The following is a 57,671-nucleotide window of genomic DNA, read 5'->3' on the forward strand; positions in this document are numbered from 1 at the left end:
GTCTGCCGCTCCATTATCAGCGAGGTTCGCTATAATGTCGAGAAAATGACCGGTATTGATGTCAAAAACGTCGACGTATATGTCGATGCCATTCGGGCGGACTGAGTGAGCTGTCCATGAACGTGCGTGCATCTGCGCGCCAGCATGTAAAGGAGGGCAATTTCATTGTCGAAACTGATTGACGGACAGCTATTCTGCGCTATGGTCATCGAGGGCGCACTGTCCATTGAAGAAAAAAAAGAAGAAGCAAATGAGCTGAATGTATTCCCGGTTCCGGACGGTGATACCGGAACCAATATGTCGCTGACGATGGCGTCGGCGAAAAATGAGGTATCCAAGCTGGCCGAGCCCGACCTGCCGGCAGCGAGTGCGGCGACGGCATCCGCACTGCTGCGCGGCGCACGCGGCAATTCCGGCGTCATTCTGTCGCTGCTGTTCCGCGGCATGTCCAAGCAGCTGAAAAAGTGCAAGACTGCCAAGGGACAGGATCTTGCACTCGCTCTGCATGAGGGCGTACAGGCGGCGTACAAGGCAGTCATGAAGCCGGCGGAAGGCACCATTCTGACCGTTTCCCGCGTTGCGGCACAGCATGTACTCGAGCTGTGTCAGTCCAACCCGGACATCGACTGCGGCGAGGTTCTGCGCGCCGCCATCGACAAGGGCCATGAGGCACTGGCAGAGACCACGCACCAGAACCCGGTTCTGGAAAAGGCGGGCGTCGTCGATGCAGGCGGCTTCGGCTTCCTGACCATCCTCGAGGGCATGTACGACGCGTATAACGGCATCCACAAGGAGCGCAAAATCGCTGCTGAGCCGGAGCATGCAAAGACCGGTGCGACGTTCTCGGACATCAAGGACGAGGATATCACGTTTACCTACTGCACCGAATTTATCGCAGAGCGCCGCGATAAGTCGCGCAATGTACAGCGCCTGCGCGCGTTCCTCGACAGCATCGGCGACAGCCTTGTTGTTGTTGATGACGACGATATCATCAAGGTTCACGTACACACCGACCGCCCGAACGAGGCGCTCGAAGCAGGTCTGAAGTTCGGCCAGCTGCTCACCGTCAAGATTGAGAACATGCGCCAGCAGCACTCCGCGAAGATCGTCGAGGAAGCTGCCGGTCTGGAAAGCAAGGAGCGCAAAATTGCCGAGCCGGAGAAGAAATACGGCTTTGTCTCGGTTGCCGCAGGCGACGGACTGGTCAGCGTATTCAAGGATCTCGGTGTAGATGAGATGGTACAGGGCGGTCAGACCATGAACCCGTCGACCGACGACATCCTGCACGCCATCGACGCTGTCCCGGCGGAGATTGTCTTTGTCCTGCCGAACAACAAAAACATCATCATGGCGGCAGAGCAGGCCGTTCCGCTGTGTGAGAGCAAGACGGTCGTCATCATTCCGACCAAGAATATCCCGCAGGGCATTTCCGCAATGCTCTCGTTCGACGAATGTGCCGAGCTGGATGAAAACCGTGAGGCCATGCTGGACGCAGCAGCAAATGTCCGTTCCGGACAGGTCACCTATGCCGCACGCAATTCCGATTTCGACGGCAAGAAGATCCGCGAGGGCGAATATCTTTCGCTGTTTGAATCCAAGCTGTGCGCCAACAGCCGCAAGCTGGATGACGCGGTCAAAAAGCTCATCCGCGAAATGACACGTAAGGACTGCTCGTTTATCAACATCATCTATGGCGCCGATATGACCGAAGAAGATGCGGCACGCGTCGAGAAGATGGCACACAAGGAGGCGCCGGACGCGGAAATCACCATCATCAACGGCGGCCAGCCGGTTTATTACTTTATTCTCTCCGCAGAAGGCTGATTCACAAACCCATGTCTATTTTTGATATTTTCGCAAAACTTGAACAGGAAAAGAAATCCAAGTCCCCTGCACAGCCGGTGGAATGGCTGGTTGTCGGACTGGGCAATCCCGGAAAGAAATATGAAAACACCCGCCACAACACCGGTTTCCGCGTAATAGACGCGCTGTGTGCCAAGCACGCTGTGCGCTGTGACCGCGCGAAATTCCAGGCGCTGACGGGTGAGGCAGTGCTCGGTGGGAAGCGGGTCCTGCTGGTCAAGCCGCAGACCTTTATGAATCTGTCCGGCGAGGCGGTTCGCGCTGCCGCGGATTTTTACAAAATCCCTCCGGAGCATATTCTGGTCATTTTCGACGATATTTCCCTTCCGGTCGGCACGCTTCGCATTCGTCCGAAGGGCTCTGCCGGCGGACAGAACGGCGTTAAGAACATCATCGAACAGCTTGGTTCCGACCAGTTCCCGCGCATCAAAGTCGGCATCGGCGCAAAGCCGCATCCGGACTACGATTTAGCGGACTGGGTGCTGTCCAACATCACAGAGAACGAGCTGCCCGATATGAATGACGCGGTGAACCGCGCCGTGCTCGCAGTGTCCGAACTGATTGAAAACGGCGTCCCCTCTGCCACGCAGAAATACAACGGCAAAGCGGCGCAGCCGAAAAACTGCAAATGATTTCCCGGCACAGGCTGTCCCTCATTGGACAGCCTGTTTTTTTGAAAATTTTTCCTGTTTCCGTGTAACGAATTTGCACGAAAACGAACTAACAGGTAAAGACAGAAAACAAACCACTGAAAAGAAGGGGGTGAGCGGTATGGCACACGGCGGGGATTTATATGAACAGCATGCACAGCAGGTCTACCGCTACCTGTATGCGCTGACGCACGATGCGGACACCGCAGAAGAACTGACGCAGGAGACCTTTTATCAGGCGATGAAAAGCATGCACACATTCCGCGGCGACTGTACCCCGCAGGTCTGGCTGTGCGCCATCGCAAAACGGCAGTGGTACCGCGAGCTGGAGCGGCGAAAACGCACAGCGGAGCTGGATGAAGACCATCTGTCCACGCTGGCAGCACCGGATGATCCGGCTGCCGAGGTCCAGCAGCGCGACGAACGGCTGAATCTGTACCGCGCCATGCAGCAGCTCCCGCCGGAGACGCGGGAAGTCCTGTATCTGCGGCTGACGGGCGGGTTTTCGTTCCGCGAGATTGGGGATATCCTGCGGCACACGGAAACGTGGGCGCGTGTGCGGTTCTATCGTGGCAAAGAACAGCTGGTAAAAATCATGGGAGGTGTTTCCAATGAAAGCGAATAAACTGGACTGCTGCATTGTCCGCGACCTTTTGCCCTCTTATATTGAAGGGCTGACCGAGCCGGAGACCACAGAACAGGTCTCCGCCCATCTGGACGAATGCGCGGCATGCAAACAGCTGGAGCACGACATGCGCACACAGATTCCCGCCGAACCCGTACCGAAGAAATCGCTGCGGTTTCTGAAAAAGGTACAGCGCACCCGCCTGCTGGCGGCGGTACTGGCAGCGCTTGTCACCATACTGTGCGCATGGATGCTGTACGATTCCAGATTTCATTATGCAAATACCGAGTCCGGGCGGATGGCAGCTGTTGAAGACGTCGCCTGCGACGAAAGGCTCAGCGAATATGCGATCAAAGAGGGTTCGCCCATCCATGTAACAGCCTATCTGGAAAAGGACGATTTTCTCTATATTGCGTTCGCCGCGGACAACAGCAGCAACAGCCACGGTATCATGCAGCTGCTACGGGGAATCAACGGAAAATACCGCATTCTTTCCTGTGCGTATTCCTCCTTCCCCTATTCCGCAGGTGTCATGTTTGACGAGATATCCTATATTCGGGAGGTTTCTGACAATACCTATACCGGCAGTCAGAATTTGAATTTTATCGTATTCTCCGGATTTAACTGCGGGGACATCGCTGCTTTCCATTTCCGCTACAGCTATGAGAACCCGATTACCAGTGAAAATGGATTTGTCGAAAAGACATATCCCGTTCCTGACAGCGATTTCCTGATTGTCTGGAGTAACGAAGAACTGCTCAAAGACTTCGGTCTTTCGGGTGATCCGGAAAACACATGGCTGACTCCATCTTCTAAAGTTACATTTCTCGACGAAAACGGGACGGACATCACCGAACAGTACAAAATTTCGGTTAGTCCGTCCGGCGGTGCCCATATCGACTTTGATGACATGCGGCTCACCTATGTACTGATCGGTTCCATCGTTCTGATCGGTGTCCTTGTGATTCTCCACATATTCCGGCGGGACACGTAACTTCTTACAGCTATAGCAAAACCCGGCGGGACTGTTCCCGCCGGGTTTGTTCTGCCCGTATACAATTATGATGCCGACCACGTTTCAATGCCGTGAAAAATCTGATCCGGCCACGGCTCGAACTGCTTCGGCAGTTCGCTCGCCGACGAAATCAACGTGCGCTCAAAGGCAATTGGAATAAGGGGAGTCTGCTCTGCGAAGCATTCCGCGTATTCTTTGCGCGCGTCTTCTTCTTCGCCCTCTTCATACGACGCGAGACCGTTGATAGCGTCCTCCATATCGCTGTCATAATAGCCGCTGAAATTGCGCTCGCCGTTGCTGGAAATCAGTGACGACAGGTCAAAATCGGCGGTCATCGTGTATTCGCCGTAATACAGCTGAAACGACTCATTGCGCAGCTTGCTCTGGCATTCTTCAAAGGTCAGCGGTTTGACTTCCGTCAGAATACCTGCTTCGGTCAGCGTTTCCGCGTATTGCTGGAGCACGGCGCCCTTTGTGCTGTATTTTTCATTATAAATAATTTCTACTTTAAACTGTCTGCTGCGGCTGATATCCAGAAAACCGTCGTCATTGCGGTCATAAATATCCGCATCCTCGAGCAGTTCAAGTGCTTTTTCCTTGTTGTACTCCGGTGCATCCACATCGTCCGGCACCGGGACAATCGGCAGGCTCGCCGCATCCGCACGTCCGGCAAAGCAGGTCTGTACAATGCTTTCGCGGTCGAGCAGCAGAGACAGTGCTGTGCGCACATCCTCATTGTCATACGGCTCCATGTCACAGTTGACACCGAGATAGTGCAGGCGTGTGGTCGGCACGCTGGCGGTATATTTTCCGCCCTGTGCCGGGGACTGCTCTGCATCCGTCTGCATCAGCATGGACAGCTCGCCGCTGCTCAGCAGGTTTGCCGCGCCGGTGGCATCGGACACCGACACCAGTGTAATCGACTCACAGAAACCGACCTTGCCGCCTGTCCGCTGTTCAAACGGAATCAGGCACTTTTTTCCGTCGCTCGTCACAAGTTGATACGGGCCGGAGCCGTCCGGACACTCGTCCTCGTCCGTACCCTTGCGGAGGATCGGAACGTCGAGCAGGGCTGCAAGATTGGAATTTTCCCGGTACAGGCGAATATGTACCTCATCTCCGCTGTATTTCACCGATGAGATGCAGGAAAGCTGATCCTGATAGATGGAATCCTCACGCAAACGCGCATTGTTGAGCGAAAAGACCACATCTGCCGGTGTAACCTCCTGACCGGAGTGGAATTTTGCGCCGGAACGGAGTTTCAGCGTATAGGCTCGGCTGCCGGTCTGCTCCAGCGAATCACACAGCACCTTTTGCGGCTGGAAATTGTCATCGAGCGCAAACAGGCTCTCAAAACACAGCTGGGCAATCAGCTGGTTTTCCGATGACGTACAGGAAAGCGGGTCAAAGCCGTCATTTTCGTTATATGCGAGGGTAAATGAATCCACTGCCTTTACATTGTCTGCCGCTTGATTGACGATCTGTCCGGCATCCGTTTCGCCGCTGCCGCTGCCCGCGCTGTCCTTGCTGCCACAGCCTGCCAGCCCGGTAAGCAGCAGCGCGCCGGCGAGTGCCGCCGCAATTCCGCGCTTTGCTTTCATGATTGTTCTCCCTCCAGCATGATAATGCCCGCCTGTACGCCGCGCCTGCCGTTGGTTGCGCGGTGTGACCAGAATTCGTCGTGCATGCATTTGGTGCACAGACCGCTGTCTGTCACCTTCTTCACGCCTGCATCCTCCAGGCGCATGCGGTTGATGCCCTGTAAATCGATAAAATATTTCGCACCGCGCCGTTCAATAAACGGCTCGACTGCCTGCCCCATTGTTTCACGCATGGCATCCGGCACATCTGCATCCGTTTCAAAACAGCACGAATGAATGGACGGCCCGATGACCGCTTCGATGTTTTCCGGCTGTGCACCATACTGCTCCTGCATGGTGTGCACGGTTTTGGCCAAAATGCCGTTTGCCGTGCCGCGCCAGCCCGAATGGCACACGCCAATGCTCCGGCTGACCGGGTCATGCAGCAATGTAACAACGCAGTCAGCATAATAGCCGCACAGCGGCACATTCGGCAGGTTCGTGACAATGGCATCCGTCTGCCAGCTCATCGGCTGTCCGAGGCCCATGCCCATCGTGTTCTCATCCACCACACGCACACAGTCGCCATGCACCTGTTTGGTCATGGTCATGCGCTCACGCGGTACGCCGAAATGATCCGCGAGAATCTGATAATTTTTCAGTACGTTTTCACGCTCATCGCCGCGGTTAAAGCCGAGATTGAGCGAAGACAGGTATCCTGTGCTCACACCGCCGAATTTGGTTGTAAACAGATGCGGCGTGGTGATGGTATCACAGGTATAGTAAATCAGGCCGTTTTCCTCACGCCTGTGTATCAACTGATCCATAAATATCCTCCTGTACAGGCAAAAATCGCGATTATCCGCCTGTCGTCCCTATTATACTATGCTTTGTTAAAAAAATATAGTGGGAATATAAAATGACGAGATTGTTAAAAATTTCGATGTTTTTTGTAAGATGTTGACAAAATTGCTTGATTCTTAGAATGCTACTGTTTCCCCTGCACAGATACCCCCTGTTGACAATATTTTGTTTTCCGATTACAATAAGTAATAATGCCTTTGTATGAAAACGTATGCGATCTATCGTTTAACCGCACAGGTATTACCTGAAACTTTCCGAAATTTTTAGAAAAAATCACAAAAACAGGAGGTGTGTATCAGAACAATGGTTGGTATTATAATTGCCGCAATCGTCGGCATACTTGTGGGTGTTATCGCCGGCATCGCCTACCGCAAGAACGTCGCCGAAAAGGAAATCGGCAGCGCGGAGGAAGAAGCCAAGCGTATCATTAACGATTCCATCAAGGCTGCGGAGAGCAAGAAGCGCGAAGCAGTACTGGAAGCGAAAGAAGAAATTCACAAAAGCCGCGCTGATCTCGAGCGTGAAATCAAAGAACGCCGCAGCGAAGTGCAGAAAACCGAACGTCGTCTGACACAGAAAGAGGAGACGCTGGACCGTAAAACGGATGCAGCGGAACAGAAAAATGAGGAACTGACCCGCCGTCTGGCCAAGGTACAGAAGAGTCAGGAGGAAGCGGAACAGTACAAGCAGCAGCAGCTGGAACGTCTGGAAAGCATTTCCGGCCTGACCCGCGAGGAAGCAAAGGATTTCCTTGTCAACTCCATCGAGCAGGAAGCCCAGCACGACGCAGCCATCAAGCTGCGCGACATCCAGCAGCGCACCAGGGACGAAGCCGAGCAGTATGCCCGTGAAATGATTTCGTCCGCCATCCAGCGCTGTGCGGCGGATCATGTGGCAGAAGCTACCGTATCTGTCGTGCCGCTGCCGAACGACGAAATGAAGGGTCGCATCATTGGCCGTGAAGGACGCAACATCCGCACGCTGGAAACGCTGACCGGTGTTGACCTGATTATCGACGATACACCGGAAGCCATTACACTTTCGTGCTTTGATCCGGTTCGCCGCGAAATTGCCCGTCTGACGCTGGAAAAGCTCATCATTGACGGCCGCATCCATCCGGCACGCATTGAAGAGATGGTTGAAAAGAGCCGCCGTGAGGTCGAACAGACCATCAAGCAGGAAGGTGAACGCGCCGTCCTCGAGACCGGTGTGCATGGACTGCATCCGGAGCTGGTCAAGCTGCTCGGCCGCATGCGCTACCGCACAAGCTATGGTCAGAATGTTCTCCAGCATTCCATCGAAGTTTCCCACATCGCCGGCATTCTCGCCGCAGAGCTGGGTGTAGACGCCACACAGGCAAAGCGCGCCGGACTGCTGCACGATATCGGCAAAGCAGTTGACCGCGAAATGGAAGGCTCACACGTTGACATCGGTGTTGACCTCTGCAAGCGATACCGCGAGCACAACGACATTATTCACGCAGTACAGGCGCATCACGGCGACATTGAGCCGAAAACCATTGTTGCTTGTCTGGTACAGGCAGCCGATGCCATTTCCGCTGCCCGTCCGGGTGCGCGCCGCGAGAACCTCGAAGCGTACATTAAGAGACTGGAAAAGCTGGAAGAGATCGCAAATACTACCTCCGGTGTGTCCAGTTCGTATGCCATTCAGGCAGGCCGCGAGATCCGTATCATCGTCAATCCGGAACAGGTTTCCGATTCCAAGATGGTTCTGCTCTCCCGTGAAATTGCCAAGAAAATTGAAACCGAGTTGGAGTACCCCGGTCAGATCAAGATCAATATGATCCGTGAGACCCGTGCCGTCGAGTACGCAAAGTAAAATGTTGAAGGAGTTCTGGAAGCACACCAGAGCTCCTTTTCTGTCCATTTGAAAATGTTGAATTGCAATTCTACTTTTGTTATAATAATTTGAACTACATTGAAGGAGCTCCAAAAATGCATCTGGAAGATTATATTGGTGATGACCTTTTTGATAAATTTGAGTTTTATAACTACAACCACGCCCATGAAATTATTACGTAGGCATTTCCCGAAGAATGGAATGAAATTGTCCACTGCCTGAATAATCTCAATATTTCCACAGAAGATCTGAGAGAATCTGGCGGAAATGAAACCAAAATCCCCAGGAAATTTGATGACATGCTATATCCTTGTGGTTGGAGAGAAATTCGCATTTCCGGTGATTTACATATTAAATTCTATCCCAGACAAGCCGAACAACGTGGTCGTTTCTCGAATATCCCTTTTGAAGAACGCACAACAGAAGGATATATCGACGGACATAATATTGATTTTCTAAAAAATCGCATTGCGTTTGATCTAGAGTGGAATAGCAAGGATCAGACCTTTGATCGTGATCTTCTGGCAATGCGGACATACTATGACTGTAATATTATCAGTGCAGGTATTATTGTAACTCGTTCACAGGATCTCAATGATGTTTTCAAAACAGTCTACGATTTTGACAAGAAATCAAATTTCTGGAAGCCAATTATGCGTAAATATGGAGCAAGTACCACTTGGATTGGCAAACTGTTATACAGGCTGGATTCACGCAGAAATGGCGGATGCCCCATTCTTGCAGTTGGAATCAAAAAAAATTGTATTTCCGATTGGAAGGAGGACTATATAGATGAGCACAATCCAAACAACGTCTGATAATCTTCTTGCTTTTTGCGGCTCAAAAAAATATTCTACAATATATGCAGATCCGCCTTGGCGATTTCAAAACCGAACAGGGAAAGTTGCCCCAGAACACAAACGACTGAACCGTTATGAAACCATGACTTTAAAAGATATCATGGAATTACCCGTTGAGCAGGTTGCAGCTGAAAAGAGCCATTTATATCTCTGGGTTCCGAACGCACTTCTTCCCGATAGTTTAGCAGTAATGCAGGCTTGGGGATTCAAATATAAAGGAAACATAATTTGGGAAAAAGTTCGTAAAGACGGGCAACCAGATGGTCGAGGTGTCGGATTTTATTTCCGAAATGTCACTGAAATTCTTTTGTTTGGGATCCGTGGAGAAAACAATCGAACTCTCGCTCCGGCTCGCTCTCAAGTTAACTTAATCCGAACACAGAAGCGCGAACATTCAAGAAAACCGGATGAAATAATCCCAATCATTGAACAATGTTCACCCGGATCATTCCTCGAGCTCTTTGCCCGCGGCGATCGGGAAGGCTGGGATATGTGGGGAAATCAGGCGGATGCAAGCTATGAACCGACCTGGAATACCTACAAAAACCATACCGTAAAACAAACCAATCATCACACTTAATGCTCACTCAGAGAATCTCTGTGGACGTAAATATTCCTCCTCACAGAAATATTCTTTCGTCAGTCAAAATTGAGCTTTATAGCCAAAAAGCGCTGTACCGCGTTCGGTACAGCGCTTTTGCGTTTTGTTCACTTGTTTATTTGCTGTCAGGGTCTGCGGCAGGTCAGCAGAATGACCTGTCGTTCGCGGGCAATTTCGCGCAGCAGCTTCATGCCGCAGGCGGCGCGCTGGTCATCATAGTTGACAAATGGGTCGTCCAGCACAATCGGGACGCTCTCATCTTGATTGTCCAGCAGCACCTTGCACACGGCAAGGCGCAGCGCCAGATACAGCTGGTCGCGTGTGCCGGTGGACAGGCGGAGCTTATCCATTTCCACTGCACTGTTGTCCCGCCGGCAGGTTGCCTCAAAGTTGGTATACAGCTGCATCGCCGTATAGCGGTCGGCAGTCAGGGTTTTCATATACTCCTGTGCCAGTTTGTTGATCTGCGGAGAAACGCGCCCGGTCAGCTCGGCATTGGCACGCACCAGCGATTCCTTCGCCAGCCGGATGGCATCCAGCTGCCAGAGGATACTTTCCTTTTCCTCTTCCAGCCGTTCGCGCAGAGTGCACAGTTCTTCGCGCTTACCGATTTCCTCTGCCTTGCCGCGGCATGCCGCAATCGATTCGTGCAGCGTATTGCATGCCTGACGCGCTTCATCGACTGCGCTTTTTGTTTCGTTCATATGCATACGTGCCTCGCCCTGTGGGCCGGTCGTATCCAGGATATTCAAATAATGCTCTGCCAGGTCGTCATGCTCGCGCTTGCGTGCGAGATAAACGCGCTTTTTCTCGTCGAGCATCTTCATATGCTCCAAAGCACGGGCATCATCTTCTGCCGGAAGCTCCGGTGCGATGCGCTGCATCTGTTCGCGGAAGCTCTCGCGCATTTTTTCCAGATGCTCTGCCGTCTGTGCCTCGCGGCTGATGGCGGACTGCCTGCGGCGCTCCAGCTTGACGCGTTCCTCGTCAAAGTCCATCGGCGGGGAATCGAGAGACTCTGTGCTGCCGACAAACGTGACAATCAGGGCGATGACGGCGCATACAGAGAACAGATATGGCATATATGGTGTCAACGGGCCAAACGGGATGATTTGCAGCAGGCTGACAACCGCCAACACACCGAGTACAACAGCAAGAATCATGGACCAACCGCGGATATGGATATCCGAACGGCTGCGCGAGCTGTTGCTGTAATCGTCCTCTGTCTGGTCGATGTCATCCTTCCATTTCTGATAGTTGGTGGTGACGTCATCCAGCTCTGCTTTTGCGGCGTCATACGCTTCTTGTGCTTCCGTGAACTGCGCAGTAGCGCGCTCCGCGTCTGCCAGCACGCCGAAGGGCGGGAGCTCCGCTTTCAGCTGGGCGAGCCGCTCACGCGACTGCCGTTCCTCGCGCTCTGCCGACTCGCGCTTTGCGACAAAGAGCAGGGTGAAGTCTTCAGTCGCCTGCTGGTGCTCCGCTTCCGCTTCCGCAATGCGCTGCTCGGCCTCGGGCACCTGCGCCTCATAGTTCTGAATCTGTTCGCTCAGGTCGTCCAATCTGCCAATCGACTGGGTGAGCTGTGCGATATCCGCTTCGACCTGTGCATATCGCCCACGGTTTCCCGTGCCGCGCAGGGCATTGCGCCAGTGGTCGAGCTGTGCCACCGCGTTGGAATACATCATGGCGCTGTCACCCGTCGTGGACAGCGCCAGCATGCGGTCACCCAGCTCTCCGGCAGAAAGTGCCTGATCTTGTCCGTCGATCAGAGCGGAGGACTGATAGCCCTCCTCACTCACACCTGTCAAGATGCGTCCGCAGTCCTTTGCAGTCAGCTCAGCGCATTCTTCACCGGTATCGGCATAATGTGCGGAAAACTCCTGCATAGGAGCCGTTCCTTTTCCGGTCTGGCGGCTGATGATGATGCGGCGTCCCTTCCATTCCAGCTCCAGAATGCCGCTCATCGGGTTGCCGTCCGCCGGACGGTATTTCGTCTTGTCCGAAAGCTGGTTTTTTCCGTCACGCCGGCTGGTATTCAGGCCATACAGCATAACGCGCAGGAAATTGCATAATGTCGTTTTACCGCCCTCATTGGGCAGATAGAGCACATTCAGGCCGTCCTCAAAACGGATTTTCTGACCGTCAAGGACACCAAAATGCCCCTGTGCCTGCAAGAATTTCATATCAGTCCCCCTGTTTCCTTTTGAATTTGGGTTTGGACGTTTCTTCTATTATAGCATAGATTTTTGGTATGACAACCAATTGCTGCGGGCAGATTTCCGTTTTCCCGCGTTTTTTATTGTGCTCTGCTATTGATTTATCCGGTTGAAATGTTAAAATAGTATCATATTATATTCGGAGGGGGCGTATCCGCAGGCTTCGCCCCGGACAGAGGGAATGCAGTTCCTTCTGTGCCATTCCACTATTCTTATCTTATACTGAAAAGAGAGGTACATCATTATGAAATTCAAACGCTTGATGGCTATGGCTGCTGTTGCAGCAATGTCAGTCTGCATGCTCGCAGGCTGTGGCGGCAGCAAGTCTGAAGATACTGCCACCCCGGCTGGCTCCGCCGCAGGTTCCGGTGCAGAAGGCTCCGACCAGTCGCTTCAGTACATCCTCGACAAGGGCGAGCTGGTGCTCGGTCTGGATGACTCCTTCCCGCCGATGGGCTACCGCGACGACAACAACGAGATTGTCGGCTTCGACATCGATGTTGCAACCGCTGTCTGCGAGAAGCTGGGCGTCGATCTTGTTACCCAGCCGGTCGACTGGGATTCCAAGGAAATGGAACTGAATGCCAAGAACATCGACTGCATCTGGAACGGCCTGTCCGTCAGTGAAGAACGCAAGCAGTCCATGAACATGTCCATTCCGTACATGGAAAACCACATGGCGCTGGTTGTCCGTCCGGATGACTCCATCAAGAGTATCGACGATATGGAAGGCAAGGTACTGGCTGTCCAGTCCGGCTCGACCGCAGAGGAGGCTCTCGACTCCGAGGATGGTGCAGCCCTCAAGGATATGGTTGCCAGCGTCAACAGCTTCGACGACAACCTGACCGCTCTGATGGATCTGGATACCAAGGCTTCCGATGCTGTCCTGATGGATGACGTTGTTGCGAACTACCTGATTGAGCAGAACAACAAGGACTATGTCGTTCTGAGCGACTTCCTCTATGCGGAGGATTATGCAATTGCGTTCCGCAAGGGCGATGACGCGCTGACCGAAGCTGTCAACAAAGCGCTGCGCGATCTGAAGGCAGACGGCACGCTGGAAGAAATCTCCACAAAATGGTTCGGTTCCGACAAAACTACGGTAGAATAAGCTGATCGTCTGGGGCTGTCCGCGTTGGACAGCCCCTTTTTACATCCCACTTACCTATTTTTATATTCTGCTTACCTAGTATTTACCTATTTTATTACTTATCTAGTACACCTATTACAATAAGGAGTGACCCCCGCCCCATGGAATTTATCGAAAGCATTACCGGGATGAATGCAACTGCATTCCTCTCCATGATCCCCAACATGCTGATCGGCTGTTGGGAGGTCATCCAAATTTTCCTGCTGACCGTCCTGTTTGCCGTCCCGCTCGGCTTCCTCGTCGCGCTCGGCCGCACCTCGCGCTTCAAAATTCTGGGCGGCATCATCCGCATTTATCAGTTGATTGTCCGCGGCACGCCGCTCATGCTCCAGCTGATGTTCTGCATGTATGCCCCGTCCTTCCTGTTTGGCCTCACACCGCACCGCTTTGCCGCGTGTATCATCGCGTTTGTCGTCAACTATGCCGCGTATTTCGGCGAGATTTTCCGTTCCGGCATCCAGTCCATCCCACAGGGACAGTATGAAGCCGGCAAGGTGCTCGGCTATACCAAAACACAGGTATTTTTCCATATTGTCCTGCCGCAGGTCATCAAGCGCGTCATTCCGCCGACGGGAAGTGAATTTATGGTTCTGGTCAAGGACACCGCGCTTGCTCAGATCATTGCGCAGCCGCAGCTGTTTGACATCGCCATCAAGACTGCGGCGAAGAATGTTTCCATTACGCCGTACATCGCAGCCGGTATTTTCTACCTGATTATGAGTGCCGTCGTCGAATTCGCGTTCAAAAAGCTCGAGTCCAAGCTGGACTACTACCGTTGACCGCAGGAGGAATCTGTCATGAATCTGATTGAAGCAAACCACATCGAAAAGAGCTTTGGTGAGCTGCAGGTGCTGCGCGATATCTCCATGCACGTGGCACAGGGCGAAGTTGTCGCCATCATCGGCCCGTCAGGCTCCGGAAAATCCACCTTCCTGCGCTGCCTGACCCAGCTGGAGACCGCTGACCGCGGTGAAATCACCATCTGCGGCAAGCAGATGATGCGCACGGAAAATGGCAATGCCGTTTTCGCTGACCCCAAAACACTGCATGAAATCACGCTGTGTGCCGGTCTGGTGTTCCAGAATTTCAATCTGTTCCCACACCGTTCGGTTTTGCAGAACGTCACCGATGCACCGATCCGTGTGCTGGGTATCTCCAAAGCCGAAGCGGAAAAGACCGCCCGCAGCCTGCTGGAAAAGATGAATCTGTCCGATCGCGCAGATTATTATCCCTGTCAGCTGTCCGGCGGACAGCAGCAGCGCGTCGCCATCGCGCGCGCGCTCGCGCTCAATCCACGCGTACTGTTTTTTGACGAGCCGACCTCTGCGCTCGACCCGGAGTTGACCGGTGAAATTCTTCGTGTTATCCGTCAGCTCGCCGAGGAACACATGACCATGGTCGTCGTCACACATGAAATGGCATTCGCCCGCGACGTGGCCGACCGTGTTATCTTTATGGACGGCGGCGTCATCGTCGAGCAGGGCCGTCCGGAGGAAATTTTCGGCGATGCACAGAATGAACGCACCCGTGCTTTCCTCAGCAGTTTTGCACAAAACTAACAGCACATCCCCAGCTTTCTCAACATTTTCCACAATAAATTTTGAAAAAATGATTTACAAAGTTGTGACATTAGTATAAAATGTAAGCAAGTAACCCGGCTCGATTGCACTCCGTTTATTTGTGACAAAATGTCGAGATATTTTTTCTTGTAACTTCATCACTTTTTGTTGAAGTTTCGCTCAACTTTTGGTACAATCATAGGGAAGGTAACGGAATCCATCCGCCGACTTTTGGATAACCAGCCCCAAAAGGCTTCTTATGCAAGAAAATTTTTTATAGGAGATGTTAAATATGGATGCTTTTAGCAAGGCCCTGCAGGCCGACAAGAGAGAAATCATCATCGCGCCGACCATCTACAAATGTGCGAATTTCGCAGAATTCGCAGAGGAATTCAAGCTGAACGAGAGAGACTGCGTTCTGACCAACGAATTCATCTACAAGCCGTTCATGGAAGAGCTGAACCTGCCGTGCAACTTCGTATTCCAGGAGAAGTTCGGTGTTGGCGAGCCGTCTGAGGCTATGATCCAGACCATGTACGACGCTATCCCGTACGATTCCTATGACCGCGTCATTGCTGTCGGCGGCGGCGCTATCATGGACCTGTGCAAACTGCTCGGCTGCAAGCGCCCGGCTTCCATCCACGAGATGTACTTCAAACGTGAGCCGTTCATCCACGAGAAGGAAGTTATCGCAATCCCGACCACCTGCGGCACCGGTTCCGAGGTTACCAACATTTCCGTTGCAATCGTCAAGGACGAGAAGGACGGCGTTCTGACCGGCGGCGAGACCAAGCTGGGCCTGGTTTCCGATGACATGATCCCGAACAAGGTTTGCCTGGTTCCGGATATGCTGAAGACCCTGCCGTACAAGCCGTTCGCTTCTTCCGCAATCGACGCCCTGATCCATGCAACCGAGTCCTTCCTGTCGCCGCATCGTAAGACCATGACCTCTGAGATGTTCTCCATCAAGGCTATGGAGCTGATCCTGGAAGGCTTCCGCCGCATCGGCGAAGACGGCCCGGACGCTCGCTTCGGCTACCTCGAGGAGTTCTCCATCGCTTCTACTTACGCTGGCATCGCTTTCCTGAAGGCTGGCTGCGCTACCGTACACGGCATGTCCTTCCCGCTCGGCGGCACCTACCATGTACCGCATGGTGAGTCCAACTACGCTCTGTTCGGCAAGATCATGGAGATCTACGACGAGATGGACCCGAACGGCGAAATCCTCGAGTTCAAGAAGCTGGTTGCCCGTATCACCGGCTGCAAGGTCGACAACGCAATCGCATACCTCAACGAGCTGCTCGAGAAGGTTCTGCACCTGAAGCCGCTGCGCGAGTACGGCTTCAAGGAATCCGACATCAAGGACTTCCCGGTATCTGTCGAAGCAAACCAGCAGCGCCTGATCACCAACTCCTACATCCAGCCGTGGACCCGTGAGCTGATGGAGCGTGTTTACAGAGAGTGCTACTAATTGCCGGATAACGCAATATCCCAATACCGTTAGCCTGTAAAACGCAGCGGGTATCGTCCGCGGTACTCGCTGCGTTTCTACTTCAAAGGGGTTCGTTCCCCCTGACTAGAGAGACGACTGAGAGAAAGGATTTACGATCACTATGATGACCAAAGAACAGTACATTGAGTCCCTGCGCAAGCTGAATCTCAACCTGTGGATGTTCGGCAAGAAGGTTGAGAATCCGGTAGACGATCCGGTTATCCGTCCTTCCCTGAACTCCTTTGCCGCTACATACGAGGCTGCGGAGGATCCGCAGTATGAAGACCTGATGGTCGCTACCTCCCACATCACCGGCAAGAAGATCAACCGCTTCACCCACATGCATCAGTCCACCGACGACCTGATTAAGAAGGTTAAGATGCAGCGTATGCTCGGTCAGAAGACCGCTGCCTGCTTCCAGCGCTGCGTAGGCATGGACGCAATGAACGCCGTATTCTCCTCCACCTACGAAATCGACGAGGCGTGCGGCACCAAGTACCATGAAAACTTCGTCAAGTTCCTGACCCGCGTACAGGACGAGGACCTCGCAGTTGACGGCGCTATGACCGACGTCAAGGGCGACCGCGGCCTGGCTCCGTCCAAGCAGGCTGACCCGGACCTGTTCCTGCATGTTGTTGAGCGCACCGCTGACGGCGTTTATGTCACCGGCGCAAAGGCGCATCAGACCGGTTTCGTCAACTCCCACGAGGTTCTGGTTATGCCGACCATCTCCATGCGTGAGGGCGACGAGGACTATGCGATTTCCTTCGCAATCCCGACCGATTCCGAGGGCATCACCCTGATCTACGGCCGCCAGTCCTGCGACACCCGCAAGCTGGAGGAGTACAACGATATCGACGTAGGCAACAAGACCTACGGCGGCCACGAAGTCCTGGTTATTTTCGACCATGTATTCGTTCCGAACGATCGCATCTTCCTGAACGGCGAAGTGAAGTTCGCTGGCATGATCGTTGAGCGTTTCGCAGGCTATCATCGTCAGTCCTACGGCGGCTGCAAGGTCGGCGTCGGCGACGTCCTGATCGGTGCTACCGCTCTGGCTGTTGAGATGGCAGGCTGCGCAAAGGCTTCCCATGTCAAGGATAAGCTGATCGAAATGACCCACCTGAACGAGACCCTGTACGCATGTGGCATCGCATGCTCCTCCCAGGGCTCCAAGACCAAGGCAGGCAACTACCTCATCGACCTGCTTCTGGCAAACGTCTGCAAGCAGAACGTCACCCGCTTCCCGTACGACATCGCTCGTCTGGCACAGGATCTGGCAGGCGGCCTGATGGTTACCCAGCCGTCTGAGGCAGATTACCGCAACCCGCAGCTGAAGCCGTACATCGAGAAGTACCTCAAGGGTGTCGCTTCCGTTCCGACCGAGGATCGCATGCGCGTCCTTCGCCTGATCGAGAACCTGACCATGGGTACCGCAGCAGTCGGCTACCTGCCGGAGTCCATGCATGGCGCAGGCTCCCCGCAGGCTCAGCGCATCATGATTGCCCGCCAGTCCAACATGGAGCAGAAGAAGCAGCTTGCTAAGGCAATTGCACGCATCGACTAATTGATTCTGAACAAACGGTGCTGATTTTCTGGCAATAACGTGACAACAGGCACTCATAGAGCAATTCTGTGGGTGCCTGTCTGTCCGTCTGTGCTCCCCCCAAATTCCGAAAATGAGGTTATGTTATGCTTCACTGTACTGTAAAATTCTGCGGCGGCTGCAATCCGCGCTATGACCGCGGCACCGCATACCGCCAAATTTGCAGCCAGCTCGATGGTATCGCGGGCTTCTCGTACCCGGAGGACGGCGTGCATTACGATGTGCTGCTGATCCTGCGCGGCTGCACGGGCTGTTCGTACCTGTACGAGGAAATTTCAGCGGAGCACCGCATCATCTGCACCGAGCAGGCGGAAGCAGATGGTGCCGCGGCTCGCATCGCCGCACTGGCCTGAACAGCATTGTATTTTATTTTCCGCCTGACGTTTTATCACAAAATACTTTTTCTGGATATCAAAACAGAGAGAAAGGATGATACCAATGAGAAAAGTAAAGATTCTGACTCCGGAAGAGGCGGCTCTGCTCATCAACGATGGTGATACCGTCGCAACTTCCGGCTTCGTAAGCTGTGCATGCCCGGAGACTTTGTCCAAGGCTGTTGAAAAGCGTTTCGTAGAGACCGGCCATCCGAAGGACGTTACCCTGTTCTATGCAGCTGGCCAGGGCTGGCGCGGTACCCCGGGCTCCGGCGGCGACCACTTCGCACATGAAGGCATGGTCAAGCGCGTTGTCGGCGGCCACTGGGATCGTGCCCCCGGACTGGGCGCACTCGCTCTTGAGAACAAGATCGAAGCTTATAACCTGCCGCAGGGCGTTATCACCCATATGTACCGCGATATCGCTGCACATAATCTCGGCACCATCACTCATGTCGGCCTGTACACCTTCGCTGACCCGCGCAACGGCGGCGGCAAGCTGAACGACTGCACCAAGGAAGACCTCGTCAAGCTGATCGAGATCGAAGGCCAGGAGCGCCTGCTCTACAAGACCTTCCCGATCGACGTTGTCCTGCTGCGTGCTTCCTACTGCGACGAGCGCGGCAACTGCACCGTACACAGAGAAGTTGGCCCGCTGGACGTCACCGCCATGGCTCAGGCCTGCAAGAACAGCGGCGGTAAGGTTATCGTTCAGGTTGAGAAGATTGTAGCTGCCGGTTCCCTCGATCCGAAGCTGGTCAAGATTCCGGGCATCTACGTTGACGCCGTTGTCATCGGTACCGAAGAGGACAACATGCAGTGCATCGGCGTACCGTACGACGGCTCCGCTGCCGGCGAGTACACCATCCCGCTGGATTCCATCCCGACCATTCCGCTGAATCAGCGCAAGGTTGTTGCGCGCCGTGCTGCTATGGAGCTGCCGAACGATGCAATCGTCAACCTCGGCACCGGTATGCCGGAGCAGATTTCCAATGTTGCGGCTGAAGAAGGTATCGCGGATAAGATGACCCTGACCGTAGAGGCTGGCCCGATCGGCGGCATCCCGCTGGCTGGCCCGCAGTTCGGCGCGTGCTCCAACGCAGAAGCCATTCTGGAGCACAACGTACAGTTCGACTTCTATCAGGGCGGCGGCCTGGATATCGCATTCCTCGGTCTGGCTGAAACCGCTCCGAACGGTGACCTGAACGTATCCAAGTTCGGCACCCGTCTGGCAGGCTGCGGCGGCTTCATCGACATCACCCAGAACGCAAAGAAGGTCTGCTACTGTGGCACCTTCACCGCAAAGGGCCTGAAGGTCAAGGTCGGCGACGGCAAGATCGAAATCGTGCAGGAAGGCGAAAAGAAGAAGTTCGTCAAGGAAGTTGAGCACATCACCTTCTCCGGCATCTATGCGAACAAGGTTCATCAGCCGGTTCTGTACATCACCGAGCGCGCTGTCTTCGAGCTGCGTCCGGAGGGCGTTACCCTGATTGAGATCGCACCGGGCATCGACCTGCAGACCCAGATCCTCGACCAGATGGAATTTGTACCGCAGATCGCTTATCAGGAAGACGGCACCATCAAGCTGATGGACGAGCGTATCTTCCGCGATGAGCCGATGGGCCTCGCAAACGATTGATTGCTGATCAAATAACGCATAACACATGGGTATCTAATTGTTAGTTTTTTAACACTTTCAACTTTTTCACGCTTTTTTTGCGGAAAATACTTGTGAAATATGGCGTTATGATGTACAATAGCAAAGGGTTCAGGGAGAAACACCACTCTACCCTCCCTTATCCTATTGTTATATAACTATCCATTCCTGTAGTGAGAAAAAGGAGAATAGGGCAAATGAATGTGTATATTTGCAGTGCAAAGAGAACCCCGATCGGTTCCTACGGCAAGAGTCTGAAGGATGTTCCGGCTGTTACGCTCGGCGTTACCGCTGCCAAGGCTGCGATTGAGCAGTCCGGCGTTGACGTTGCTGCCATCGATGAGACCATCACCGGCTGCGTCCTCCAGGGCGGTCTGGGTCAGAACATCGGCCGTCAGATCATGGTTGGCGCAGGTCTGCCGATCACCACTCCGGCAATCACCATCAATAAGGTTTGTGCATCCTCCATGCGCGCAATGAGCCTCGCAGCTCAGATCATCAAGTCCGGCGACGACCAGTGCATCATGGCTGGCGGCGCTGAGTCCATGTCCGGTGCACCGTATTATGCAAACAAGGTTCGCTGGGGCGCTCGTATGAACGACATCCAGATGGTCGACCTGATGGTACACGACGGCGTTTGGGATATCTTCAACGGCTACCACATGGGCATCACTGCGGAAAACGTTGCAGAGCAGTACGGCATCACCCGTGAGATGCAGGACGAGCTGGCTTGCGCTTCCCAGGCAAAGGCTGTTGCAGCAATCAAGGCTGGCAAGTTCAAGGACGAGATCGTTCCGGTAGAAGTAAAGCAGAAGAAGAAGACCTTCCTGTTCGACACCGACGAGCATCCGCGTGAGGGCACGACGATGGAGACCCTCGCTGGTCTGCGCCCGGCATTCAAGAAGGACGGCACGGTAACCGCAGGCAACGCTTCCGGCATCAACGATGCAGGCGCTTGCATGATTATCGCTTCTGAGGACTTCGTAAAGGCACACGGCTTGAAGCCGATGGCGAAGATCCGTTCCTACGGTTCTGTCGGCTGCGATCCGTCCATCATGGGCATCGGCCCGATCGAGTCCACCCGTCAGGCACTGTCCCGCGCTGGCCTCACCGTTGCTGATCTCGACCTGATCGAGTCCAACGAAGCATTCGCAGCACAGGCTTGCGCAGTCAACAACACCCTTGGCTTCGACATGGACAAGGTCAATGTAAACGGCGGCGCAATCGCTCTGGGCCATCCGATCGGCGCAGCAGGCTGCCGTATCTCCACCACCCTGCTGTACGAAATGATTAAGCGCGATGCTACCATCGGCCTGGCTACCATGTGCATCGGCGGCGGCATGGGCGAAGCAATCATCCTCGAGCGCGACGAGCTCTGCAAGTAAGCATTATACATTCCACGACATTTTCGAGAGCGGGAAGGCGGAGCATCCGTCTTCCCCTCCTCCCGTGACACAGACATAAAAGGAGATCTTTTACCAATGACTGACGTAAAGGTAGAGAAAAAGGGTAACGTAGCAGTTGTTACCATCGATCATATGCAGGCAATGAACGCCCTGAGCACCGACATGTATGCACAGCTGGAGGAGGCATTCGACTCCGTTGCAGCGATGGAAGACGTTTATGCCGTTGTCCTGACCGGTTCCTCCCGTGTCAACAAGAAGGGCAAGACCGTTCAGTCCTTCGTAGCAGGCGCTGACATCTCCCAGATGTCCACCATGACCGTTGCAGAAGGCAAAGCATTCGGCAACGACTCCAACCGTGTATGCTGGAAGATCGAGAACTTCAAGCGCCCGGTTATCGCTGCAATCAACGGCTTCTGCCTCGGCGGCGGCTGCGAGCTGGCTATGTCCTGCGACATCCGTCTGGCTTCCGCAAACGCTTGCTTCGGTCAGCCTGAGGTTGGTCTGGGCATCACCCCGGGCTGCGGCGGCACCCAGAGACTTGCTCGCCTCGTAGGTCTCGGCAAGGCAAAGGAAATGCTGTACACCGCACGCGGCAACTACACAGCTCAGGACGCAAAGGACATGGGTCTGGTCAACGAAGTATACGAGACCGTTGAAGAGCTGGAAGAGGCTGCTCTCGCTCTGGCACAGGAAATCGCTGCTCAGGCTCCGATCGCAGTCGCTCTGGTCAAGGAAGCTGTCAATGTTGGCATGCAGACCGACCTGAACTCTGCTCTGAAGCTGGAGGGCAACTGCTTTGGCGAATGCTTCGCTACCGAGGATCAGAAGTATGCAATGGCTCATTTCGTAAACAAGAGCCGCGAGCCGAAGGTATTCCAGAACAAGTAATTCGATTCATCACTTGAGACTTGAGATTGAGATAGGAGATTGAGAAACATGAAGGTTACTGTATTTGGTGCCGGCAACATGGGTGCCCGCATTGCTGAAGTTTTCCTGAAGGCTGGCCATGCTGTCACCCTGATTGATATCAAAGAGCAGTTCTGCGAAGGCGGCAAGAAGCGCATCGAGGGCGACCTCGCAGGCGGCGTCAAGAGAGGTAAGATGACCCAGGAGCAGATGGATGCATGCCTGGCTAATCTGACCCTGTCCGTTGACCGCCAGGATGCCGCTGGCTCTGACTTCGTCATGGAAGTTATTCTGGAAAGAATGGATCTCAAGAAGGAGCTTCTGGAAGAGCTCGATTCCATCCTGCCGGAAGACTGCATCATCGGCACCAACACCTCCGCCCTTTCCATCACGGAGATCTCGAACGCTGTTCCGAACCGCTCTGACAAGGTTGTCGGCTGCCACTTCTTCAATCCGGCTCACATCATGAAGCTGGTTGAGGTTACCAAGGGTCTCAAGACCTCTGAGGAGACCTTCAAGAAGGCTTATGACATCATGGCTTCCCTCGGCAAGACCCCGGTACAGGTCAACGAGGGCCCGGGTTTTGTTGTCAACCGCATCCTGATCCCGATGATGAACGAAGCCATCGGCATCTATGCAGACGGCATCGCATCCCCGTCCGACATCGACCTGGCTATGCAGAATGGCGCTGGCATGAAGTCCGGCCCGCTGCACACTGCGGACCTGGTTGGCCATGACATCAACCTCGCAATCATGAACACCCTCTTCACTGAGACCGGCGACCCGAAGTATCGCCCGCATCCGCTGCTGAAGAAGATGGTTCGCGCAGGTTATCTGGGCGTCAAGACCGGCAAGGGCTTCTTCACCTATGATGGCCCGTTCGGCAAGGAAATCCCCGGCGGTGACCTGACGATCAAGTAAAAACAATCGAGTTTGTTTCTGTCCTCCGCAGCTTTTGGCTGCGGAGGATTTTTTATTTATATTTTGCTCCCTGCCGCGCAGATAGATGGCAAAATTTTCTTTTTTGCTGTGATTCGTTAAATTTTTTAATATCAACTGTTTCATTCGAGACATTTTTTCGGATTTTTGTGCAATTTTTTCGTAATTTTTGCCGCGCAGATATCCATTTTTTTCAAATTTTTTATCCGGAAATTTGAGGTTTTTTCCGGTTTTTCCCTTGTTTTGGCAAAAAAATTGTATATTTTATACATTATTTTGAGTAAATCATTTTCTTTTCTTGTACGATAACAAAAATTTTGCTTTCGAGAGCAGGATCATACATTTTTATATTGAAAATATACCATATTTACGGCATAATATAATTAAAAAATAGGGACTTTTGTCCGATTATCCCAGCCAACGCACACAAACAACAGCAGAAATGAACGCTGTAAGGTCTGCAATAAACGCCGCAGGAATTGCATATCTTGTCCGTTTCAGCTGTAAATGACCGCAGTAAATGCCAATCGTGTACATACTGGTCTCAGAGGCGCCCAGCATGACGGCGGCAACCCGTCCGGCATAGCTGTCCACCCCGCAGGTGCGCATGATTTCCTGTCCGAGCGCCAGCCCGCCGCTGCCGCTGAGCGGCTTGAGCAGCACCAGCGCTGCACAGTCTGCCGGTATCCCGGCGAGCGAAAGCAGCGGCTGCATGGCCTGTCCTGCCAGATCGATAAAGCCCGAAGCGCGCAGCATGGTCACTGCCGTCAGCAGCGCGATCATCGTCGGCAGGATGCTCACTGCCGTGCGCAGGCCGCTCTCCACGCCGCGCAGGAAAACCGGAAACACATCGGTTCCCTTTGCCAGTGCATGCACGCCGACAAAGGCAATCAATGCCGGAACCAACATCGCGTTCACGGCTCACGCTCCTTTCTCAGACGGGCAAACAGCCGCGCCGCCGCAAGCCCCGCTGCCACCGAACAGACGGACGCCCCCCACACGGCCGGCATGATGTCGAACGGCTGCTGTGCCCCCAGCGAGGCACGCACGGCTGCCACTGTCGTTGGAATCAACTGGATGGATGTCGTATTGAGCACGACAAAGGTCAACACCTCATCCGGTGTCCCCCTGCGCCCATACAGGTCATACAGCCTGTCTGCTGCGCGCAGGCCGATCGGCGTAGCTGCATTGCTCAGTCCCAACAGGTTCGCCGTGACGTTCGCAGCGATACATTCCATGGTTTCGCGGTCACGCGACGCGCGGTGGAACAGCAATGAAAGCGGGCGACGAAGCACCGATGTGATTTTTTCACACAAACCGGACTGCTGCATCAGTTCCATGACACCGGACCACAATCCCATGAGTCCGACGATGGACAGACACAGCGTAACCGCCTGGTTTGCGCCACCGGTGACTGCGGCAGATACTTCCGCAGTGCGCCCGGTCACACAGGCCGTTATGCACGCCAGCACCATCAGGCTGACCCACAGATAATTCATCATACTAGTTTCACCCTTTCCCTGCTAACACCGCACTCGTTAGCAGCATAATTTTGTACTTATAATAAGGAAGTGATTGCAATGAAATCTACCGGAATTGTACGAAAAGTTGACGAGCTCGGCCGCATCGTTCTCCCCATTGAGCTTCGCAGGACACTTGATATCGAGGTTAAGGATTCGTTGGAAATTTATGTCGACGGCTCCCAGATTATATTGAAGAAATACGAACCTGCCTGTGTATTCTGCGGCAACGCGAAGGATGTCATAAACTTTAAAGGGAAAAACATCTGCCGCAGCTGCCTGCATGAGCTGATGCACACGGAGGGGTGATTGTGCGCACAAACGTATGGAAAGACATACGGGAACCGGTATCCGGTTCCCGTATTTTTTTGCGTTCAGGATGCACCGTCGTCCTCTCCGCGGTATTTCCGCCGGGTTGCCATCCCGCCACGGATGTGGCGCTCCTCCTTGTTTCGCATAAGCACCTCATGTGCCTGCGTGTATAATGGTAAATTCAAGTGATACAGTCGTTCTGTGATATCCTTATGAACGGTCGACTTGCTCACGCCGAACCTTGCTGCGGTCTGCCGCACGGTCGCACCAGTCTCTATCATATACTGTGCCAGCATAACGGCCCGTTCTTCCGGCTGTCCCTTCACATATTTCCCCTCCCGACATGACTTTGTGCTTCATGTCTATGTGAGGGCACTGTGTTTTATACATTTTCTGACGCATTGCAGAAAAAAGACGCAGATTTCCATTTTGGAAAAATCTGCGTCTTTTGTGTGTCCGAACTGGAACCAACGTTCGTTCCGGTTCGGATTTTTATACAGCCTGTCTTCCCGCACTCACGTACCGAAGTAGGAAAAATGCATGTAATCCTTCGAGCTGTTGAACGTGCCGCCCCAACGGAAGCCGTATTTGTTGAAGGTCTTGACCACAATGCCATCTGACGGAATGGAATACGGGTCAACACCCGGCTTCCAATACGATCCGACCATTGCTGTTCCATCGTTTTTGCACTGGTAATTTTCATCCGGATTGATATCCAGCGCCGTGCCGAGGCAGTGCTCCGAGCTTGAATTATCTCCGCGCCACGCATAACCACCAATCGAATAGATCGGGAATTTTTCTCCGCTGGCATAGATTTCCGCAAAAATCTGCTCGATGGTATCGACCAGTGCAATATGAATTTTGAATTTCAGTGTACGCGTATACTTTACGCCCTTGGAATTGATGTCCCATACCTTGACGGTCACCGAAGTCTGGAATTGCTCCGCCTGTGTCTTGCTGGCATATTTGCGTTCTGTCGCCCCGTCACCGAAAATGCGCGCCATACGCTCGTCATACGTTTCGTCGCTGCTGGTCAGTGCCGATCTGCCAGACGGTTCCAGATATTGCATCAGCATAGTCGCTGTTTCCGCACGGGTGGCATTGCCTTTCGGACGGAGCAACAGCTTTCCGTTTTCATTGCTGCCGCTGATAATGCCGCTGCGGATTGCCCAGAGCATCGCATCTTTCGCCCATGCAGATACATTTCCTGCATCGGAAAACCGGATTGTACCGCCGACAAACGGCGCGCCTGCGTCCCGATACAGGAACACGGCAAACTGCTCGCGTGTCACCCGTGCTTCCGGGTCAAATTTTCCATCGCCTGTGCCAGCGGTGACCCCGTTACCGCTCGCCCACTGCACCGCATCATAATACCAAGCATCCGGCGCGACATCCTCGAAGTCCTGTCCGGTTACGGCCTTGTACGTCCCGCACGCCTTTGTATTGGCATACAAGATCTGCACTGCCATCGCGCGGGTCAGCGCATTGTTCGGCATAAACAAGCCTTTATCACCTACCATCAGCTCGTTGTCATAGACGTACTGTACCTTATCGTAAAACCAGTGCTGTCGGGTGACATCGGCAAACAGCTCGTCCACCGGTGCAAGCACTCGGTCGGGATTCCAGCTGCGCCAGCGGATGGTACCGCCATATTGCGTCTTGTTCTGCAGCACAGCATCCCAACCGCTGCCTTCCGCCGGATAATGCACGGTTGCCGTCACATCCTCAAAAATATCATCGCCAAGTGCAGGCGCTGCACCGCGGAAATACAGGCGCTTCAGACTGCCGCAGCCGCTGAATGCTCCCTGTCCAACCGACTGCACGCCTGCCGGAAGGCTGAACTGCTCCAGATCGGTACAGGATGCAAACGCCCAGCTGCCGATGGTTTGCAGCCCGCTGCCGGGCTCTACCGATTTCAGGCTGTAGCACGCATAAAATGCATCTCTGCCAATTGACTTCACGCTGTCCGCAATCGTCACTTCTTCCAGATTTTCACACCAGCTGAACGCATCGTCCGCAATGCTGGTCACGCCATCTGCAACGACAAGCTGTTTGATCGAAGCACAGCTGTCCTGCCAGCCGAATGCACCGTCCGCCATCTCACCTGTGCCGGAAATGGTGAGTGTTCCGGTGTTGTCCAGCTTCCATGTCAGGTTTGTACCACACGCGCCGCCGGAAGCGCCCTTTTCCTGCGTCATCTGCTGTACAAATGCGGGAATCTGCTCGGCCACATTGTCGCTGTACACGGCACTGCTGTCCGCTGCAAACGCAGGCATCGTGCCTGCCAGCAGGAAAACAGCACTCATATACCCTGCCAGTATCCTGTTTTTCATACGATTTCCTCCCTTTTTTGTGCAAAGATACACCTTCATTATACCGGTTTTCCGATAGGCTGACAAGCATTCCCTTTGCTGCCGGCTGCCGCATAAACAGACAGATATCCCCTGTTTCCACACACCGCGGGGAGAAATTTAGCGGTGATTTTGCAGATTACTGATGCTTTTTTTGCCGCGGAGTGGTATAGTATGATTGGATATTATCCTGCATTTTCTCTGCCGAACCGGCAGACAAGGAGGTAACCGGAACCATGCTGAAAAAAAAGGGGCCTGCTGCGCAGGGCCTGAAAATAATTATTGTCGGCTGCGGCAAGGTCGGTTCGACGCTTGTCCAGCAGCTCAGCCGCGAAGGGCACGACATCACCATCATTGACAAAGATGCCGCGGCAATTACCGAGCTTGCCAATCTCTATGATATCATGGGTATCGTCGGCAACGGCGCAAGCTACAGTGTCCAGATCGAGGCCGGTATCAAAAACGCCGATCTGCTCATCGCCGTGACGGATTCGGATGAGCTGAACCTGCTCTGCTGCACGATTGCAAAGCGTGTGGGTGACTGCTCTGCCATTGCGCGCGTGCGCACACCGGATTACAGCCAGGAGGTTGGCTATCTGCGCGACCGTCTCGGCCTCGCCATGATTATCAATCCGGAGCTGGAGGCTGCCCGCGAAGCAGCACGCATTCTGTACCTGCCGACCGCGCTGGAGGTCAACTCATTTGCGCACGGACAGGCGGAGATGATTAAATTTAAAATCCCGGAAGGCAACATCCTCGACGGTATGACCATCGCCTATCTCGGTCAGCACATCACCAATGCCGTGCTGATCTGTGCAATTGAACGCGGTGGAGAGGTTTATATCCCGTCCGGTGATTTCCGTATGGCGGAGGGCGATGTCCTTTCTTTTGTCGCACCGCGCAAAATGACACGCTCCTTCCTCGAAGCAGTCGGCTTCAAGACCAACCGCGTCAAAAATGCCATGATTATCGGCGGCGGCAAGAGTGCCTATTATCTCGCGCAGCAGCTGATCCATATGGGTATTGAGGTCAAAATTATTGAGATCAACCGCGCACGCTGTGAGGAACTGAGCATCCTGCTGCCGAAAGCGATTATCATCAACGGCGACGGCACAGACGAAGAGCTGCTCAAAGAAGAGGGCATCCATTATACGGAATCCTTCGTCGCACTGACTGGCATTGACGAGGAAAATATCTTGCTGACGCTGTACGCCAAGCAGGTCTCCAAGGCAAAGGTCATCACAAAGATCAATCGCATTACATTCAAGGGTGTCATCAATCAGCTCGATCTCGGCAGTGTGGTCTATCCGCGCTTTATCACATCAGAGGCCATCATCGCCTATGTCCGCGCGAAAAAGAATTCCACCAACAGCAACATTGAAACACTGTACCACATGTTTGACTCCCGTGTGGAAGCGATTGAATTCCGTGTGGATCAGCCGTCCGCTGTAACAGACCGCGCGCTCATGAATCTTCCGCTCAAGAAAAATCTCCTTGTGGCGTGCATCAACCGCAATGGCCGCATTCTGATCCCCACCGGACAGGACTGCATCAAAGTCGGCGATACGGTCATGATTGTCACCAAGCACGAGGGGCTTGTAGACATCCGCAATATTCTGGAGTGATGCCGTGCCATGAATAAATCAATGATTCGATATATCCTCGGTTCTGTTCTGAAGATCGAGGGCACCCTTCTCCTGCTCCCCTGCCTGACGGCAGTCATTTATCAGGAGTCCGAGGGCATTTATTTTCTGCTGACCGCAGCACTGTGTGTTGCGCTCGGCATGGCAATGACCTTCCGCAAGCCAAAGACCAGTATTTTCTATCTCAAGGAGGGCTGTATTGCCACCTCGCTGAGCTGGATTTTTCTCAGTCTGTTTGGCTGCCTGCCATTTTATATCAGCGGAGAAATCCCGTCGTTTACCAATGCGCTGTTTGAAACCATTTCCGGCTTTACCACAACCGGTGCAAGCATTCTGGAGGATGTGGAGGCGCTGTCGCACTGTACGCTGCTCTGGCGCAGCTTTACACACTGGATCGGCGGCATGGGCGTGCTGGTGTTCCTGCTGGCCATTATCCCGCTGAGCGGCGGCTCCAACATCAATCTGATGCGCGCGGAAAGCCCCGGCCCGTCAGTCGGCAAGCTGGTGCCGAAAATGCGCTATACCGCCCGCCTGCTGTACGGCATCTATATCGGGCTGACTGTAATAGAAATTGTCCTGCTGCTCGCCGGACATATGCCGCTGTTTGATTCGCTGTGTACTGCCTTCGGCACAGCAGGCACCGGCGGCTTTGGTATCAAAAATGACAGCCTGATCGGCTATTCCTCTTATATTCAATGGGTGGTCACGATCTTTATGGTGCTGTTCGGTGTCAACTTCAATGCCTATTATTTCCTGCTGTTCCGCCAGTTCAAAAAAGCACTCAGCATGGAGGAAGTCCGCTATTACTTCCTGATTATCTTCACCGCAGTCGCCGTCATCGCCTTCAACATCCACAGCATGTGTGCGGGCGCATTCGATGCGATTTCCAAGGCAGCCTTTCAGGTGGCATCTATCATCACGACAACCGGCTTTTCTTCGGCGAATTTCGACCTGTGGCCGCAGACAAGCAAGACAATTCTCGTCCTGCTGATGTTTGTCGGCGCCTGTGCGGGCAGCACCGGCGGCGGCATCAAAGTATCCCGTTTCGTCATCCTGTGTAAGACGGTCGTCAAGGAACTCAGCTCCTATATCCACCCCAAAATCATTCGCAAGGTGAAGGTAGACGGCAAGCCGGTGGAACACGAGGTAGTCCGCGCAACCAATGTGTACTTTATCACGTTTATGATCCTGTTTTCCTTCTCAGTTCTCGCACTTTCGTTTGAAGGCAAGGATCTGGTCACGAACTTCACCGCTGTGGCGGCAACCATCAACAACATTGGCCCGGGTCTCGAGCTGGTCGGCCCGACGCAGAACTTCATGCACTTTACTGTATTTTCCAAATATGTGCTGATGTTCGACATGCTTGCGGGCAGACTGGAGCTGTTCCCGCTGCTCATCCTGTTGCACCCGACCGTGTGGAAGGACATGCTCTCCCAACGCAGGCCAAAAAAATTGGACAGATAAAAACAGAAATGACGTTTTCCGAAAGCATTCTTCCGGAGAACGTCATTTTTTTACTCTTTTTATTGTGCCGCAGCGTCTTTCGGCCGCACATATTCAATCAGTTCGCCCACACCAATGTCAAGATACCAGCACAGCTTACAGATCAGTCCCGCATCCAATCTCTGAAATTCGTCGCGGCAATAGCGGTTGAAATTTGCGCGCGGAATATCCAATGCCTTGCAGACCTGATTTTTAGAAATCCCACGCTCCTTCAAAATCTGCTCAATGCGGAAGGTCAGTTTGCCATAATCGGTATCCAGTGGTAATTCTTCGTGATTCATACTATGTTCCCTCTTTACTTTCCTGAGAACAGTATATATAATAAATACATATTCCATAATTCACTATTTAGCAATTCACTTTACAGCACCTTACTATATAGTGAACTTATATATACGGAAGAACCACAATGAATCAAACATGTGCATTTTTTGGTCATCGGGATATCTGCACGGATATCTGCGTGCCGCTGGAAGTTCAAATTCGCCGCGTCGTGACAGAGTTTGGCGTTTCTACCTTTTGGTGCGGCGGCATGGGCGCATTTGACATGTTCGCTGCAAGCGCTGTGAAGCACTTGCAAACAGAATTTCCCCATCTGCGTCTCCTGCTGGTGCTCGCCTATCTTCCTGCGCAGAGTGCAGAAATTCCCGACATATACGATGGATCCCTCTACCCGTAAGGTCTGGAAACCGTCCCCCGACGCTTCGCTATCACGAAAAGAAACCAATGGATGGTAAATCACTGTGATCTGCTTCTCACTTGTGTCAACTGCACCTGCGGAGGGGCATATACAGCCTTTCATTCTGCCATACAGAAGGGAAAACCGGTCATCAATCTCGGCAGTCTCTCCGAATAAAAACAGGCGCGCGGCGGTTCACTCCGCTGCGCGCCCCTGTTATGCCAGCAGCTCCGCTTCTGCCTGTTTCAGAATTGCTTCGGCATCCGCGCCGACAATGTCCAGCCCTTCCGCGCGGAATTCCTGTGTTTGCGCAATGCCGAACAGCCCGGCCAGTGCACGGACATAGTCATATCCGAAATTATTTTCTCCGATGAAGCCGCCCGCCGTCGTGATATAGGTCAGGCGCTTTGCGCGGCACAATCCCTCCGGCGTGCCGTCCACCTGATACCGGAAGGTCAGGTCGACAATACTGACCGCCTCCAGATAGCATTTCAGCGCCGCAGGAAAGCTCATATCCCAATACGGCGCGGCGATGACAATTTCATCCGCCTTGCGGAAATCACGCGCATAGCGGAACATATCATGCTCCAGATGCCCTTCACTGATCAGGCGGTCACGGCGGGCAAGCGAACCGGTATCCAGACCACGCAGCCCTTCTTCCTCCAGAATGACCTCTTTCACCTCATACGGTTCCTCCCGGCACAGCCGGACAACAAACGCACGCCCCAGGCGGTTGGTACGCGAGGTCTCGCGCCGCACGCACGCATTGACAAACAACAGCTTTTTCAAAATCGTTCCCTCCGATACAGCTTCCTTCCAAATAGTATACCACAAATACGCCGTGCGATACAAAAAGCCGCAGCCTGTTTCCAGACCACGGCAATCTCTTATATTTGGTTACTTCTTTCCGTCGAGATACGCCTGATGCAGCTGCAAGCAGAATTTCAGGCCCATTGTGCCGTCGTGTGCGGTGGCTTCCGGTTTGTGCCCGGTGCGCACGCAGTCGACAAAATCATTCATCTCTGCCTCAAACGCATCGCGCCAGCGCGCAAGGAAACTCTCCTGGCATTCCTCGACATACCCTGCCTCGGTGAACGACGAGACATAGTTTTTGCGCGGCACACTGTTGACGCGAATGGTTCCCTTTGTGCCGACAATTTCACTCTCAACATGACTGCATGTTGCGGTTCTGCCGACCTGAATAAAGGCAGTCGTATTGTTGTCGAACTTTGTCAGCGAGAAGCCGTTGTCGTAGTCGTTGTAATCCGCGAGTTCCGTGCACACATAGGCATCACCGGTCGCATACGACTCCACCGGCTCGCCTTCAAGGAACCAGCGCGCGAGGTCTGCATCATGACTGCCCATCTCGATGAACCACGGAACATAAATGCCCTTTTTAACGCCCTCCAGATGTCCCGGCAGGACAGAAGCCGGGTCGAGTGAAACGCCCTTAAATGCAATCGGCGTGCCAATGACACCTGCCCGAATCTTTTGCTTTGCGTCCGCATAAGACGGGTCAAAGCGGCGCATAAAGCCAACCGTAAAGAACTTGCCTGTATTTTCTGCCGCCGCCTGTTCGATCTCCGCACAGTCTTCCAATGTCTTTGCCAGCGGCTTTTCGCAGAATACATGCTTGTTTGCATGGCAGGCAGCCAGGCATGCCTCCTTGTGTGCATCTGCGCCGGTCGCCACAACAATCGCGTCAATGTCCGGATTTGCCACCATATCTGCGACGTTCGTATAGCCGAGTGGAATATGAAATTCTTCCTGTACGGCCTTTACCTTGCTCTCCGTGCGCGCACACACCGCAAGCATCTCCGCATACGGATTGCGCACAAGGTTTGTCAGATGCATTTTTCCCATCATGCCGATGCCGACAACGCCAAATGTTACCTTTTTCATATTCTTCTTTCATATTCTTCTCTCCTGAATATCCGATTTTCCCGCCTGTTGCGGATGCCAGAAGTGATTGTTTCAATATACCACTTTCTGTAGATATCGTACTATATTTTCATCGGAAAAGCATTACACATTTGTGCGCAGTTATTACGAAAATATGCTGTCTTTTGAGGCGCCAAAGACGCGCTGTTTTGTAGATGTTGCTGTATCTGTCTGCGTGAAATCAGCTGTTGCGCTTGACTTCATTACTTTTATGTGTTAAAGTATATTTGCTCTGTTACACTTGATAGCCTTATGGCACAGGTGGACAGGCAGTTTCAGAGAAAGAGGGAGGATTTTTTGTGAAGTTACTCGTACTTATCATCTATTTCGCCGTTCTGATCGGCATCGGCCTGTATTGCCGCCGGCATGCAACCGACGTCGATGGCTTTGTCCTCGGCGGACGTTCGGTCGGCCCGTGGCTGACCGCCTTTGCCTATGGCACATCGTATTTTTCTGCCGTCATCTTTGTCGGCTATGCAGGACAGTTTGGCTGGAAATATGGCCTTGCGTCCACCTGGATCGGCATTGGCAATGCGCTCATCGGCTCACTGCTCGCCTGGGTCATCCTCGGACGCCGCACGCGCATCATGACGCAGCACCTGGATTCTGCAACCATGCCGGCATTCTTCGGCACGCGCTTTGACAGCCCGGCACTCAAGGTCGGCGCATCCGTCATTATTTTCATTTTCCTGATTCCGTACACCGCCTCGCTGTACAACGGCCTGTCCCGTCTGTTCGGCATGGCATTCAACATCGATTATACGGTCTGCATCGTCCTCATGGCGATTCTGACTGCCATTTATGTCATTGCGGGCGGCTATATGGCGACCGCAATCAACGATTTTATTCAGGGCATCATCATGCTGGTCGGCATCGTCGCTGTCATTGCCGCAGTTCTGGCGAGCAAGGGCGGCTTTATGGAAGCTGTCCGCGGCCTTGCCGAAATCACCGATGAAACCGCATCCCCCCAGCCGGGTGTCTTCGCATCGTTCTTCGGTCCCGACCCGCTGAATCTGCTCGGTGTCATCATCCTGACCAGTCTCGGCACCTGGGGTCTGCCGCAGATGGTACAGAAATTCTATGCCATCAAGGATGAGGCTGCCATCCAGAAGGGCACCATGATTTCCACCCTGTTCGCACTGGTTGTCTCCGGCGGCTGTTATTTTCTCGGCGGTTTCGGACGGCTGTTCTCCGAACAGATCGACATCGCGGCGGACGGCTATGACGCCGTCATTCCGACCATGCTGTCCAACCTGTCCCCCCTGCTCATCGCGCTGGTTGTCATCCTCGTGCTGTCCGCATCCATGTCTACGCTGTCTTCACTTGTCATGGCATCCAGCTCTACGCTGACCATTGACTTCCTCAAGGGTACGTTCATGAAGAAGATGAACCAGAAGCAGCAGCTGATGTGGATCCGCGCATTTATCTTTGTCTTTATCGCCATTTCGGCTATTATCGCGATTATCCAGTACAAGAGCAACGTCACCTTCATCGCACAGCTGATGGGCATTTCGTGGGGCGCACTCGCAGGTGCCTTCCTCGCGCCGTTCCTGTACGGTCTGTACTGGAAACGCACCTCGAAAGCAGCATGTTGGGTCAGCTTCATCTTTGGCTGTGTCCTGATGGTAGCAAACATGCTGTTCCGTTCGAGTTTCCCGGTTCTGCTCCAGTCCCCGATCAACTGCGGCGCACTGGCCATGATCGCAGGCCTGATTCTCGTTCCGATTGTCAGCCTGTTTACCCCGGCACCCAACCAGCAACTGGTTGAGGAAACCTTCGCCTGCTACAACAAAGACACCGTTGTTCCGCAGAAAACCGCACTCGGCAAATAAAATTCCGCCTTTTCGCTGCAACGCCCTTGCCTTCCCAGCTGTTCTGTGCTAGACTAAAGCTGTTAATCAAACATCCAAACCGATGACTGAGAAGAGTACATATGGCAAAATGGATTCAGAGAACTGCCGGTTGGTGCAAGGCATTCCCGCAGCCATGTCGAATGGACTCAGGAGGGCAAACCGAACGGGAAACCCAGTAGGGGCGACGGAGGACGTCTCCGTTACCAAACGATACACGTAATCGCGTGGAATGAAGTGGGCATAGCGCGCTATGCCAAACCGGGTGGTACCGCAGGAATTCACTCCTGTCCCAGTATTTGGGACAGGAGTTTTTTTATGCCGCTTCTGCCGCGCACAGGAGGTAAGACCATGAAAAATAACCGGACACATGCCCTTGCATGGGGCATCGCCTTCGTCGGCTTCACAACGCAGTTCGGCGGCGGCTTTGCATCAGGCGCACAGATTTACCAGTACTTTATTCATTACGGTATCTGGGGGCTCGTCATGCCGTTTCTCGCACAGTTCCTGATGTCGCTGTTTTACTGGTATGGCATGCGCTATGCCTTCCGCAACAAAACCTATGATTACCGCAGCTTTTCCGACAGTTTTTACGGAAAATTCCGCGTTGTATTCTCCAACCTCTATGAGATCGAATACATTGTCATGATCTGTATGGCGCCCGCCGTCGCCTTTGCCACCGGCGGCGCAACGCTCAACAAGCTGACCGGTCTGCCCTATCTGCTGTGCACGCTGGTCATCGGTATTTTCATCTTCGTTATCACACTGTTCGGCACCGAACTGGTTCGCAAATGCTCCTCTGTGCTGTCCATCCTGATTATTGTCGGACTGCTGCTCGTGCTTGTGCCCAACATCATCGCACAGTGGGACACGATCACGGACTCTGTTCAGCGCATGGCAGCCGGCGCACTCCCGGTCGGCTCACAGCAGAGCGGCAGCTTTGGAAGCGCATTGTGGTCTGCCTGTGTCTATGGAATCTTCCAGATCACTGCCATCGGCCTGATGTATCAGCACACCAGCAAGCTGGAAGAGGAAAAGGATGTCGGCCGTTCGATGATCTACATGTTCCTCGTCGATGCATTTGTCATGGAGCTGGCAGTGGTCGGACTGCTCGCCATTGCCTTCCGTCCGGAGCTGGCGGAATATGACGTTCCAATGCTGCTGCTCGTACAGACCGGTGTTGGTGCAAAAATTCTCACGCCGATTATCTCCATCCTGATTATCCTCGGCGCGGTATCCACCGGTGTCAACATGATTGCTGGCATTGTCACGCGCACCGTCAACCAGCTGGAAAAAAAGCAGGATACCGTTTCCAGCTCGAAGCACCGGCTGTACAGCACGCTCTCCGCACTGGCATTTACACTGCTCGCCTTTGCGGTCGCGCAGTTCGGTTTAATCCCGCTGGTCAAGCGCGGCTATTCGTACATCGGCTACGCGACCATGTTTGTCATCGCCATTCCGTTCATCCTGCATTTTATTGCGGATCACTGTAAGAAGGGAGCTTCTGCCAAATGAAACTGGAGAATTATGAGCTGCATCTCCCGAGCTATTCCATCGGAGATAAAATCTACCGCAACATCGGCCCGGTCTGCTCGTCCTATGGCAAGACTGTCCTTATCATCGGCGGAGAAAAAGCCCTCGCCGCAGCAGAACAGAAAATCCGCGAAGCTGTCGCACAGACGGAACTGGAAATCATCGGCGTGGAGCTGTTCGGTGACGACTGTACCTACCGCAATGTTGAACGCCTGCGTGCACTGCCGGTCTACCGGCAGGCGGACATGGTGTTCGCTGTCGGCGGCGGCAAGGCACTGGATACCAGCAAATGCCTGTGCATTGAAGACGACAAGCCGATTTTCACCTTCCCGACCATCGCATCCAACTGTGCCGCATGTACATCTGTTTCCATCATGTACAACGACGACGGCACATTCCTAAAACCGCATTTCTTCATCCGCCCCGCGATGCACGCCTTTATTGATACGGAAATCATCGCCAAGGCGCCCGCACAGTACATGTGGGCGGGCATGGGTGACACCTATGCGAAATACTATGAAGCGACCATTTCCTCGCGTGACGAGCTTCTGGAGCACTATACGGCACTCGGCGTGAACATCAGCCGCATGTGCCGCGACCCGCTGGTTCGCTTCGGCGCAAAGGCCTTCGCTGACCACAAGCAGGGAATGGTCTCTTATGAGCTGGAGCAGGTCGTACTCGCCATTGTCGTGACGACCGGCATCGCGTCCATTTTCCTGACGCGCGACTTCACGCCGGATTACAACAGCGGCCTTGCGCATGCAGTATTCTATGCGCTCACCGCCTATCCGGTCATCGAACAGCGCCACCTGCACGGCGAAGTCGTCGGCTTTGGCATCCTGATCGCGCTGCTGTGCGATGGGCAGGAGGATGAATTCCAGACCATCTATGCGCTCAACAAAGCGGTCGGGCTGCCCGTCCGGCTGTCAGATATCGAAATTTCCCGCGAACAGTTCGCCGCAATTGAGCCTCAGATCATGCAGATGTCCGACATCCGGCACTATCCATATCCAGTGACGGTGGATATGCTGCGCGCCGCCATCGACCGTCTGGAGCAAATGTAAGCCCTCTTACGCTTTCGTACAAAAAGTGGTATACTGGAGTGTATCCGGTATGCCGCTTTTTTGCCGTATGCCTGTGTTTGATTCATTTATCACCCATCACCAAAGATTCAGGAGTATTCATGCAGAAAAAAGAACTCACCAAACGCTATGTGCTGTTTATCATCAGCCTGTTTTTCGCGGCGCTCGGCGTCGCCATTACCAAAAAGGGAGAACTCGGTGTCTCACCGATTTCCTCCGTCGCCAACGTACTCAGCCTGCGCTTTCCCTCTCTGTCGCTCGGCAACTGGCTGATTTTGTGGAACTGTGTGCTCATCATCGGGCAGATTGTCATTCTGCGCCGGAAATTCCAGTGGATTCAGCTGCTTCAGGTACCGCTGTCCTTCCTGTTCGGCTGGTTTACCGACCTCGGTATGTGGCTGATTTCATGGTTTACCGTCGACGCCTATCCGATGCGCCTGCTGATGGTTGTCATCGGCACAATTGTACTCGGCTTCGGCGTTTCTCTCGCCGTCATTGCGAATGTCATCATGAATTCCGGGGAAGCTTTTGTCAAGGCACTCTCGGATACCATTCATGTGGAATTCGGCAATGTCAAAATCGGCTTTGATATCAGCTGTGTCATTCTCGCAGTGATTTTATCCCTGCTGTTCTTCAATTTTACGATTCAGGGCACACGCGAGGGCACTATTATCGCGGCATGCTGCACCGGACTGGTGGTAAAATTCTTCAGCCGCAGGCTGAAAGCGCCGCTTGATGCCGCACTGACCGGCTGTTCCAATGAGGAGGAACCCATCTCATGATGATTGATTTTCATGCACATACCTTCCCGTCCAAAATCGCGGAGGGTGTGCTGCAAAAGCTCCAAAAGCTGTCGCGTTCCAAGCCCTATACCGACGGCACAACGGACGGGCTGCGCCGTTCGATGGATCGCGCACACATCGATGTTTCCATCCTGCTCCCGGTCATGACCAACACCGGACAGGTGCATAAGCTCAATGAAGCGGCCGCGCGCGCCAATGAGCATTGGCAGGAAACCGGCCTGCTGTCGTTCGGCGGTATGCATCCAGATACGCCGGACTATCGTGCGGAGCTGGCACACGTGCAGGACATGGGACTGCGCGGCATCAAAATCCATCCCGCTTATCAGGATACGGACTTTGATGACATCCGTTTTCTGCGCATCATCGACCGTGCTTCCGAGCTGGGGCTGATTGTCCTGACGCATGCAGGCTGGGACATCGGAATTCCACACCACAACTACTGTACGCCGCAGCAAATCCAACATGTCATGCGCGAGATCGCACCGGACAAGCTGGTACTCGCGCACATGGGCGGCTGGTCGGACTGGAATGCTGTCGAGCAGGAGCTGGCAGGTCTGCCGCTGTATTTCGATACAGCATTTTCCACCGGTGAAATTGTCGCCGCGCCGGGCACGACGCGCACGCCGGAGGAATCACACAATCTGAACCACGCAGCCTTCGCCCGTCTGGTACGCCGCCACGGCACAAAGCGCGTCCTGTTCGCGACCGACAGCCCGTGGAGCGACCAGAAGGAAACGCTGGAGTTTGTCCAAAACGCAGGCTTTTCCGAGGAGGAACTTGCCGATCTTCTGGGAAACAACGCACAAAAGCTGCTCGGCATCTGACGCCTTTCCCGCAAAATAAAAAAACAGCCGGAGCCCTCTGCAAACGAGCAGAGAGCTCCGGCTTCCCCAGAGAAAAAATTTGTCCCGCTGTACCGAGATACAGCGGGACATTTTGTGTTAAATCAGCTCTGGTACAGATTGCGCTTATCGATAACGCGAACCGCCTTGCCCTCACTGCGGGTGATGGTCTTCGGTGCGACCAGCTTGACATCGACGCCAATGCCCAGCATGGATTTCAGGCTGGCAACCAGCTTCTTCTCACGCTGTGCAATCGTGATTTCCAGATCGTCAAACATCTCCTGCGACATCTCAACCTTGACTTCAATCGTATCGCTGTTGTGAACACGGTCAACAATCAGTTCATAGTTTGCCGGATAGCCCTCATTGAGCAGAACGGTCTCAATCTGGGACGGGAATACGTTGACGCCCTTGACAACCATCATGTCATCACTGCGGCCGAGCGGCTTGGACATGCGGATGAACGTGCGTCCGCAGGAACACTGCTCGCGGGTCAGGATCGCAATGTCGCGCGTGCGGTAGCGCAGCAGCGGAAATGCTTCCTTGGTGATGCAGGTGAATACCAGCTCGCCGCGGGAGCCGTCCGGCAGAACTTCGCCCGTTTTCGGATCGATAACCTCTGCAATGAAATGGTCTTCATTGATATGCATGCCGCCCTGCTCCTCGCATTCAAACGAAACGCCCGGGCCGGAAATCTCCGTCAGGCCATAGATATCATACGCCTTAATGCCGAGGTTCTTCTCGATGTCATGGCGCATTTCCTCTGTCCAAGCCTCTGCACCGAAGATACCCGCCTTCAGCTTGATCTTGTCGCGCAGGCCGCGCTCGTTGATGCTCTCAGCCAGATATGCCGCATACGACGGGGTGCAGCACAGGATAGTGGAGCCGAGGTCGGTCATAAACTGAATCTGACGATCGGTATTGCCCGAAGACATCGGCAGAGTCAGGCAGCCGACCTTGTGCGAGCCGCCGTTCAGTCCGGGACCGCCGGTGAACAGGCCATAGCCATAGGAGACATGGCAGACATCCTCCTTGGTACCGCCGGCTGCAACGATGGCGCGTGCACAGCACTCTTCCCACAGATCGAGGTCGTGCTGGGTATAGAATGCGACGACACGGCGGCCGGTCGTGCCGCTGGTCGACTGAATGCGCACACAGTCCTCCAGCGGGACTGCCAACAGTCCGTACGGATACTGGTCGCGCAGGTCGTCCTTTGTGATGAACGGCAGCTTATGCAGATCTTCCACACCGTGGATATCATCCGGCGATACGCCTGCGGCATCCATTCTGTCGCGGTAGAACTTCACGTTTTCATAGACATGGTGCACCTGCTTGACCAGGCGTTCGCTCTGCATCTTTTTGATTTCCTCGACCGGCATGGTCTCGATTTCAGGCTGGAAATATTGCTTCATGGGTATCATCCTCTCTCTATCTAAATGGAACACAGCAATTGTTTTAAATTCTATTTTATTCAGCGCGTCCCAGTGCAAAGGCCTTTCTGTTCAGCTCCAGGAACTTCGGCGGGACACAGGCGGTAATGGCATCCTGCCATGCCTGCTCCGGGATATCCTCAAAATAACGCGACAGGCGTCCCATCAGCACAAGGTTGACCGCCTTCGGAGAGCCTGCCTGAACAGCAAGGGAAAGTGCATCCATATCGTCAACCTGTGCGCCCAGTGCGCGCATCTTCTCTACCAGGTCAGCCGGATACTGCGCCGCACCGGTGATAACCGGCATCGGATCGATTTCCTGCGTATTGACGATCACGCGCCCGCCCGGCTTGAGGTATTCCATCCAGCGGGCTGCTTCAAGCTTCTCAAACGAAACGATAAAATCCGCTTCGCCGCGGTCGATAATCGGCGAATAGACAGCATCGCCGAACCGGACATATGTAACCACGCTGCCGCCGCGCTGGCTCATGCCGTGAACCTCGGATACCTTGACGTCATAGCCCTGCTCCAGCAGCAGATGGCCGAGCAGCTTGCTCGCAAGCAGCGAACCCTGACCGCCGACGCCGACAATCATTACATTCTTTGTCATAATTCAGCCACCTCCTCAGGACTTGAGCGCATCGAACGCGCACAGCTGCTGACAGACACCGCAGCCAACACACAGGGTATTGTCAATCACTGCCTTGCCGTTCTTAATGCTGATCGCCGGACAGCCCAGCTTCATGCAGCTGCGGCAGCCGCGGCAAGCATCCGTGTCGACCTTCAGCGGCGGATTGTGCTTGACATATTTGAGCAGCGCGCACGGACGGCGGCTGATGATAACGGACGGCGCGTCCACTGCCAGCTCTTCCTTCACGGCGGTATCAACAGCCTTCAGATCATACGGATCGACAACACGGACGCGGTCAAAGCCCATCGCGCGGCACAGTGCCTCGAGATCAATTTTGCCCGCCGGATCACCCTTGATGTTGTAGCCTGTCGTCGGGTTCTGCTGATGACCGGTCATGCCGGTAATCGAATTGTCCAGAATGATGACGGTGGAATTGCTCTGGTTATAGGCGATGTTGGCAAGGCCGGTCATACCGGAATGCATGAATGTGGAATCGCCGATGACAGCAACCGTCTTGCCCTCAGCTTGTTTGCCAAGTGCCTTGTTGAAGCCATGAATGGAGGAAATCGAAGCGCCCATGCAGAGCGTCATCTCCATGGCGTTCAGCGGCGCCACAGCACCCAGCGTATAACAGCCGATGTCGCCCAGTACGGTGCACTTATTTTTCGCCAGCGTGTAGAACAGGCCGCGGTGCGGACATCCTGCACACATAACCGGCGGACGCGGCGGCATTGTTTCCTCCAGCTTTTTGCTCTCCGGTACCGCAACGCCGAGCTTTTCGGCAATCAGGTTCTGGGAGAATTCGTCCTCCATCGGCAGGACATCCTTGCCGGTGACAGTCAGGCCGAGCTGCTTGCAATGATTTTCAATAATTGGATCCAGCTCCTCGATGACAACCAGCTTGTCCACCTTTGCGGCGAAGTCGAGAATCAGCTTCTCCGGCAGCGGGTTAATCATACCCAGCTTGAGGATGCAGGCGTTGTCGCCAAATACTTCCTTCGCGTACTGATAGCATGTGCTGGAGGTGATGATACCGAGCGCGGTATTCCCCATCTCGACGCGATTGAACTCACAGTCTTCTGCGAACGCGATCAGGTCGCGGGTGCGCTGCTCAACCAGCGGATGACGGCGCTTTGCGTTGCCCGGCATCATGACATACTTTGCGATGTTCTTTTCATACGGCTTTTCCGGCGGCGTCATGCGCTCGCCGGTCTCGACGATGCTCTGAGAATGCGCAACGCGCGTACACATTTTGATAATCACCGGCGTGTCGAACTGCTCGGACAGCTCAAACGCGCGCATGGTAAACGCACGCGCTTCCGCGGAGTCCGACGGTTCCAGCATCGGGATTTTGGAAGCAATCGCATGGTGGCGCGAATCCTGCTCGTTCTGCGAGGAATGCATGCCTGCGTCGTCCGCGACAACGATGACCATACCTGCATTGACGCCCGTATACGAAACGGTGAACAGCGGGTCGGCGGCAACATTCAGGCCGACATGCTTCATGCCGCAGAAGCTGCGCTTGCCTGCCAGACATGCGCCAAATGCAACCTCCATGGCAACCTTTTCATTCGGTGCCCATTCGCAGTACATTTCGTCATATTTTGCGGCCTCTTCTGTGACCTCGGTGCTCGGCGTTCCCGGATAGCTGGAAACCACACTGCATCCTGCTTCATACAGGCCGCGGGCAACCGCCTGATTGCCCAGCATGAGCTGCTTCATAAATAATTCCCTTCCTTTTTTCTATCCATGCCGACGGAAAATCTGATTCCCCGCCGGCACGGCGTTCTGTCTATTCGCTGTCGGAAACCTGCTCGGTGATGCCGCGCAGCACACCCGTCCCGGAGGACAGCATGCGGCTGACCCGGCTGATGGTCGCGCTGCTCGCGCCTGTGCATCCGACAATGTCATTGTAGATTTTGCCCTGTGAGAGCAAAACGGCTACGTCAAAGCGCTGTTCCATCGCCCGCACCTCAGTCGCGGAGCACAGGTCTTCAAAAAAACTGCGGCACTCCTCGACGGTTTTGAGCTTGAGGATATTTTCGTACAAGGCCAGACTCGGCTGTTTGTTGTCCAATTTTGCCATACGGCACTCCTTCCTGTTTACCTCCCCGCGCCGGGGGCGGCAAAATAAACGACGCTTTCAAAAAATAGTTTAACACATTGCCGCACAACAGTAAACTATTTTTTGTGATTTTTCACAAAGAATACCCTGTTTTCCGCCCCTGAATTATCAAAAGCAGCTCCTGTTCCGTACCGCCGGACACAGGAGCCGCATTCGCTTGCGAGATAAAAATTAACCCTGATTTTCCTTTGCGACGAGGTTTTCGACGCTGTACATCTGGCGCAGCTTGGGCTTTTCGATTTTGCCCGTCGGGTTGCGCGGGATATCGTTAAAAATGATCCTGACCGGACGCTTATAGCGCGGCAGCTTGTTGCAGAACTGACGGATTTCTTCCTCCGTACAGGTAAAGCCCTGCTTGATCTCGATGATGGCTGCCGTAATTTCGCCCAGACGCTGATCCGGCATACCAATCACTGCAACATCCTTGATGGACGGATATGCGCGCAGGAAGTCCTCGATCTGTACGGGATAAATATTTTCGCCGCCGCTGATGATGACATCCTTCTTGCGATCCACGAGGAAGATAAAGCCGTCCTCATCCTGCATCGCCATATCACCGGTATACAGCCAGCCGTCGCGCAACACCTCTGCGGTCGCCTTCGGGTCGCGGTAATAACATGTCATAACGCCGGGGCCGCGGACACACAGCTCGCCGACCTCGCCCTGTTTCACCGGCTGATCGTGTTCGTCGACAATCTTTGTCTCCCAGCCAAAGCCCGGTACGCCGATGGCACCGACCTTGTGGATATTCTCCACACCCAGATGAACACAGCCCGGACCGATGGATTCGCTCAGGCCATAGTTGGTATCGTACTGATGATTCGGGAAATATTGCTTCCAGCGGCGGATGAGGGACGGCGGAACCGGCTGTGCGCCGATGTGCATCAGCCGCCACTGATCCAGCTCGTAATCCTCTATTTTAAAATCACCGCGGTCGAGTGCATCCAGAATATCCTGTGCCCACGGCACAAGCAGCCAGACAATGGTACACTTTTCCTTGGACACGGCCTCGAGCACATACTTCGGCTTGGTGCCCTTGAGCAGGACTGCCTTGCCGCCGGAAATCAGACTGCCGAACCAGTGCATTTTCGCGCCCGTATGATACAGCGGCGGGATGCACAGGAAGACATCATCCTTGGTCTGGCCGTGATGCGCCTGCTCGACACGGGCGGAGTGCATCAGGCTTTCATGGTTATGTAAAATCGCCTTCGGGAAGCCGGTCGTACCGGAGGAGAAATAAATGGCAGCGTCATCGTCGTCGCGGATATCAATCAGCGGCGCCTGGCTCGAGCAGTTTGCCGCGAGGGAATTGTAATCCTCTGCGAACATCGGGCAGCCGCCCTCTCCGACATAGAACAGCAGGCGACCCGCGCCCAGCTCATCCGCAATCGGCTCAATGCGCCCGATAAAGTTGCTGCCGAAGACAATGACATCGACCTCCGCCAGCTCAGCACAGTATTTGATTTCATCCGTATCATAGCGGAAATTGAACGGCACGGCCAGCGCGCCTGTCTTGAGCACGCCGAAGTAAATCGGCAGCCACTCGAGGCAGTTCATCAGCAGAATGGCGACCTTATCGCCCTTTTTGACGCCGCGGCTGAGCAACAGATTGGCAAAACGGTTTGCCTTCTCATCGAACACGCGCCAGGTGATTTCACGGCGGTAGCTGGTCGCCGGTGTCGGCTCCATCAGGTCATATTCCTTCCACGTGACGCGGCGAATCTCCTTGATCTCCGGGTTCAGCTCGACCAGTGCAACATCGTCGCCATAGAGCTTGCTGTTTTTCTCCAGTAAATCGGTAATCGGCATGGGTAACTAACCTCTATTCTCTTTATCTGTTCTTTTCTACTTTACTGCGCAACTGTTTTACCAGTAAAAGCAACATATTAAAAGTAACACACTCCCTGTCAAAAGTCAAATGCCTTGCAGGCAGAACGCGGGCGCGCTGATTCCAGTGCGCCCGCGATTGAATTGGTTATGTAGCTGTGTTCAGTGTATCCGGAAGGCTGTCTGCGCCGTCCTGTTGCGGCAGGGCACCGGATTCCCGCTGCTTTACCAGCCCGATGACATAATTGACCAGCTGTTCGGATGCATCCGGATGCCCGATGGCGCGGATGGATTCGCGCACCGTGCGCAGGCGTACCGGATTGTGGAACAGATGGTACAGCGCGTCATCCAACGGAAAGGTCTTGGTCACCAGTGACGCCATGCCGTTGTTGAGCAGGAACTCCACATTGCGTTCCTCCTGTCCCGGAATCGGGTTGACCAGAACCATCGGCACGCCTTTGGCAATTGCCTCGGACACCGTCAGCCCGCCGGGCTTCGTAATAATGCAGTCCGCCGCACTCATGAGCACCTCGACGTTGTCCACAAATCCCATGACCTGTATGGTGCAATCGCCGTCATATTCCTGTGCAAACGCCTTCAGGCGGTTATACGCGCGCTTGTTGTTGCCGCAGACGGCGAGAATCTGACAGCCCAGCCCCAGCTTTGTGATTTGCCGCACCAGCTTGCGGCTGTTGCCATAGCCCATGCTGCCGCCCATGACCAGTACCGTGCGCCGCTCCGGGTCGAGACCCAACTGGGCACAGGCATCTTCTTTGGAAAGATAGCGGTTGAATTTCGGATGAATCGGAATGCCAAGCGGCAGGATGCGTTCCTCCGAAATGCCCCGCTTGACTGCGGTGTGTGTAATCAGCTCACTCGCCGTGACCAGCGCTTCCATGTTCACGACATCCTCCCAGTACGGATGGATACAGTAATCCGTTACGACACCGATGCACGGTGCATCCACCATGTGCCGGTTCTTCATCTCGCTGACCAGATGCGCCGCAAGCACATGCGTGCATACAATAGCATCCGGCTCGAAGTTGTCGACAAAATGCTCAAACTTAAACGCGCCGAGCGTGTTGACAATCTTCACAATGTTCATCTTGTTCAGCTTTTTCCTGTTCTTGGACGTCCTGGTATAAAACAGCCGATATATCTCCGGCGTATATTTGGACGAAAGCAGATATCCCTGTGAAATTGCGGTGCGAACCACCTTGCTGATATATTCATACACATCGACGATCTTTGTCTCTGCACCCCTCTGCTCGAACAGATCCGCCAGCGCCTTTGCCGTGGCATGATGGCCATAGCCTGCTGTAACGGTCAGCAGCAATATTTTCATTATTTCACACTCCTCATGCCCTCTATTCTACCGTATTCCGCAGAGAAGTGCAAACGCTATCTCAGCCGGAAAAAGCCAATTTGTCCGACCGGCTGTGACAGCTTTCGTCATCCATTCCGGCTTTCGACAGTCTGGCGGTACTCCTTCAGCACTGCCTGCTCCAGCTTTTCGCGCATTTCGGAACCTACCGGGTGCACAATATCCCGGTAACGCCCGTCCGGCATGCGGCGCGACGGCATGGCCAGGAACAGCCGCTCCGGCCCGTCGATCACCTTGATGTCATGTACCGCAAACGTGCGGTCAAAGGTCACCGACACCAGTGCGCGCAGGCGTCCTTCCTCATTGAGATGCCGGAACTGAATGTCTGTAATTTCCATTTGTGGTACTCCTTTTACCATATTGTAACCATTTTTCTTGTCTGAACCTATTTATATTCTGAACGATTTGTCATATAATATACGTGGTTTTTCCTAAACCGACCGAAATTTTCCAACAGCATTTGCGCTGTTGAACATCTATTGCTGATTCAGGGAGGCATGTCATTATGTCTGACTTTTCTTTGACGTCCTATGTGACTGACCATAAATCCATCCATCTCGTCGGGATCGGCGGCGTTTCCATGTCCGCACTGGCGGAGCTGCTGCTGCACCTCGGCGCAAAAATCACCGGTTCCGACCGCACCGAGTCTCCCGTTACGGACAAGCTCGAAGCACTTGGCGTGAAGATTACATACGCCCATCTGCCGGAAAATGTAGAAGGTGCTGACCTCGTCATCCGCACCGCCGCCGTCCACGACGACAACCCGGAAATTGCACGCGCACATGAGCTGGGCATCCCGGTCATCGAGCGCGCACAAGCGTGGGGCTCCATCATGCTGGCCTACCGCAACGCAATCTGTGTCTCCGGCACGCATGGCAAGACCACCACGACCTCTATGCTGACACTCATCGGCATGCAGTGCGGCATTGACCCGACTGTTATGGTCGGCAGCAACCTGCCCGCCATCGGCGGCACGCTGCGCATCGGCGCACATGACTGCTTCATTGCGGAATCGTGCGAATACACCAATTCGTTCCTCAGCTTCCACCCGACGGTTGCCGTCGTGCTCAACGTAGACGCCGACCACCTGGATTTCTTTAAGGACATCGATGACATCATCCATTCGTTCCACCGCTTCTGTGAACTCGTACCGGAAACCGGCGCACTGGTTGTCAATGCGGATTCCGCCAATGCAAGGAAGGCCGTTGAGGGCATCGACCGCACCTGCATCACGTTCGGCTCTACGCCGAATGCGGATGTCTATCCGGAAAATATCACCGACCGCCATGGCTATTACAGCTTCGATGTCATGCATAACGGCAAAAAATACACCCATGTCGACCTGTCCGTTCCGGGACGCCACAATATGCTCAATGCGCTGGCTTCCTGCGGCGTCTGTATCTTCCTCGGCCTCGACCCGGAGGCTGCCGCTGCCGGCCTGAACCAGTTCACCGGTTCCGCCCGCCGCTTCCAACTGACCGGTCGTATGGCAAACGGTGCCATGGTCGTCGACGATTATGCACATCATCCAACAGAAATGGAAGCGACACTGCGCACCGCACAGGAAATGGATTACGACCGTATTATCTGCGTCTTTCAACCGCATACCTATTCGCGCACCGTCGCCCTGCTGCCGGAGTTTATCCATGCGCTCGGCCTGTGTGATAAGGCAATTCTCGCAGACATCTATGCCGCACGTGAAAAGAACACCTTCGGCATCAGCTCGAAGGACATCGCGGACGCACTGGACGGCGCCGAATATTACGATTCGTTCGACAAAATCGAAGCGCGCCTGCGCGAAATTGCCCAGCCGGGTGACCTGATCCTGACCATGGGTGCTGGCAATGTCAACGAGATCGGCACTGCCATCGTTGAGGACAAGTAATCTGTAAAGCATTCACAAAATATTCTCATTTTACCGGTTATTTTTTGTTGACTTTCTCCACATTTTGCCGTAAAATACAGGTAATAAAGAAAATGCATCCAGCATAAAATTCCTGTAGGATCGGAGGGAGTCTACATGAAAGCCAATACCATCATCACCATCAGCCGCCAGTATGGCAGCCAGGGCCGCGAGGTCGGGCAGGAACTGGCCAACCGTCTCGGCATCCCCTATTATGACCGCGACCTGATTACCCTTGCTGCAAAGGAGAGCGGCTTCAGCGAAGATCTGTTCGATCAGCTCGACCGCCGCGCAACCAACAGCTTCTTATATTCGCTGACCATGTTCGGCTCCGCCGGCATCAACGGCCTGTCGCTGACTGACCAGCTGTATGTCACCCAGCGCAATATCATCCGCGACCTCGCCGCGAAGGGCTCGTGCGTCTTCGTCGGACGCTGTGCCGATTATATCCTGCGCAAGGAACCGGAAATCTACAATTTCTTCATCAAGGCGCCGATGGAAAAACGCCTCGAGCACGCCAAGGATGACCCCAAGGTTCCCGAAGCGACCAAGGAAACGCTGGAAAAGCTGGACAAGCAGCGCTCCGCGTACTATAATTTCTACACCGGTCAGATCTGGGGCAATGCCGCCAATTATGACATGTGCCTGGATTCCGGCGTACTCGGTGTCAGCAAGGTTGTCGATATGATTCTCGAATACATCGACATCGCGCAGAAAGAATAAGTGCAAACATATCGCAGACCGCCTGCAATCGGTTGATTGCAGGCGGTCTTTTTTGCTGCCGCGATCTCAGACAAAACAGGCAGGGAATCACACGATCCCCTGCCTGCGGCGCGCAATATTGATGGTTCCCTCTTTGCAGTTTTTCAGCCTGCCCAGCACCCGGCTTGTCCCTTCGACCACACACGCCTCCGGGTCATCAGAAGTATGCGCCTCCAGCCCCAACTCCTGCGACAGATAGCTGCCAATGCCGTACAGCCTGGACCCGCCGCCTGCCAGCACCAGTCCGGTTTCCGTCAGGTCTCCGACCAGCTCCGGCGGCGTAAGCTCAATCAACCCACAGATGGCGGCGAGAATCTGTTCCGCCTGCTCATGCAGGACAGAGACCAGCTCCCCCGACTGGACGGTTACACAGGCGGGAAGCCCGTCAGAGACGCGCCGGCCGCGCACGGTGAGCCGGCTTTCTTTTTCGCGCGGCAGCACGCCGCCGATCTCACATTTGATGTATTCCGCAGTGGACAGGCCGATATCCAGATTATGTGCATCGCGCAGATAGGCCTGTACCGCATTGTCACAGCTGTCCCCCGCAATGCGGATGGAGACCGCACGCACAACCGCGCCCATGGAAATCACCGCAATATCTGTCGTCCCGCCGCCGATATCCACAACCAGCGTGCCCTTCGGGCTGTGCGGATCAATGCCCGCGCCAGCCGCCGCAGCAACCGGCTGTTCCATCAAATAGACCCGGGACGCGCCCGCCTGGATGCCGGCATCGAGTACCGCTCTCTCCTCCAATTCGGACACCAGCGGCGGGACACAGATGAGCAGATTGGGGCGGAACATGCCGCCGCAGCCCGCGCGTCGGAGCATGGTTCGCGCCATGATTCCGGCAATTTCACAGTCCGTGATGACCCCGCCGCGCACTGGGCGTACGGCAAGCAAATCCTCCGGTGTTCGTCCGAGCATATCCCGTGCCTTCTGTCCGACACTGACAACCTGTCCACTTCTACGGCGCACCGCGACCACCGATGGTTCCCGCAAGACAATTCCCTTTCCCTGCCGGTACAGCAGCACCGACGACGTTCCCAAATCCATGCCAAATGCAAACATCCTGTGTCCCTCCTGTCCATTTTTCGGGTTACACAACAGTATATGCCGGTTTGGACAGCACTGATACACAGGATGCTGCTTTTTTTGCTCGACAGGGTTCGCGCAACGCTGTCGGTATGTACTGATTTTATCGCATGGTCTTCGCCACGGCGAGTGCCCAGACGTGCACGGCACCCATTTCCCGCAAAATGCCCGCACATGTGCTGACCGTTGCCCCCGTCGTCACGATATCATCGACCAGAAGAACGGTCTTTCCGTTGACATCCGCCGAACTGCGCGGAAAAAAAGTCCGGCGGGCATTGTGCCAGCGCTCCTCTGCACGCAGGTCAACCTGCCGACGCGCAAGCACCCGCCTGCGCAGAGTTTCTTCAAATGGTATGTCCCACTGCGCTGCAATGCATTTTGCCAACTCTGCACTCTGATTAAAGCCGCGCCCATGTGCATGTGCCGCGCTGATCGGCACACAGGTCACCAGCTCCGGCCGGGGCATGTGATGCAGCTCCCACGCCTGCGCGGCCAGCTCCGCGAGTGGCTTGCCATATGCATATCGCTGATTAAATTTATAATCCAAAACCGCACGCCGGAATCGTCCCTGATACGGCGCGGCACAGACCAGTCCATCGGTATTCTGCGGCGTCGAACAGTACAGTGCTCGCATATCCTGTCCGATGCGTGCGCGGCAGTCCGGGCACAGCCCATGCTGTTCCTCTGAAATCCGTTCCCCGCACACCATACACTTCGGCGGGTACAACAGTGTCAGCGCCCTCATTCTTCATCCAGTCCCAGTTGTTCCGGCTCCTTTGCACTGCGGATGAGCCGTGCGCGCAGCGCGCTGTAGCGTCGGTTGCGCGTGTTTGTATTGACCATGGTCTCTGTCACCGCCGGGTCTCCGACAAGCACCAGCAGCTTCTTTGCGCGTGTAATCGCCGTGTACAGGATGTTGCGTGTGAGCAGCCGCCTGCCGATGCCGTTGGGCAGTGCGACAATGACCGCGTCAAATTCACTGCCCTGCGACTTGTGCACAGTCATCGCATACGCCAGCTCCAACTCGCTGAGCATGTCAAACGAATAATGCGCCAGCTTGTCGTCGAACTGGATGAGCATGCTCTCCTCCGACAGTGAAATGCCGACGATGCGCCCCACATCGCCATTGAACATGCCGGAACCGACCTCATCCGGGTCATCCTGCTTTTCCCACACGATGTCATAATTGTTGCGCACCTGCATGACGCGGTCACCGAGCCGAAACACCGTATCACCATAGCGTTTTTCCGGCTTGCCAGGCTCCTGTGGATTGAGTGCCTTCTGTAACAGGCTGTTGAGCTGGTGTGTACCCGCCGCCTGTCGGCGCGACGGCGTCAGCACCTGAATCTGATCGGGTGTAAACCCATAATAATCCGGCAGGCGTTTGCGGCACAGTTCCACCACTGTCGCCATGACATCGTCCGCACTGCGCTGCTTCATAATGAAGAAATCGCCGTCACGTCCACCGCTGACCGGCATTTCTCCGTGATTGATCGCGTGCGCATTGCGTACAATGGCGCTCTGCTGTGCCTGACGAAAAATCTCATCCAGCTCGATGGTATGAATGCGCTCCGAGCCAATACAGTCGCGCAGGAAATTGCCCGGGCCGACCGGCGGCAGCTGGTCGGCATCGCCCACCAATATCAGACGCGTTTCCGGCCGCAGCGCTTCGAGCAGCGCCTGCATCAGCACAATGTCGATCATCGACACCTCGTCCAGAATGACAACGTCGCATTCCAATGGATTTTCTTTGTTGCGTGCAAACGCCGCATGCGGGTCGGCACCACGGTAGCCTGCTTCAAGCAGGCGGTGGATGGTCTTCGCCTCGCGCCCACACAGCTCACTCAGCCGCTTTGCCGCACGCCCGGTTGGCGCGGCGAGCACAGTCTCCAGTCCGACAGCATCGAAAAATTCCAGCATACCGCGCACCGTCGTCGTCTTACCGGTGCCCGGGCCGCCGGTCAGGATGACAAGGCCATACCGCGCCGCCCATTCAATTGCCTGCCGCTGCCGCGGCGCATAGGTAATTGCACTGTTTTCCTCCAGCGAGTCCAGCAGCTCACCCACATCAAACTCATATTCATATTCCGAATCAGACAGCTCGGCGAGATAATCCGCGACAAAAACCTCTGCCTCATGCATCGGCTCCAGATAAACTGCATCGCGGCGACAGATGTGTTCACACACCAGATTCCCGGTGTCCTCCAGCTGTGCAAATGCATCGTCCAGCAGCTCTGCCTCCGGCTCAAAGCCGTCCTCATCCTGCAACAACCGGCTGGACGTCGCAAGCAGCTTGTTTTTTGGAATAAAGGTATGCCCATTGGTCAGGTTGAACCGGAGCGTATACAGGATTCCCGCCTTCAGCCGTTCCGGGCTGTCCAGCGCCATGCCCTGTGACAGTGCCAGTGTATCCGCTGCCGTGAAATCCACTTCAAATTCTTCATTGCACAGCAGATACGGGTTTTCCATGATGTGCTCGATGGCAGATTCTTTATATCGCTTATACAGCCGCGCCGCCAGCTGCGGTGGAAGCTCGTTCTCCATCAGGAATTCCATCAGGCGGCGCATGGATGTCTGATGACGGAACTGTTCACCGATCGCCTCCGCTTTGCGCGCTGTGATGCCGCTGATACAGGTCAGGCGTTCCGGTTCGTTCGCCATGACCTCAAATGTTTCCTCACCAAAACAGTCGGCAATCTTGCGCGCGAGCTTCGGGCCGATGCCTTTGACAATACCGGAGGACAGATAGTCCGCAATGCCCTTGACGGTAGCCGGCATGCGGCGTTCAAAATATTCCGTCTGGAACTGCTCGCCATAGGCGGCATGGGTGACCCAGTGCCCGGTCAGCATCAGTTCCTCGCCGAGGCAGATCTGCGGCAGTGTGCCGACCGCCGTCACCTCCTCGCCGTTGTCTGTGACCACGCGGATGACGGCGTATCCGTTGTCTTCATTCTGATAAATCACCGCATCCACCGTGCCGCTGATGCTTTGCAGCTCGTTGTCCATAGTCCTGTCCTCCGTCAAAATTTCTGCCCTCCTATTATAGCACGGAACACGCAAAAAGTCCCGCCCGGATGAACCCGGACGGGACAAAATGTGCGTTATCTCAAAGAGATACGATCAATTATTCGTAGATCTCGGTAACGACGCCGGAACCAACGGTTCTGCCGCCCTCACGGATAGCGAAACGCAGACCCTTCTCGATAGCGATCGGGGTAATCAGCGCAACGTCCATGTCGACGTTATCGCCCGGCATGCACATCTCAACGCCTTCCGGCAGGGAGATAACACCGGTAACGTCGGTGGTACGGAAGTAGAACTGCGGACGGTAGTTGTTGAAGAACGGAGTATGACGACCGCCTTCTTCCTTCTTCAGAACGTATACCTGGCCCTTGAACTTGGTATGCGGATGAATGGAGCCCGGCTTAGCGATAACCTGGCCACGCTCGACCTCGTTCTTCTGGATACCACGCAGCAGGGTGCCGATGTTGTCGCCAGCTTCAGCGTAGTCGAGCAGCTTGCGGAACATCTCGATACCGGTAACAACGGTCTTGCGCGGAGCGTCCATCAGGCCGACGATTTCAACTTCTTCGCCCATCTTGATCTGGCCACGCTCTACACGGCCGGTAGCAACGGTACCACGACCGGTGATGGAGAATACGTCCTCGACCGGCATCAGGAACGGCAGGTCAGACTTACGCTCCGGGGTCGGAATGTATTCGTCGACAGCGTCCATCAGCTCATGGATGCAAGCGTACTCCGGTGCATTCGGATCGGTGGACTCGCACTCCAGAACGCCCAGAGCGGTGCCGCGGATGATCGGAATGTCGTCGCCCGGGAACTCGTAGTCGCTCAGCAGCTCACGGATTTCCATCTCTACGAGATCCAGCAGCTCCTCGTCGTCTACCTGGTCAACCTTGTTCATGAAGACAACGATGTACGGAACGCCTACCTGGCGAGCCAGCAGGATGTGCTCACGGGTCTGCGGCATCGGGCCGTCAGCGGAAGAAACGACCAGGATTGCACCGTCCATCTGAGCAGCGCCGGTGATCATGTTCTTAACGTAGTCGGCATGGCCCGGGCAGTCAACGTGTGCGTAGTGACGATTCTTGGTCTTGTACTCGACGTGAGCGGTGTTGATGGTGATGCCACGCTCCTTCTCTTCCGGAGCCTTATCGATCTCATCATACTTCATAACCTCAGCTTCGCCTTCCAGAGCGAGAACCTTGGTGATTGCAGCGGTAAGGGTGGTCTTGCCGTGGTCGACATGGCCGATGGTGCCAATGTTAACATGAGGCAGGTCTCTTACGTACTTTTCCTTTGCCATTGTTGTTATCCTCCTTTGTATGATAGGGACATAGTCATTACAGACTTATTGTATCTTAATGCCTGCAAAAAAGCAAGCATAACCTTTGGGATTAGCCCTGCTTGTTGCGGCCTGCGATGATCTTCTCCTGAATGGACTTCGGGATCTCCGCGTAGTGGCTCGGCTGCATGACATACTGGCCGCGGCCCTGGGAGCGGGAACGAAGGTCGGTCGCGTAACCGAACATTTCGGACAGCGGAACTGCTGCGGAAATTGCCTGTACAGCACCACGCGGCTCCATGCCCTGAATCTGGCCACGGCGGGAGTTCAGGTCGCCGATAACGTCGCCCATGTATTCCTCCGGAACCATAACGTCGACCTGCATGATCGGCTCGGTCAGAACCGGGTCAGCCTTCTTCATTGCATCCTTGAATGCCATAGAACCGGCAATCTTAAACGCCATTTCAGAGGAGTCGACTTCATGATAGGAGCCATCATACAGGGTAACCTTACAGTCAACAACCGGGTAGCCTGCCAGTACGCCGTTCTGCATAGCGCCCTGGATACCCTGGTTAACCGGCTCGATGTATTCCTTCGGAATCGCACCGCCGACAACCTTGTTGATGAATTCGTAGCCCTTGCCCGGTTCGTTCGGCTCGAGGATGATCTTAACATGACCATACTGGCCCTTACCACCGGACTGACGTGCGTACTTGCACTCAACGTCAGCAGACTTGCGGATGGTCTCCTTGTAGGCTACCTGCGGCTTGCCTACGTTCGCCTCAACCTTGAACTCACGCAGCAGACGGTCGACGATGATCTCCAGATGGAGCTCGCCCATGCCTGCGATGATGGTCTGACCGGTTTCCTCGTCGGTGTAGGTCTTGAAGGTCGGGTCTTCTTCTGCCAGCTTTGCCAGCGCGATGCCCATCTTCTCCTGACCGGCCTTGGTCTTCGGCTCGATGGCAACACGGATAACCGGCTCCGGGAAGTTCATGGACTCCAGGATGATCGGGTGCTTTTCGTCGCACAGCGTGTCACCGGTGGTGGTGTTCTTGAAGCCTACAGCTGCGGCAATGTCGCCGGAGTATACCTTGGTGATATCCTCGCGGTGGTTTGCATGCATCAGCAACAGACGGCCCAGTCTCTCGCGCTTGTCCTTGGTTGCGTTGAGGACAGAGGTGCCTGCGTCAACGGTACCGGAGTATACGCGGATGAAGGACAGACGGCCAACGAACGGGTCGGTGGCAATCTTAAACGCCAGTGCAGAGAACGGAGCCTCGTCATCGGACGGACGCTCGTCCTCCTCGCCGGTATCCGGGTTGATACCCTTGATCGGCGGAATGTCGATCGGAGCCGGCATGTAATCAATAACAGCATCCAGCAGCATCTGAACGCCCTTATTGCGGTAAGCGGTACCGCAGAGTACCGGTACAAGCTCGTTGGCGATGGTTGCCTTGCGGAGTGCGGCCTTGAGCTCCTCAACGGTAATCTCTTCGCCCTCCAGGTACTTCATCATCAGATCGTCGTCGGTCTCCGTGATGGACTCAACCATGGCGTCGTGGTACTCCTGCGCCTTGTCGAGCATGTCAGCCGGGATGTCCTCATCGCGGACGTCCTTGCCGAGGTCATCATAGTAAACCTCTGCGCGCATCGTCATCAGGTCGATGATGCCGACAAAATCGCTCTCGGAACCAATCGGCAGCTGAATCGGAACCGGCTTACACTTCAGACGATCCTTCATCATTTCAACTACGTTGTAGAAGTTTGCGCCCATGATATCCATCTTGTTGACGAATGCCATACGCGGAACCTTGTAGTCGTCAGCCTGATGCCAAACGGTCTCAGACTGCGGCTCGACGCCGCCCTTTGCGCAGAATACGCAAACAGAGCCGTCGAGGACACGCAGGGAACGCTGTACTTCTACGGTAAAGTCAACGTGACCCGGGGTGTCGATGATATTGATACGATGGCCCTTCCAGTGGCAGGTGGTAGCAGCGGACGTAATGGTGATACCGCGCTCCTGCTCCTGAGCCATCCAGTCCATGACAGCGGCGCCTTCGTGCGTCTCACCGATCTTATGCGTACGGCCCGTATAGAACAGGATACGCTCGGTGGTCGTCGTCTTGCCGGCGTCGATATGCGCCATGATACCAATATTTCTGGTTTTTTCCAGTGTAAACTCTCTGGGCATAGTGTTCTCCTTTCGTAAAGCTACCCAATACAGACCAGATTAGAATCTGTAATGTGCAAACGCCTTGTTAGCCTCTGCCATCTTATGGGTGTCTTCACGCTTCTTAACGGCACCGCCCAGGTTGTTCACTGCGTCCATGATTTCGCCTGCGAGTCTCTCAGCCATCGTTCTCTCAGAACGGGCACGGGAGTATTTGGTGATCCAGCGCAGACCCAGGGTCTGGCGTCTCTCCGGGCGAACTTCCATCGGAACCTGGTACGTAGCACCGCCGACACGGCGAGCCTTAACTTCCAGAGACGGCATAATGTTATCCATTGCCTCAGTAAATACTTCTAACGGATCGCGGCCAGTCTTCTCCTTCACGATGTCAAAAGCACCGTAAACAACCTTCTGGGCTACGCCCTTCTTACCGTCGAGCATGATCGAGTTGATCAGCTTGGTAACGAGCTGGGAGCCGTAGAGCGGATCCGGAAGAACTTCTCTCTTGGGAACAAATCCTCTTCTTGGCACGATACTTCCCTCCTTCACAAAAAAATGATTTCATAGGTACTTCAAAAGCCACCCCTGGCTTTTGTCATCGCCTGTCCGAGGAGTCTGAAACAAATCTATTCAAACACGCTCAGGACAAAGCTTGTTCTGCTTTGCTGAACCAAAAGTGTTCAAGTCAAACGCACGGGTTAAGTGTGGGTTTTGATTTGGGCTTTTGTTTACTTGCCCGGCTTCGGACGCTTCGCG

The 57,671-nt window shown here is 54.3% G+C and carries 52 protein-coding genes, 1 pseudogene and 1 other annotated feature (2 of these 54 cut by a window edge); of the genes and pseudogenes, 29 read left to right on the forward strand and 24 right to left on the reverse strand.

What is annotated here, in order from left to right; translation table 11 throughout:
• The 5 genes from CBW42_RS06390 to CBW42_RS06410 all read left to right on the forward strand — a co-directional run.
• Positions 1-105: the final stretch of an Asp23/Gls24 family envelope stress response protein gene (locus CBW42_RS06390; RefSeq protein WP_087018891.1), read on the forward strand. The gene continues 246 nt to the left of window position 1, outside the view; 105 of the gene's 351 nt are visible here — the last part of the coding sequence; its start codon lies off the left edge, out of view; the stop codon is at positions 103-105.
• Between the two features lie 60 nt (positions 106-165).
• Entirely contained in the window at positions 166-1,824 is a 1,659-nt protein-coding gene (locus tag CBW42_RS06395) for a DAK2 domain-containing protein (RefSeq protein WP_330395844.1), read from the forward strand.
• Between the two features lie 11 nt (positions 1,825-1,835).
• Positions 1,836-2,495, forward strand: coding sequence for an aminoacyl-tRNA hydrolase (gene pth, locus CBW42_RS06400; protein WP_087018893.1), 660 nt, complete (start codon positions 1,836-1,838; stop codon positions 2,493-2,495).
• A 139-nt stretch (positions 2,496-2,634) separates the two neighbouring features.
• Complete coding sequence (locus tag CBW42_RS06405) at positions 2,635-3,138, forward strand: RNA polymerase sigma factor (RefSeq protein ID WP_087018895.1); 504 nt, start codon at positions 2,635-2,637, stop codon at positions 3,136-3,138.
• Positions 3,125-4,132, forward strand: coding sequence for a zf-HC2 domain-containing protein (locus tag CBW42_RS06410; protein WP_087018897.1), 1,008 nt, complete (start codon positions 3,125-3,127; stop codon positions 4,130-4,132). The genes CBW42_RS06405 and CBW42_RS06410 overlap by 14 nt, the downstream gene beginning before the upstream one ends.
• 65 nt (positions 4,133-4,197) lie before the next feature.
• On the opposite strand, the gene CBW42_RS06415 is transcribed toward CBW42_RS06410, so the two are convergent.
• Entirely contained in the window at positions 4,198-5,754 is a 1,557-nt protein-coding gene (locus CBW42_RS06415; protein WP_165761089.1) for an ABC transporter substrate-binding protein, read from the reverse strand.
• Complete coding sequence (gene pgeF / locus CBW42_RS06420) at positions 5,751-6,560, reverse strand: peptidoglycan editing factor PgeF (protein ID WP_087018901.1); 810 nt, start codon at positions 6,558-6,560, stop codon at positions 5,751-5,753. Before pgeF ends, CBW42_RS06415 begins: the two co-directional genes overlap by 4 nt.
• Positions 6,561-6,900: 340 nt before the next feature.
• Here pgeF and rny point away from each other — a divergent pair, with 340 nt between their 5' ends.
• From rny to CBW42_RS06435, 3 genes and pseudogenes are all read left to right on the forward strand, one after another.
• Positions 6,901-8,436 carry a ribonuclease Y gene (rny, locus tag CBW42_RS06425; RefSeq protein WP_087018903.1) on the forward strand — a complete coding sequence of 512 codons (1,536 nt, stop codon included), beginning with the start codon at positions 6,901-6,903 and terminating at the stop codon, positions 8,434-8,436.
• Positions 8,437-8,657: 221 nt separating this feature from the next.
• A pseudogene (locus CBW42_RS06430) lies at positions 8,658-9,275 on the forward strand (BglII/BstYI family type II restriction endonuclease); the annotation flags it as partial.
• Positions 9,250-9,897, forward strand: coding sequence for an MT-A70 family methyltransferase (locus tag CBW42_RS06435; RefSeq protein WP_087018905.1), 648 nt, complete (start codon positions 9,250-9,252; stop codon positions 9,895-9,897). The pseudogene CBW42_RS06430 and the gene CBW42_RS06435, both read left to right, overlap by 26 nt.
• A 146-nt stretch (positions 9,898-10,043) precedes the next feature.
• Here the strand turns inward: CBW42_RS06435 and CBW42_RS06440 are convergent, their stop codons facing one another.
• The gene (locus CBW42_RS06440) at positions 10,044-12,101 is read right to left on the reverse strand and encodes an ATP-binding protein (protein WP_087018907.1); all 2,058 of its coding nucleotides are present in this window, start codon (positions 12,099-12,101) and stop codon (positions 10,044-10,046) included.
• 277 nt (positions 12,102-12,378) lie between these two features.
• On the opposite strand from CBW42_RS06440, the gene CBW42_RS06445 reads away from it, so the two are divergent.
• The 10 genes from CBW42_RS06445 (at position 12,379) to CBW42_RS06490 (ending at position 23,205) form a co-directional block, all read left to right on the forward strand.
• Positions 12,379-13,245, forward strand: coding sequence for an amino acid ABC transporter substrate-binding protein (locus CBW42_RS06445; protein ID WP_087018909.1), 867 nt, complete (start codon positions 12,379-12,381; stop codon positions 13,243-13,245).
• A gap of 140 nt (positions 13,246-13,385) precedes the next feature.
• Entirely contained in the window at positions 13,386-14,063 is a 678-nt protein-coding gene (locus tag CBW42_RS06450; protein WP_407922956.1) for an amino acid ABC transporter permease, read from the forward strand.
• 18 nt (positions 14,064-14,081) lie between these two features.
• Positions 14,082-14,843 (forward strand): amino acid ABC transporter ATP-binding protein, encoded by a 762-nt coding sequence (locus tag CBW42_RS06455; RefSeq protein WP_087018911.1) that lies wholly within the window; start codon positions 14,082-14,084, stop codon positions 14,841-14,843.
• Between the two features lie 292 nt (positions 14,844-15,135).
• On the forward strand, positions 15,136-16,314 hold the full coding sequence (locus tag CBW42_RS06460) for a 4-hydroxybutyrate dehydrogenase (protein ID WP_087018913.1): 1,179 nt from the start codon (positions 15,136-15,138) through the stop codon (positions 16,312-16,314).
• Positions 16,315-16,450: 136 nt separating this feature from the next.
• Positions 16,451-17,902: a 4-hydroxyphenylacetate 3-hydroxylase family protein gene (locus CBW42_RS06465; protein ID WP_087018915.1), complete on the forward strand. Its 1,452-nt coding sequence runs from the start codon at positions 16,451-16,453 to the stop codon at positions 17,900-17,902.
• A gap of 125 nt (positions 17,903-18,027) precedes the next feature.
• Complete coding sequence (locus tag CBW42_RS06470) at positions 18,028-18,294, forward strand: hypothetical protein (RefSeq protein WP_087018917.1); 267 nt, start codon at positions 18,028-18,030, stop codon at positions 18,292-18,294.
• Positions 18,295-18,379: 85 nt separating this feature from the next.
• Positions 18,380-19,954, forward strand: coding sequence for an acyl CoA:acetate/3-ketoacid CoA transferase (locus tag CBW42_RS06475; RefSeq protein WP_087018919.1), 1,575 nt, complete (start codon positions 18,380-18,382; stop codon positions 19,952-19,954).
• Positions 19,955-20,169: 215 nt separating this feature from the next.
• On the forward strand, positions 20,170-21,357 hold the full coding sequence (locus CBW42_RS06480; RefSeq protein WP_087018921.1) for an acetyl-CoA C-acetyltransferase: 1,188 nt from the start codon (positions 20,170-20,172) through the stop codon (positions 21,355-21,357).
• A gap of 96 nt (positions 21,358-21,453) precedes the next feature.
• Positions 21,454-22,266, forward strand: coding sequence for an enoyl-CoA hydratase-related protein (locus tag CBW42_RS06485; protein ID WP_087018923.1), 813 nt, complete (start codon positions 21,454-21,456; stop codon positions 22,264-22,266).
• A 48-nt stretch (positions 22,267-22,314) separates the two neighbouring features.
• Positions 22,315-23,205: a 3-hydroxyacyl-CoA dehydrogenase family protein gene (locus tag CBW42_RS06490; RefSeq protein WP_087018925.1), complete on the forward strand. Its 891-nt coding sequence runs from the start codon at positions 22,315-22,317 to the stop codon at positions 23,203-23,205.
• Between the two features lie 426 nt (positions 23,206-23,631).
• Here the strand turns inward: CBW42_RS06490 and CBW42_RS06495 are convergent, their stop codons facing one another.
• On the reverse strand, positions 23,632-24,132 hold the full coding sequence (locus CBW42_RS06495; RefSeq protein ID WP_242969827.1) for a nucleoside recognition domain-containing protein: 501 nt from the start codon (positions 24,130-24,132) through the stop codon (positions 23,632-23,634).
• Positions 24,133-24,137: 5 nt separating this feature from the next.
• On the reverse strand, positions 24,138-24,725 hold the full coding sequence (locus CBW42_RS06500) for a hypothetical protein (RefSeq protein ID WP_087018929.1): 588 nt from the start codon (positions 24,723-24,725) through the stop codon (positions 24,138-24,140).
• 78 nt (positions 24,726-24,803) lie between these two features.
• On the opposite strand from CBW42_RS06500, the gene CBW42_RS06505 reads away from it, so the two are divergent.
• Positions 24,804-25,052, forward strand: a complete 249-nt coding sequence (locus CBW42_RS06505) for an AbrB/MazE/SpoVT family DNA-binding domain-containing protein (RefSeq protein ID WP_087018931.1) — start codon at positions 24,804-24,806, stop codon at positions 25,050-25,052.
• 65 nt (positions 25,053-25,117) lie between these two features.
• Here CBW42_RS06505 and CBW42_RS06510 read toward each other — a convergent pair whose 3' ends face one another.
• Both CBW42_RS06510 and CBW42_RS06515 read right to left on the reverse strand, forming a co-directional pair.
• Positions 25,118-25,381 carry a sporulation transcriptional regulator SpoIIID gene (locus CBW42_RS06510; RefSeq protein WP_087018933.1) on the reverse strand — a complete coding sequence of 88 codons (264 nt, stop codon included), beginning with the start codon at positions 25,379-25,381 and terminating at the stop codon, positions 25,118-25,120.
• Between the two features lie 189 nt (positions 25,382-25,570).
• Entirely contained in the window at positions 25,571-27,388 is a 1,818-nt protein-coding gene (locus CBW42_RS06515) for an S-layer homology domain-containing protein (RefSeq protein ID WP_165761090.1), read from the reverse strand.
• Between the two features lie 254 nt (positions 27,389-27,642).
• On the opposite strand from CBW42_RS06515, the gene trkA reads away from it, so the two are divergent.
• Both trkA and CBW42_RS06525 read left to right on the forward strand, forming a co-directional pair.
• Complete coding sequence (gene trkA / locus CBW42_RS06520) at positions 27,643-29,031, forward strand: Trk system potassium transporter TrkA (RefSeq protein ID WP_087018937.1); 1,389 nt, start codon at positions 27,643-27,645, stop codon at positions 29,029-29,031.
• A 9-nt stretch (positions 29,032-29,040) separates the two neighbouring features.
• Entirely contained in the window at positions 29,041-30,513 is a 1,473-nt protein-coding gene (locus CBW42_RS06525) for a TrkH family potassium uptake protein (protein WP_087018939.1), read from the forward strand.
• A gap of 59 nt (positions 30,514-30,572) precedes the next feature.
• On the opposite strand, the gene CBW42_RS06530 is transcribed toward CBW42_RS06525, so the two are convergent.
• A complete protein-coding gene (locus CBW42_RS06530) occupies positions 30,573-30,833 on the reverse strand; it encodes a helix-turn-helix domain-containing protein (RefSeq protein ID WP_087018941.1) in 261 nt (86 codons plus the stop codon).
• 128 nt (positions 30,834-30,961) lie between these two features.
• Here CBW42_RS06530 and CBW42_RS06535 point away from each other — a divergent pair, with 128 nt between their 5' ends.
• Entirely contained in the window at positions 30,962-31,231 is a 270-nt protein-coding gene (locus CBW42_RS06535; RefSeq protein WP_087018943.1) for a hypothetical protein, read from the forward strand.
• A gap of 216 nt (positions 31,232-31,447) precedes the next feature.
• On the opposite strand, the gene CBW42_RS06540 is transcribed toward CBW42_RS06535, so the two are convergent.
• Together CBW42_RS06540 and CBW42_RS06545 are read right to left on the reverse strand one after the other, a co-directional pair.
• Positions 31,448-32,020, reverse strand: a complete 573-nt coding sequence (locus tag CBW42_RS06540; RefSeq protein WP_242969816.1) for an NAD(P)H-dependent oxidoreductase — start codon at positions 32,018-32,020, stop codon at positions 31,448-31,450.
• A 108-nt stretch (positions 32,021-32,128) separates the two neighbouring features.
• Positions 32,129-33,133, reverse strand: a complete 1,005-nt coding sequence (locus CBW42_RS06545; RefSeq protein ID WP_087018945.1) for a Gfo/Idh/MocA family oxidoreductase — start codon at positions 33,131-33,133, stop codon at positions 32,129-32,131.
• A 338-nt stretch (positions 33,134-33,471) separates the two neighbouring features.
• Between CBW42_RS06545 and CBW42_RS06550 the strand changes: the two genes are divergently transcribed.
• The 5 genes from CBW42_RS06550 (at position 33,472) to CBW42_RS06570 (ending at position 39,264) form a co-directional block, all read left to right on the forward strand.
• Positions 33,472-35,004, forward strand: a complete 1,533-nt coding sequence (locus tag CBW42_RS06550; RefSeq protein ID WP_087018947.1) for a sodium:solute symporter family protein — start codon at positions 33,472-33,474, stop codon at positions 35,002-35,004.
• A gap of 73 nt (positions 35,005-35,077) precedes the next feature.
• Positions 35,078-35,320: a binding site (T-box leader), on the forward strand.
• A 53-nt stretch (positions 35,321-35,373) separates the two neighbouring features.
• The gene (locus CBW42_RS06555; protein WP_242969817.1) at positions 35,374-36,537 is read left to right on the forward strand and encodes a YkvI family membrane protein; all 1,164 of its coding nucleotides are present in this window, start codon (positions 35,374-35,376) and stop codon (positions 36,535-36,537) included.
• Positions 36,534-37,619: an iron-containing alcohol dehydrogenase family protein gene (locus CBW42_RS06560; protein ID WP_205703618.1), complete on the forward strand. Its 1,086-nt coding sequence runs from the start codon at positions 36,534-36,536 to the stop codon at positions 37,617-37,619. Before CBW42_RS06555 ends, CBW42_RS06560 begins: the two co-directional genes overlap by 4 nt.
• A 119-nt stretch (positions 37,620-37,738) precedes the next feature.
• Positions 37,739-38,419, forward strand: a complete 681-nt coding sequence (locus CBW42_RS06565) for a YczE/YyaS/YitT family protein (RefSeq protein ID WP_087018951.1) — start codon at positions 37,739-37,741, stop codon at positions 38,417-38,419.
• A complete protein-coding gene (locus tag CBW42_RS06570; RefSeq protein ID WP_242969818.1) occupies positions 38,416-39,264 on the forward strand; it encodes an amidohydrolase family protein in 849 nt (282 codons plus the stop codon). The genes CBW42_RS06565 and CBW42_RS06570 overlap by 4 nt, the downstream gene beginning before the upstream one ends.
• A 122-nt stretch (positions 39,265-39,386) precedes the next feature.
• Here the strand turns inward: CBW42_RS06570 and CBW42_RS06575 are convergent, their stop codons facing one another.
• The 7 genes from CBW42_RS06575 to spoVG form a co-directional block, all read right to left on the reverse strand.
• Positions 39,387-40,694 carry a phenylacetate--CoA ligase family protein gene (locus tag CBW42_RS06575; RefSeq protein WP_087018953.1) on the reverse strand — a complete coding sequence of 436 codons (1,308 nt, stop codon included), beginning with the start codon at positions 40,692-40,694 and terminating at the stop codon, positions 39,387-39,389.
• A 55-nt stretch (positions 40,695-40,749) separates the two neighbouring features.
• A complete protein-coding gene (locus CBW42_RS06580) occupies positions 40,750-41,325 on the reverse strand; it encodes an indolepyruvate oxidoreductase subunit beta (RefSeq protein WP_205703625.1) in 576 nt (191 codons plus the stop codon).
• 12 nt (positions 41,326-41,337) lie between these two features.
• Entirely contained in the window at positions 41,338-43,065 is a 1,728-nt protein-coding gene (gene iorA, locus CBW42_RS06585) for an indolepyruvate ferredoxin oxidoreductase subunit alpha (protein WP_087018957.1), read from the reverse strand.
• A gap of 70 nt (positions 43,066-43,135) precedes the next feature.
• Positions 43,136-43,429: a YerC/YecD family TrpR-related protein gene (locus tag CBW42_RS06590; protein ID WP_087018959.1), complete on the reverse strand. Its 294-nt coding sequence runs from the start codon at positions 43,427-43,429 to the stop codon at positions 43,136-43,138.
• Positions 43,430-43,639: 210 nt separating this feature from the next.
• Positions 43,640-45,277, reverse strand: coding sequence for a class I adenylate-forming enzyme family protein (locus CBW42_RS06595; protein ID WP_087018961.1), 1,638 nt, complete (start codon positions 45,275-45,277; stop codon positions 43,640-43,642).
• A 166-nt stretch (positions 45,278-45,443) separates the two neighbouring features.
• Complete coding sequence (locus tag CBW42_RS06600; RefSeq protein WP_087018963.1) at positions 45,444-46,640, reverse strand: MGDG synthase family glycosyltransferase; 1,197 nt, start codon at positions 46,638-46,640, stop codon at positions 45,444-45,446.
• Positions 46,641-46,747: 107 nt separating this feature from the next.
• Positions 46,748-47,017, reverse strand: coding sequence for a septation regulator SpoVG (gene spoVG, locus CBW42_RS06605; RefSeq protein WP_087018965.1), 270 nt, complete (start codon positions 47,015-47,017; stop codon positions 46,748-46,750).
• 167 nt (positions 47,018-47,184) lie between these two features.
• Between spoVG and murC the strand changes: the two genes are divergently transcribed.
• The gene (gene murC, locus CBW42_RS06610) at positions 47,185-48,564 is read left to right on the forward strand and encodes a UDP-N-acetylmuramate--L-alanine ligase (protein WP_087018967.1); all 1,380 of its coding nucleotides are present in this window, start codon (positions 47,185-47,187) and stop codon (positions 48,562-48,564) included.
• Positions 48,565-48,699: 135 nt separating this feature from the next.
• A complete protein-coding gene (locus CBW42_RS06615) occupies positions 48,700-49,305 on the forward strand; it encodes a cytidylate kinase-like family protein (protein ID WP_087018969.1) in 606 nt (201 codons plus the stop codon).
• 87 nt (positions 49,306-49,392) lie between these two features.
• Here the strand turns inward: CBW42_RS06615 and mreB are convergent, their stop codons facing one another.
• The 7 genes from mreB to rpsL form a co-directional block, all read right to left on the reverse strand.
• Positions 49,393-50,412 carry a rod shape-determining protein gene (gene mreB / locus CBW42_RS06620; protein ID WP_087018971.1) on the reverse strand — a complete coding sequence of 340 codons (1,020 nt, stop codon included), beginning with the start codon at positions 50,410-50,412 and terminating at the stop codon, positions 49,393-49,395.
• Positions 50,413-50,539: 127 nt separating this feature from the next.
• Positions 50,540-51,181: a ComF family protein gene (locus CBW42_RS06625; RefSeq protein WP_087018973.1), complete on the reverse strand. Its 642-nt coding sequence runs from the start codon at positions 51,179-51,181 to the stop codon at positions 50,540-50,542.
• On the reverse strand, positions 51,178-53,460 hold the full coding sequence (gene recD2, locus CBW42_RS06630; protein WP_242969819.1) for an SF1B family DNA helicase RecD2: 2,283 nt from the start codon (positions 53,458-53,460) through the stop codon (positions 51,178-51,180). Before recD2 ends, CBW42_RS06625 begins: the two co-directional genes overlap by 4 nt.
• Positions 53,461-53,560: 100 nt before the next feature.
• Positions 53,561-54,763 carry an elongation factor Tu gene (gene tuf, locus CBW42_RS06635; protein ID WP_087018977.1) on the reverse strand — a complete coding sequence of 401 codons (1,203 nt, stop codon included), beginning with the start codon at positions 54,761-54,763 and terminating at the stop codon, positions 53,561-53,563.
• A gap of 91 nt (positions 54,764-54,854) precedes the next feature.
• The gene (gene fusA / locus CBW42_RS06640; RefSeq protein ID WP_087018979.1) at positions 54,855-56,936 is read right to left on the reverse strand and encodes an elongation factor G; all 2,082 of its coding nucleotides are present in this window, start codon (positions 56,934-56,936) and stop codon (positions 54,855-54,857) included.
• Positions 56,937-56,975: 39 nt separating this feature from the next.
• Positions 56,976-57,446, reverse strand: a complete 471-nt coding sequence (gene rpsG / locus CBW42_RS06645) for a 30S ribosomal protein S7 (RefSeq protein WP_205703619.1) — start codon at positions 57,444-57,446, stop codon at positions 56,976-56,978.
• Positions 57,447-57,643: 197 nt separating this feature from the next.
• Positions 57,644-57,671, reverse strand: the 3' portion of a protein-coding gene (rpsL, locus tag CBW42_RS06650) for a 30S ribosomal protein S12 (RefSeq protein ID WP_087018983.1). 392 nt of this gene lie beyond the right edge of the window; 28 of the gene's 420 nt are visible here — the last part of the coding sequence; its start codon lies off the right edge, out of view; it ends in the stop codon at positions 57,644-57,646.

The sequence above is a fragment of the Butyricicoccus porcorum genome, assembly GCF_002157465.1.
In the GTDB taxonomy this organism is placed as follows: domain Bacteria; phylum Bacillota; class Clostridia; order Oscillospirales; family Butyricicoccaceae; genus Butyricicoccus_A; species Butyricicoccus_A porcorum.

Coding starts and splice junctions, on each gene's coding strand:
- CBW42_RS06595 (WP_087018961.1), bottom strand. CDS start 45,277: ATGCCGATTACCGATTTACTGGAGAAAAACAGCAAGCTCTATGGCGAC.
- CBW42_RS06460 (WP_087018913.1), top strand. CDS start 15,136: ATGGATGCTTTTAGCAAGGCCCTGCAGGCCGACAAGAGAGAAATCATC.
- CBW42_RS06500 (WP_087018929.1), bottom strand. CDS start 24,725: ATGATGAATTATCTGTGGGTCAGCCTGATGGTGCTGGCGTGCATAACG.
- CBW42_RS06590 (WP_087018959.1), bottom strand. CDS start 43,429: ATGGCAAAATTGGACAACAAACAGCCGAGTCTGGCCTTGTACGAAAAT.
- mreB (WP_087018971.1), bottom strand. CDS start 50,412: ATGTTTGCATTTGGCATGGATTTGGGAACGTCGTCGGTGCTGCTGTAC.
- CBW42_RS06565 (WP_087018951.1), top strand. CDS start 37,739: ATGCAGAAAAAAGAACTCACCAAACGCTATGTGCTGTTTATCATCAGC.
- CBW42_RS06535 (WP_087018943.1), top strand. CDS start 30,962: ATGAATCAAACATGTGCATTTTTTGGTCATCGGGATATCTGCACGGAT.
- CBW42_RS06475 (WP_087018919.1), top strand. CDS start 18,380: ATGAGAAAAGTAAAGATTCTGACTCCGGAAGAGGCGGCTCTGCTCATC.
- CBW42_RS06440 (WP_087018907.1), bottom strand. CDS start 12,101: ATGAAATTCTTGCAGGCACAGGGGCATTTTGGTGTCCTTGACGGTCAG.
- pth (WP_087018893.1), top strand. CDS start 1,836: ATGTCTATTTTTGATATTTTCGCAAAACTTGAACAGGAAAAGAAATCC.
- CBW42_RS06600 (WP_087018963.1), bottom strand. CDS start 46,640: ATGAAAATATTGCTGCTGACCGTTACAGCAGGCTATGGCCATCATGCC.
- CBW42_RS06495 (WP_242969827.1), bottom strand. CDS start 24,132: ATGTTGGTTCCGGCATTGATTGCCTTTGTCGGCGTGCATGCACTGGCA.
- CBW42_RS06405 (WP_087018895.1), top strand. CDS start 2,635: ATGGCACACGGCGGGGATTTATATGAACAGCATGCACAGCAGGTCTAC.
- CBW42_RS06615 (WP_087018969.1), top strand. CDS start 48,700: ATGAAAGCCAATACCATCATCACCATCAGCCGCCAGTATGGCAGCCAG.
- murC (WP_087018967.1), top strand. CDS start 47,185: ATGTCTGACTTTTCTTTGACGTCCTATGTGACTGACCATAAATCCATC.
- tuf (WP_087018977.1), bottom strand. CDS start 54,763: ATGGCAAAGGAAAAGTACGTAAGAGACCTGCCTCATGTTAACATTGGC.
- CBW42_RS06435 (WP_087018905.1), top strand. CDS start 9,250: ATGAGCACAATCCAAACAACGTCTGATAATCTTCTTGCTTTTTGCGGC.
- CBW42_RS06480 (WP_087018921.1), top strand. CDS start 20,170: ATGAATGTGTATATTTGCAGTGCAAAGAGAACCCCGATCGGTTCCTAC.
- CBW42_RS06560 (WP_205703618.1), top strand. CDS start 36,534: ATGAAACTGGAGAATTATGAGCTGCATCTCCCGAGCTATTCCATCGGA.
- CBW42_RS06485 (WP_087018923.1), top strand. CDS start 21,454: ATGACTGACGTAAAGGTAGAGAAAAAGGGTAACGTAGCAGTTGTTACC.
- trkA (WP_087018937.1), top strand. CDS start 27,643: ATGCTGAAAAAAAAGGGGCCTGCTGCGCAGGGCCTGAAAATAATTATT.
- CBW42_RS06555 (WP_242969817.1), top strand. CDS start 35,374: ATGAAAAATAACCGGACACATGCCCTTGCATGGGGCATCGCCTTCGTC.
- CBW42_RS06450 (WP_407922956.1), top strand. CDS start 13,386: ATGGAATTTATCGAAAGCATTACCGGGATGAATGCAACTGCATTCCTC.
- CBW42_RS06445 (WP_087018909.1), top strand. CDS start 12,379: ATGAAATTCAAACGCTTGATGGCTATGGCTGCTGTTGCAGCAATGTCA.
- CBW42_RS06490 (WP_087018925.1), top strand. CDS start 22,315: ATGAAGGTTACTGTATTTGGTGCCGGCAACATGGGTGCCCGCATTGCT.
- CBW42_RS06415 (WP_165761089.1), bottom strand. CDS start 5,754: ATGAAAGCAAAGCGCGGAATTGCGGCGGCACTCGCCGGCGCGCTGCTG.
- CBW42_RS06515 (WP_165761090.1), bottom strand. CDS start 27,388: ATGAAAAACAGGATACTGGCAGGGTATATGAGTGCTGTTTTCCTGCTG.
- pgeF (WP_087018901.1), bottom strand. CDS start 6,560: ATGGATCAGTTGATACACAGGCGTGAGGAAAACGGCCTGATTTACTAT.
- CBW42_RS06455 (WP_087018911.1), top strand. CDS start 14,082: ATGAATCTGATTGAAGCAAACCACATCGAAAAGAGCTTTGGTGAGCTG.
- iorA (WP_087018957.1), bottom strand. CDS start 43,065: ATGAAGCAGCTCATGCTGGGCAATCAGGCGGTTGCCCGCGGCCTGTAT.
- rny (WP_087018903.1), top strand. CDS start 6,901: ATGGTTGGTATTATAATTGCCGCAATCGTCGGCATACTTGTGGGTGTT.
- spoVG (WP_087018965.1), bottom strand. CDS start 47,017: ATGGAAATTACAGACATTCAGTTCCGGCATCTCAATGAGGAAGGACGC.
- CBW42_RS06570 (WP_242969818.1), top strand. CDS start 38,416: ATGATGATTGATTTTCATGCACATACCTTCCCGTCCAAAATCGCGGAG.
- CBW42_RS06575 (WP_087018953.1), bottom strand. CDS start 40,694: ATGAAGCAATATTTCCAGCCTGAAATCGAGACCATGCCGGTCGAGGAA.
- CBW42_RS06505 (WP_087018931.1), top strand. CDS start 24,804: ATGAAATCTACCGGAATTGTACGAAAAGTTGACGAGCTCGGCCGCATC.
- CBW42_RS06470 (WP_087018917.1), top strand. CDS start 18,028: ATGCTTCACTGTACTGTAAAATTCTGCGGCGGCTGCAATCCGCGCTAT.
- CBW42_RS06625 (WP_087018973.1), bottom strand. CDS start 51,181: ATGAGGGCGCTGACACTGTTGTACCCGCCGAAGTGTATGGTGTGCGGG.
- fusA (WP_087018979.1), bottom strand. CDS start 56,936: ATGCCCAGAGAGTTTACACTGGAAAAAACCAGAAATATTGGTATCATG.
- CBW42_RS06530 (WP_087018941.1), bottom strand. CDS start 30,833: ATGAATCACGAAGAATTACCACTGGATACCGATTATGGCAAACTGACC.
- CBW42_RS06525 (WP_087018939.1), top strand. CDS start 29,041: ATGAATAAATCAATGATTCGATATATCCTCGGTTCTGTTCTGAAGATC.
- CBW42_RS06545 (WP_087018945.1), bottom strand. CDS start 33,133: ATGAAAAAGGTAACATTTGGCGTTGTCGGCATCGGCATGATGGGAAAA.
- CBW42_RS06410 (WP_087018897.1), top strand. CDS start 3,125: ATGAAAGCGAATAAACTGGACTGCTGCATTGTCCGCGACCTTTTGCCC.